Here is a 55822-nt window from a genome sequence, read left to right as displayed (position 1 = left end):
GCCAGCGAGATCATCGCGTCGCGCGGTGCGGTGCGCAGGCCCTTGCCGGTACGGTCGGCCGCGAGCACGGCGCCGATCAGCGGCACGCTGTGCACCAGCAGCAGCAGCGGCTTGCAGAGGGCGGACAGGCCATAGCCGAGGCCGGCCACCAGCTTGTGCCGGCCGGTGCCCCGGCCGTCGCCGCCGCGGTCGGCGAGGTGGCCGCCGAGCAGCCGGACGAGCGCGCCGACGCCGTTGTGGATGCCGTCCAGCAGGCCGAATCCCAGCGGGGAGAGGCCGAGGCCGGTCAGCAGGTAGAGCGGCAGCACCGCGCTGACCATCTCGGAGGACACGTCGGTGATCAGGCTGACGGTGCCGAGGGCGAGCACCGTGCCGGGCACGGCGGCCGCGGCCGCCCGCCGCCCCGGGCGGGTGCCCGGGGCGGCGGGGGCCTTGGCGCTGCGGGATTCCGCGAGGTACACGGTGGTCAGTTCCAGATGCCGGTGATGTCGGCGGCGCTCGCGGCATTGCCCGCGTGGGCGGTGAGGCCGGCGAGGTCCTCCAGGGTACGCAGCACGTTGTAGTGGTTGTAGGTGGTGGCGGAGCTGCTGCCGGGCGTCACGTGCTCGCCGTACAGCACGGTCGGGATCCGGTTGCCGGAGAGCCGGTTGTCCTCGTCGAAGGTGACGACCAGGATGCTGTTGTGCGTCTTGGCCCAGGTGGCGTAGGCGCCGAGCTTGTTCTTGATCCAGGTGTCGCCGGTGGACACCGAGCAGTCGTGCATGTCGTTGCAGAGGTCCGGCACGACGAAGGAGACCTTCGGCAGGGTGCTGTAGTCGGTGGGGAACTGCGCGAAGGTGTACGCGGTGTTGGTCGGCACGTTGCCGAAGCCGAACCACGGGTTGTGCTTCTGCGCGTACCTGCCGCTGCTGCAGGTGGTCGAACCCTGGCTCGGCAGGCCCTCGTTGTAGCTGCCCCAGCTCTTGCCGGCGGCGATCAGCTCGGAGGCGAGGTTGGGCTTGTCGATGGAGCCCACGCCCACGCAGCTGTCGTCGGTGCGGCCCTGGTTGCTGCCGGAGAACAGCATGTAGTAGTTGGGCTCGCTGGGGTGGGTGAGGCCGAAGGAGTTGGTGAGGACGGCGCCGCCGGCCTTCAGGGTGTTGTTGAAGTACGGCGCGCCGGAGCTGCCGATGACCTGCGTGTAGGCGTGGTTCTCCATGACCACGACCACCACGTGGTCCGGCGTGGGCAGGCCGACGGCGGCCTGGGCGGTGCTGCCGGCGGCGGCCCAGATGCCGAGCGAGCCGGCGACCAGGCCGAGACCGGCCGCGAGGGCGGTCAGCGGGCGGCGGGGGTTCTTGGTGCTACGGGCGAAGGGCATGCTGTCCTCCGGGCACGAGGGGCGGGGGAAGGAAGGGGCACTGGCTCGTGGAGCGCGGCAACCCTAGAAGTCCGACGGTGACGTGTGCGGCACGACCTCGGTGAAGAGAAGGCGAACAGACGCCGCCCAATGACTCCCGCCGGGCCACGCCCCTGGATTGACCCGTCCGACGCCCGCGTGGTGGGATTCCGTGGCCGCGACGCGGCGACCGGACGGAAGGAACCACGATGATCGGTCTGGTCGCCCTCAACCCCTCGGGCCGGGCACTCGCCGACCGGCTGCACGCCGCCTGGCCGGACAGCAGCAAGGTCTACCGGGCGATGGTCGGCGCCTGCATGGGCCCCCGGGAGACCATGGAGCGGGCCGTGGCCGAGTGCGAGCAGGTCGTCTGCTTCGCCCGGGTGCCCGCCGCCGTGCGGCTGCTCGCCGAGGCCCTGGAGGACGTGGCGCGGGTACCGGACGTGGTCTGCGTGGACCTCGCTCCACGGTACGCCGTACCGCTGGCCGACCGCACCGGAGGCGCCGACCGCGGCGCGGGAACCGGCGGTGCGGGCACGCGTGGTCGCGGCGCGGAGGAGCTGGCCGAGGAGGTCTCGGCCGTGCTCGGCACCCGGCCGGTGCTCACCCGACCCGTGCTCGCCCGACCCGCGTCCCACCCCGTGGGCCCGCTGGACGCCCTGGTCGGGCACGCCACCCGGGCCACCCGTGGGCCCGGCGGCCGCGCGGCGGCGGAGGCGGTCGCGAGCGGACGGCCCGTCCGGCTGGAGAGCGAACTCGAGTACCCGCTGCCGGCGCTGCCGCCCAACGTGCGCCCCGACGCGCCGACGGACGCCCCCGTGCTGCGGATCACCGACCGTACGTACCCGGCCGAGGACGTCCTGCTGGTGCAGCCCCGCACCCTGGTGGTCGGCGTCGGCGCCGCTGCCGGAGCGGACGACTCGGAGGTCGCCAAGCTGGTGCTGGCCACCCTGGAGGAGGCCGGGCTGTCCAGGAACTCGGTGGCGCAGCTCGCCACGGTGGAGAGCAGGACCGGCCATCCGGCGATCCGCTGGGCCGCCTTCGCACTCGGCGTGCCGCTGGTCGGGTACCCCGCCGAGCGGTTGGCGGCGGTCGAGGTGCCCACCCGCTCGGGCGAGGTGCTGGCCGCCGTCGGCACCCCGAGCGTTGCCGAGGCGGCCGCTCTGATCGGCGCGGCCGGCGGCGAACTCCTGGTGCCCAAGCGGAAGTCGGCGCTGGCCACCGCCGCGGTCGCCCGCCGGGCGGTGCGCGGACGGCTCGCGGTGGTCGGGCTCGGCCCGGGCGCCCGCGACCTGCTCACCCCGCGCGCGGCAGCGGAACTGCGCCGGGCCTCGGCGGTGGTCGCGCTGCCCGCCGTGGTGGAGCAGATCAGCGACCTGCTGCGGCCCGGCACCCGCCGGATCACCCGCCCGACACCGGCGGACTGCACCCGGGCCGCCGAGGAACTGGCCCGGCAGGGCGGCGCGGTCGCGCTCGCCGGCCCGGGCGACGCGGCCGGCTACCGGCCCACCGGTGAGGGCTTCGAACTGCTGCGGGCACCCGGCCTGCCCCTCGACCCGCCGTCCGGTGCCGGTACCGGTACCGACAGCGCACCCGACCAGCCATCCGCAGGAGCCGACTCATGACCAGCACCGGGCAGCCCGCGCCGCAGGAACCGGACCTGCGCCACCACGGCGACGCCGAGGTCCGCGCCGCCGGCCTGGTCGACCTCGCCGTCAACGTCCGTACCGGAACCCCGCCGCAGTGGCTGCGCGAGCACCTCGCCGTGACCCTCGGCGACCTCGCCGCCTACCCGGACCAGGCCGCCGCCCGGGCCGCCGTGGCCGCCCGGCACGGCCGCCCGGTGGCGGAGGTGCTGCTCACCTCCGGTGCGGCCGAGGCCTTCGTGCTGCTCGCCCGGGTCCTGACGCCCCGCCGGATCGCGGTGGTGCACCCGCAGTTCACCGAACCGGAGGCCGCGCTGCGGGACGCCGGGCACACCGTCGGGCGGGTGCTGCTGACGCCGCAGGACGGCTTCCGGCTCATGCCCGGTGCCGTGCCCGAGGACGCCGACCTGGTGGTCGTCGGCAACCCCACCAACCCGACCTCCGTCCTGCACCCGGCCGCCGGCCTCGCCGCGCTGGCGCGCCCCGGGCGGACCCTGGTCGTGGACGAGGCGTTCATGGACACCGTGCCCGGCGAGAGCGAATCGCTCGCCGCCGTGCGGGACCTCCCCGGGCAGGTCGTGGTGCTGCGCAGCCTCACCAAGACCTGGGGTCTGGCCGGGCTGCGGATCGGCTACGTGCTCGGCCCGGCCCGGCTGCTCGCGGCCCTCGCGACCGCCCAGCCGCTCTGGCCGGTGTCCACGCCCGCCCTGGTCGCCGCCGAGGTGTGCAGTACCCCGGCCGCCCTCGCCGAGGCCGAGCGGGCCGCCGAGACCACCGGCGGGCACCGCGCGTACCTGCTCAAGGGGCTGACGGCGGTTCCGCAGGTCCGGGTGCACGGTGCGGCGGCCGCCTCGTTCGTGCTGATCGAGCTGCCCGGCGCGGCGGCCGTCCGGGAGCGGCTGCGCGACGCCGGCTTCGCCGTCCGCCGCGGTGACACCTTCCCCGGCCTCGGCCCGGACTGGCTGCGGATCGCCGTCCGCGACGAGGAAACGACCGACCGCTTCCTGACCGCCCTGGCGCAGGCGCTCGGCGGCTGACTGGCCCCCGGGACGGCAGAACGCCCGCCGGCACCCCCCTGACGAGGGTGACGACGGGCGTTCGGAGCGGGCGGTGAGCCTCAGGCTCAGACCTGGCCGGCCTTCTCCAGCGCGGAGCAGCAGGTGTTGACCAGCAGGCGGGTCACCACGTACGGGTCGACGTTGGCGTTGGGACGACGGTCCTCGATGTAGCCCTTCTGCTCGACCTCGACCTGCCACGGGATGCGGACCGAGGCGCCGCGGTTGGAGACGCCGTAGCTGTAGACGTTCCACGGGGCGGTCTCGTGCAGACCGGTCAGGCGGGACTCAATGCCGAAGCCGTACTGCTTGACGTGCTCCAGGACCTTCTCCTGGCTGGCGCCGAGCGACTCGCAGGCGGTGATGATGGCGTCGTAGCCCTCACGCATGGCCTTGGTGGAGAAGTTGGTGTGCGCGCCGGCGCCGTTCCAGTCGCCGCGCACGGGCTTGGCGTCCAGGGTGGCGTCGATGCCGAACTCCTCGGCGGTGCGGTAGAGCAGGTAGCGGGCGACCCACAGGTGGTCGGAGGCGGTCAGGGCGTCGACCGGGCCGATCTGGAACTCCCACTGGCCGGGCATGACCTCGGCGTTGATGCCGCAGATCGCGAGGCCGGCGGCGAGGCAGCGGTCGAGGTGGAGCTCGACGATCTCACGGCCGAAGACCTCCTCGGCGCCGATGCCGCAGTAGTAGCCGCCCTGCGGGGCCGGGAAGCCGCCCTCGGGGAAGCCGAGCGGGCGGGAGCCCTTGAAGAAGGTGTACTCCTGCTCGATGCCGAAGATCGCCTCCTGGGCGGCGAACTGCTCGGCGATCGGGCGCAGCAGGGCGCGGGTGTTCGAGACGTGCGGGGCGCCGTTGGTCTCGTTGACCTCGCAGAGCACCAGGACGTTGTCGCCGCCGCGGATCGGGTCCGGGAAGGAGGCGACCGGCTCAAGCACGCGGTCCGAGGCGTGGCCCTCGGCCTGGTTGGTCGAGGAACCGTCGAAGCCCCAGGTCGGCAGCTTGTCAGCGTTGGCCAGGATCCGAGTCTTGGAGCGGAGCTTGGCGGTCGGCTGGGTGCCGTCGATCCAGATGTACTCGGCCTTGATTGCCACGGCTTACCTCGCAACTTGAGTGGTGGGTGCCCGCGTAGCGTCGCAAGTCGCCGTTTCCCGGTTGTTCCTCCTATGTGTCGCCCATGTAAACCAACCTTCCGCATCGGCACGGTCACGCTCCGGGAGTGCCTGCGGTGGCACTCCGGGGTGTGTGCGGGCGCACCCCGGACGATCGGGCGCGCGCGGCGGGCGCCCGCGCCGGCATCGTGAGCTCTCAGTGGCGGCGGGCGCGGGCACGGCGGCGGGTGGCGTAGAGCGCCCCTCCCCCGGCGACGAGCAGGGCGGTGGCGCCGGCCGCGATCGGCCCGGTGGCACCGCTGCCGCCGGTGGCGGCGAGGTGTGCGGAGGGAGCGGTGGAAGGGGCGGCGGGGGCCTGCGCGGCGGGGCGGGCGTCCCCGGTGCCGGTGGCCGCGGCGGGCCGGACGGCGGCCGCACTCGCCGTCGCGGTCGGCGGCGCGCCGGAGGGCCCGCCGCCGCCGGGGGCGGCGGACGCCGAGGAGCTCGCACCGGCCGGCTTCTCGCAACTGACCGAAGCGATGCTGATCCGGCCGCTCACCTTGGCCACGTTGAGGTTGAGCGGATCGACCTCCACCTGCGCCTCCAGGGCCGAGGCGGCCGCCGTGGCGGAGGTGGTGCTCCGCTTGGAGAACTCCAGCGCCACGCTGCCGATGCCGGGCACCTCCACCTTGGTCGGCCCGTACAGGCTCAGGGTGACGGGCTTGCCGAGGACGGTGAGCTTCGCCGGCGCGGTGACCTGGGCCGTCGGCGGCCCGTCGACCGGGCAGGTCACCTCGGCGCTCATCGCCTCCAGGCCCAGCAGAGTGGTGAGCGGCAGGCCGGGCGCGTGGACGTCGGCGTTGACGAGCTTCACCGAGGCGGACGAGCCCTTGGCGTCCAGGACGGTGGTCGACCTGCCGATGTCGGCCTTGACCAGGATGACCGGCCCCTGCTGGTCGACGCCGTCGACCTTGGCGGTGAGCACGGAGCCGTCCCGCTGCGCCGGGGTCTCGACCTCGTTCAGCGAGATGTTCACGGGGACGTCGATGGCCTTGTTCAGCAGGCTGACGTCGAGGTCGAGTTCGGCGGTGACGGCACGCGCCTTCCCGGCGCCCGGCGCGCCGCCGGGGGTTGCGGTGGCCGATGGCGCCGCGCCGCTCGCGTGGGCGGCGGAGGCTGGCAGGGTGGCGGCCGCGACGGCCAGGGTGGCTGCGGCGACCCGCATCGAAGTGGACAGCAAAGGAGGAACCCCCACACGTGGCGATGGCGAGAGCGCACCGAAGAGGTCTCACCCCGCGCGCAGGAAGGCTCCGCGCCGGACCGGGGGATTGTTGCCGCTCTCGACTGCCCGCCATCCTCTTCGAACAATCCGTCACATGAGCAACACGAAGCGTCAGTTCACCCGTTTGAGTGAGGTTGACTCACATACTGACGATCGGGTGGCGCTACGGCAGCCGCCAGTCCACCAGCTCGGCCCCCTGGCGCGCCAGCAGCTCGTTGGCCCGGCTGAACGGCCTGGAGCCGAAGAACCCGCGGTCGGCCGACATGGGGCTCGGATGCGCCGACTCCACCGCCGGCACCTGCCCCAGCAGGGGGCGCAGATTGCGGGCGTCACGCCCCCAGAGGATGGCCACCAGCGGTCCGCCACGGGCCACCAGCGCCCGGATCGCCTGCTCGGTGACCTCCTCCCAGCCCTTGCCCCGGTGCGCGGCCGGCTTGCCCGGGGCGGTGGTCAGCGCGCGGTTGAGCAGCAGCACGCCCTGCCGGGTCCAGGGCGTGAGGTCGCCGTTGGAGGGCCGCGGCAGGCCGAGGTCCTGCCCGTACTCCTGGAAGATGTTGACCAGGCTGCCCGGGACCGGCCGGACCTCCGGCGCCACCGAGAAGCTCAGCCCCACCGCGTGGCCCGGCGTCGGGTACGGGTCCTGGCCGACGATCAGCACCCGGACCGACTCGAAGGGCTGCTGGAACGCCCGCAGCACATTCGCCCCGGCGGGCAGGTAGGTACGGCCTGCGGCGATCTCGGCGCGCAGGAAGTCGCCCATGGCGGCCACCCGCCCGGCCACCGGCTCCAGGGCGGTGGCCCAGCCGGGCTCGACGATCTCGTTCAGCGGACGCGGTGCCATGGCCGCCACCCTATCGGCCCAGCGCCGGGCCCGTCCCGGCGGTCGCGGGGACGGGTGCGGACGGGCGCGGGGGGACGGTACGGACGAGCACGGAACGGGGTGCGGACAGGCGCCCGGCGGCGGGGTGACACACCGCCGGTCAGGCCACCGGCCGGCCCCGGAGCACCACCAACTGCGGGTCCGCCAGCACCCGGACGTCGGCGCGCGGGTCCTCGGCGTACACCACCAGGTCGGCGGAGGCCCCCTCGGTGAGGCCCTCGCGGCCGAGCCACTCGCGCGCCCCCCAGCAGGCCGCCGAGAGCGCCTCGGCCGGCCGCAGGCCCGCCTTCACCAGCTCGGCCACCTCCTCGGCGACCAGCCCGTGCGCGAGCGAGCCGCCCGCGTCCGTCCCCACGAAGACCGGGATGCCGGCGTCGTGCGCCGCGCCCACCGTGTCGTAGCGGCGCTCGTGCAGCCGCCGCATGTGCGCGGACCAGGCCGGGAACTTCTGCTCGCCGCCCGCCGCCAGCCCGGGGAAGGTCGCGATGTTGACCAGCGTCGGGACGATCGCCACGCCGCGCTCGGCGAACTGCGGGATCAGCTCCTCGGTCAGCCCGGTGGCGTGCTCGACGCAGTCGATCCCGGCGGCGAGCAGATCCGGCAGCGAGGCGGCCGCGAAGCAGTGCGCCGTCACCCGCGCGCCCTCGGCGTGCGCCGCCGCGATGGCCTCGGCGAGCGCGTCGCCCGGCCAGCAGGGCGCCAGGTCGCCGCTCTCCCGGTCGATCCAGTCGCCTACCAGCTTGACCCAGCCGTCGCCGCGCCGGGCCTCCCGGCGGACGTACGCGGCCAGGTCGCCGGGCTCGATCTCGTGCGCGTAGTTGCGGATGTAGCGGCGGGTGCGGGCGATGTGCCGGCCGGCCCGGATGATCCGGGGCAGGTCCTCGCGGTCGTCGATCCAGCGGGTGTCGGCGGCCGAGCCGGCGTCGCGGATCAGCAGCGTGCCGGCGTCCCGGTCGGTGAGCGCCTGCTTCTCGCTGGTCGCCTCGTCCACCGCGCCGTGCGCGTCCAGGCCGACGTGGCAGTGCGCGTCCACCAGCCCGGGCAGCGCCCAGCCGTCGACCGTCCGGACGTCCTGCGCGCCGGCCGGGCGCTCGAACGTCACCCGCCCGTCCACCACCCAGAGTTCGTCCCGGACGTCCTGCGGACCGACCAGCACCCGTCCCCTGATGTGCAGCACCGCGCCATCGCTCATGCCCGAACTCTACCCAGGACGCCCATGCCCGCAGGGGCCGGAATGGGGCAGACTGGCCGGCGTCGCCCGTCCCTCCCTCCCCACCAGCCCCGTCGTCGGTGCGAACCGCAGGTGCCGCGCCGCGAAGCGAAAGGCCCCGCAGCCGTGAGCCCGTTCCTCGACCTCCCCCCGCTCAGTGCCGCCCGCTTCGCCGCCATCGAGGACAAGGTCGCCGCGCTGCTGCACACCGGCGCCGACGTGATCGTCACCCAGGGCGAGGCACTGCTCCCGCTGGAGGCGGCCATCCGCAGCGCCGTGCACCCGGGCAGCACCGCGCTGAACATCGTCACCGGGCCGTACGGGCAGACCTTCGGCAACTGGCTGCGCGACTGCGGCGCCAAGGTCGTCGACCTCGCCGTGCCGTTCGACACCGCCGCCACCGCCGAGCAGGTCGCCGACGCCCTGCGGGCCGAACCGGGCATCGACTTCGTCTCCCTCGTCCACGCCGAGGCCGCCACCGGCAACACCAACCCGGTCGCGGAGATCGCCGCGGTGGTACGCGAGCACGGCGCGCTGCTGATGCTGGACGCCGTCGCCTCGGTGGCCGCCGAACCGCTGCTGACCGACGCCTGGGGCGTCGACCTGTGCGTGATCGGCGGGCAGAAGGCGATGGGCGGGCCGGCCGGGGTCTCCGCCGTCTCGGTCAGCGCCCGCGCCTGGGAGCGGATCACCGCCAACCCGGCCGCGCCGCGCCGCTCGTACCTCTCGCTGCTGGACTGGAAGGACCGCTGGACGGACGCCGGCCGCCGGACCCTGCCGCACGCGCCGGCCCAGCTGGAGATGCTCGCGCTCGACGCCTGCCTCGACCGGATCGCCGACCACGGCCTCGACGCCACCATCGCCCGCCACCGCGCGGCCTGCGCCGCCACCCGCGCCGGGGTCCGCGCGCTCGGCACGCTCGCCCCCTTCGTCACCGAGGACCGCCACGCCGCGCCGGTCGCCACCACCCTGCGCACCCCGCCCGGCCTCGACGCCACCGAGCTGGCGGCCCGCCTCGACCCCGCCCTGCCCGTCCAGGCGGGCGGCGGAGCCCTCGCCGCCGAGCTGCTCCGGGTCAACCACTACGGCCGCGCCGCCTCCCTGGACACCGTCCAGAACGTCCTGGCCGCCCTCGCCCACGCCCTGCCCACCGCCGACCCGCTCCACGTCAGGACCACGGCCGCGCACGCCTGGGCCGACTCGATCGGCTGAGACCCCGCACGCCTCGGCCCCGCCCACGCGGACGGCCTCCCCGCCGCCCGCCCCCCGCTCGCCCGGTCCCGCATCGATGGTGCACGGTCGGGGCGGCGACAGTCGGGCGATCAGTGTTCCTGCGGTGTTCACCTCCCCGTCCACCTGCCCGGCACCGGTGTCTCACCGCTGCCGGGCAGGGTCGGGCGCGAGATGAAGTTGGCTATACAACTTCCCGCGCCCCGGAAGGAGACCCCGCATGCCGTTCCCGACGTACTGGCTGCGCGACAACTGCCCCTGCACCGACTGCCGCGACCCGCGCAACGGACAGAAGCTGTTCCAGATCACCGACCTGCCGGCCGACCTGGCGATCACGGCGCAGCATGAGCAAAACGGTCACCTGGAGGTGCTCTGGTCGGACGGGCACCGCTCCCGCTACGAGCTCGCCCGGCTGGCCGAACCGGCCGCCGGGGACGGCCGCACCGAGGCGGACAAGCGGCTCTGGGAGGCCGCCGACTTCACCGCCGGGATCCCCGAGGCCGACTGGGACGCCTACCTGGGCGACCCGGCCGAGCGGGTGGCCGTGCTGAGCGCCGTGCGGCGCTCCGGGTTCGCGGTGCTGCGGGCGGTGCCCGCCGTCGACCGCCAGGTGCTGGAGGTCGCGCGGACCCTCGGGTTCGTCCGCGAGACCAACTACGGCGAGCTGTTCGACGTCCGGGTCGAGGCCGCCCCCAACAACCTGGCGTTCACCAGCGCCGTCATCGCCCCGCACACCGACAACCCCTACCGGGACCCGGTGCCGACCCTCCAGCTGCTGCACTGCCTGGCCAATTCGGCGACCGGCGGGGACTCCGGCCTGGTGGACGGCTTCCGGGCGGCGGCGATCCTGCGCGCGGAGGCGCCCGAGGAGTTCGCGCTGCTGACCCGTACGCCCGTCCCGTTCGTCTTCCGCGACCGGAACACCGAACTGCGCGCCGAGCGGCCGCTGATCGAGGTGGACTCCCTCGGCCGGATCCGCGAGGTCCGCTTCAACAACCGCTCGATCGGCACGCTGCGGCTGCCGGACCCGGCCGCGGCGCAGGCCTTCTACGCCGCGTACCGCCGGTTCGCGGAGATCACGCTCCGCCCGGAGCTGCGGCTGGAGTTCCGGCTCGGCCCGGGCGACTGCCTGATCTTCGACAACGTCCGGCTGCTGCACGCACGGACGGCCTTCGAGCAGGACGGCTCACGCCACCTCCAGGGCTGCTACGCCGACCTGGACGGCCTGTTCAGCACACTCGCCGTGCTGGAGCGCCGGGGCGCGGCGCTCGACGCCATCGCCGAGCTGTTCGAGGGCGAGGGCGCCTCCGAGTACCTGGGCGAGGCGGTCACCATGGCCGAGCACATGCTCCAGGCCGGTGCGCTGGCCGAGGCCGCCGGGGCTCCGGCCCACCTGGTCGCGGCGGCGCTGCTGCACGACGTGGGGCACTTCGGGGGCAGCGGGCTCGACCTGATGAAGGGCCGGGACAACCGGCACAGCGAGCGGGGTGCCGAGTGGCTGGCGCAGTGGTTCGGCCCAGCGGTGACCGAGCCGATCCGGCTGCACGTGGCCGCCAAGCGCTACCTGTGCGCCGTCGAGCCGGGCTACCGGGCCAGGCTCTCCGAGGCCAGCGAGTACACCCTCGGGGTGCAGGGCGGTCCGATGACCGAGCAGCAGGCCGCCGCCTTCGCCGCCCGCCCGGGCGCGCTGGACGCGGTCGCGGTGCGCCGCTGGGACGAGGAGGCCAAGTACGCGGATGCCGGCACGCCCGGGTTCGGCCACTTCCGGCCGCTGCTCGCCGCCCTGATGGGCTGACGGCGGGCCGTGTGGAACCCGCGGGGTGGCAGGCCGGCCCTACCGGACTGCCACCCCGCGGGAGGAGTGCGGGGGCGGGCACAGGCCCCGCCCGGGCGCGGCCCTGACCCTCGGGCCCGCACCGGCGGCCGCCCTCAGTCGCTCTCCCGGGCGTGCCGCGAGAGCGCCGAGGTGGCCAGCGAGTTGTGCACGCTGAAGGCGACCGTCCCCGGCAGGTAGCGGTCCTGGGACCACTCCACCGGCGTGCCCGTCGGATCGGTGGTCCGCCGGCGCTCGCGCAGCAGCGGGCTGCCGCGCCGGCAGCCGAGCAGCCGGGCGTCCTCGGCGTTGGCCGCGATCACGTCGATGGTGTGGTCGGCGTCGGTGAACAGGATGCCGTGCTCGCGCAGGTGCTCGGTGTGCGACACCACGTCGGGCGGCAGCTGTGCCACCAGCTCGCCCACCCGGGGCGGGTAGACCGTCCGCTCGACCATCACCGGCGTGCCGGACAGGGTGCGCAGACGGACCGTCACATACACCTCCTCGCCGGGCTCCAGGCGCAGCTGCTCGCGCTCGGCGGCGTCGGCGGGCCGGCGCTCCAGGGAGTCCAGGATGCCGCCCGGCTCCTCGCCCATCGAGCGCGCCCAGTGGGTGAAGCTGAGCAGCTCGGAGAAGCTCTGCACCCGGGCGTTGCCGAGCACCACCCGCCGGGTGCCGCGCCGGGAGGTGACCAGGCCGTCCGAGCGCAGCACCGCGAGGGCCTGGCGCACGGTGCCCCGGGAGACGCCGTACTGCTCCGCCAGCGCGCCCTCGGCGGGCAGCCGTCCGGTCTCGCCGTACGCGCCGGTGGTGATGGCTTCGCGCAGATCGGCGGCGACCCTGCGGTAGAGGGCGCCGGCGGCGCGTTCCGGCTCCAGTGCCACGTCAGTCAAAGTCCCTCCTGGGGCGGTGTCCTGCGCAGCCGTACCGGCACGGGACCAGCCCGACCATATCCGCTGCGCCCTCGAAGCATCGCACCTGTCCGATCACCGGCCGATGGCCGGATTCCACCGTTCCCGCAGCCGCCCCCCGTTCTGGGGCGTCCGTTCACCTTCCCGTCACCGGACTCCGGCGTACTTACCCCCGTCGGAGGAAGTTGGCTAGTCAACTCCTCCGCCCCCAACGCGAAACGCCCCCAAGATCCTCCTCGCAGACGCCCCGATCAGGAGACTGACCCGTGACCGTGCACCGTGCCCGCGCCGCAGCCTTCGCGGCAGTACTGACCGCCGCCGCGCTCTCCCTCTCCGCCTGCGGCTCCGCGGGCTCGACCGCCGCGAAGTCCGGCGACGCCGCCAAGGCCGGCACCAAGGAGGCCAAGGACGCCACCTCCGCCGCCGACTTCGGCGGGATGGACGCCCTGGTCGCCGCGGCCAAGAAGGAGGGCAAGCTGCACGTCATCACGCTGCCCAAGGACTGGGCGAACTACGGCAAGATCATGGACTCCTTCAAGGCCAAGTACGGCATCGAGATCGAGGACGAGAACCCGGACGGCTCCAGCCAGGACGAGATCAACGCGATCACCTCCCGCAAGGGCCAGGACCGCGCCCCCGACGTGGTGGACCTGGGCAGCGCCTTCGCGCAGTCCGCCGCCAAGGACGGCCTGCTGGCCCCGTACAAGGTCGCCGCCTTCGAGAAGGTCGGCGAGAGCATGAAGAACAAGGACGGCCTGTCGGTCAACGACTACGGCGGCTACATCTCGATCGGCTGCGACGCCAAGAAGATCACCACCTGCCCGAAGACCTTCGCCGACCTGCTCAAGCCCGAGTACAAGGGCCAGGTCGCGCTGAACGGCAACCCGACCAAGTCCGGCTCCGCGTTCGGCGGCGTCTACGCGGCGGCCCTGGCCAACGGCGGCTCGCTGGACAACATCCAGCCCGGCATCGACTTCTTCGGCAAGCTGAAGCAGTCCGGCAACTTCAACCCGGTCGAGTCCACCCCGGCGACCATCGAGAAGGGCGAGACGCCGATCAGCATCGACTGGTCGTACCTCAACGCCGGCTACACCGACGAGTTCAAGGCCAAGAACGTCGACTGGCAGGTCTCCGTCCCCGTCGACGGCAGCTACGCCCAGTACTACAACCAGGCCGTCAACAAGTGGGCCCCGCACCCGGCGGCCGCCCGCCTGTGGCAGGAGTACCTCTTCAGCGCCGAGGGCCAGAACCTCTTCCTCGGCGGCTACGCCACCCCGGCCCTCTTCGACTCGCTGAAGAAGGAGGGCACCCTCGACGCCGCCGCCGCGGCCAAGCTGCCGGCCGTCGAGAAGCCCTTCACCACCTTCCCGACCCAGGACCAGATCGCCGCGGCCAAGAAGACCGTCACCGAGAACTGGACCAAGGCGATCGCCGGCTGAGCCGGAAGACCAGGCTGAACGGGCTCACCACCACCATGACCACGGCTCCCACCCCGGTGCCGACCCCCGCCGCCACTGACCTCGGTGGCGGCGCGGGGCCGTCGGGCACCGTCTCCAAGACCTCCCCCACCCCGCCCCGCCGCCGGCTGCGGCCGCGCGGCGGCTCCTGGCTGGCCACCGTGCCGCTGCTGGCGTTCTTCGCGATCAGCTTCGGCCTGCCCGCCGTCGCCATCGCCATCGGCGCGTTCACCGCCTCCAGTGACGCCGAGACCGGCGCCGGCGCGTTCACCACCGCCAACCTCACCGACTCGGTGCAGGGCGCGTACTGGACGGCACTGCTCAGCAGCGTCAAGCTGTCCGCGCTCACCGCGCTGCTCGGTACGGTGCTCGGCCTGCCGATCGCCCAGGCCGTGGTGACGTCCCGCTTCAGGGCCGTCCGCGAGGCCGTCCTGTCCGCCTCCGGCGTGCTGGCCAACTTCGGCGGTCTGCCGCTCGCCTTCGCGTTCGTCGCCACCCTCGGCAACGCCGGCGAGCTCACCAAGCTGCTGCACCTGACCGACCACGGCTGGAGCCTGTACTCCTTCACCGGGCTGACGGTCGTCTACCTGTACTTCCTCGTCCCGCTGATGGTGCTCAGCATCACCCCGGCGCTGGACGGCCTGCGCGCCCAGTGGCGCGAGGCGGCCCACAACAACCGGGCCACCACGCTGCAGTACTGGCGCCACGTCGCCCTGCCGATCCTCTTCCCCTCACTGCTCGGCGGGTTCGTGCTGCTCTTCGGCAGCGCCTTCGCCGCGTACGCCACCGCGGCCGCGATGGTCGGCGCCACCGTCCCGCTGATCAGCCGCTCGATCGCCGACGCGCTGTCGGGCAACGTGCTGGTCGGCCAGGGCAACCTCGCCCTCGCGCTCAGCCTCGACATGATCGTGGTGGCCGTCCTGGTGATGGCCGTCTACCTGCCCCTCCAGCGCCGGAGTGCCCGATGGCTCAACTGATCTCCAAGCTCCGGCCCCGACGATTCAGGCTGTGGCGCGGCGCCGTCCTGCTGATCGCGGGCCTGTACTTCCTGCTGCCGATGGCCGCGTCGGTGTACTTCAGCATCGACGACCCCAAGGGCTTCACCTTCGAGGCGTACACCGGGCTGCTGAACGCCCCCGGCTTCACCGACAGCCTCTGGCTGACCCTCCGGCTGGCCGTGGTCACCGTACTGGTGCTGCTGCTCCTGCTGGTCCCCGCGCTGATCGCGGTGCGGCTCGGCTCGCCCCGGCTGCGCCCCGTCCTGGAGGTGGTCTGCACCCTCCCGCTGGTCGTCCCGCCGGTGGCGCTGACCGCGGGCCTGATCGGGGTGCTGCGCTGGGGCCCGGACTACCTGATGGACACGCCGTTCTTCCAGACCTTCGTGTTCGTCCAGGACCCGCAGTTCCCGCTCGTCCTGGTGATCGCGTACGTGCTGATGTCGCTGCCCCTGGCCTACCGGGCGCTGGACGCGGGCCTGCGCGCGGTGGACGTGCGCACCCTGGTCGAGGCCGCCCGCAACTGCGGGGCGAGCTGGCCGCGGGCGGTGTTCACCGTCGTGCTGCCCAACCTGCGCGGCGCCCTGCTCAACGCCTCCTTCCTCACCCTGGCCCTGGTCCTCGGCGAGTTCACCGCGGCGTCGATCCTCGGCTACCAGCCCTTCGCGGTGTGGATCTACTCGGTCGGCAACAGCCAGGCCCAGATGTCCGTCGCGGTCTCGGTGCTCAGCCTGCTGATCACCTGGGTGCTGCTGCTCCTGCTGGCCGCCGCCGGCCGTGAGCGCCGCCACCGCGTACCCGCCCGTCCCTTCAGCCGTTAGCGGAGAATCCCCCATGACCACGGTTACCGCCCCCGTCGCCGGCGTGCCCCTCGCGCCCGGTAGCGCGACCGTCGAGTTCCGTTCCCTGCGCCGCTCCTTCGGCGCCACCACCGCCCTGGACGGCCTGGACCTGACCGTCCACCCGGGTGAGCTGCTCGCCCTGCTCGGGCCGTCCGGCTGCGGCAAGACCACCGCGCTGCGCATCCTGGCCGGCTTCGAGCAGCACGACGCCGGCCAGGTGCTGGTGGACGGCGAGGACATCACCCGCATCCCCGCGCACCGCCGCGACGCCGGCATGGTGTTCCAGTCCTACAGCCTCTTCCCGCACCTGACGGCCGCCGACAACGTCGCCTTCGGGATGCGGATGCGCGGCACCGGCAAGGCCGAGCGCCGCCGCCGCGCCCTGGAGCTGCTGGAGCTGGTCGGCCTGCCGCAGCACGCCGACCGCTACCCGCACCAGATGTCCGGCGGCCAGCAGCAGCGCATCGCGCTGGCTCGGGCGCTGGCGCTCCAGCCGCGCGTCCTGCTGCTGGACGAGCCGCTCTCCGCGCTGGACGCCAAGGTCAGGCTCAGCCTGCGCGAGGAGATCCGCCGCCTCCAGCAGGAGCTCGGCATCACCACCCTGTTCGTCACCCACGACCAGGAGGAGGCGCTGTCGATGGCCGACCGGGTCGCGGTGCTGCGCGCCGGCCGCCTGGAGCAGTGCGCCACCCCGTCCGAGCTGTACGCCCGGCCGGCGACGGCGTTCGTCGCGGAGTTCGTCGGCACCATGAGCCGCATCCCGTGCACCCGCGCCGGGCAGGACGTCGAGGTGCTCGGCCGGCGCCACCCGGTGGACGGCGTGCTGCCCGCCGACGGTGAACTGGACGTCCTGGTCCGGCCGGAGAACGTCGGTCTCACCGCGGACAACTACGGTCCGGCGCTGGTCGTCGCCGCCTCCTTCCTCGGCGCCGTCACCCGGCTGACCGTCCGGCTCTCCGACGGCACCGAGGTCAAGGCCGACCTGCCGACCGAGGCCGCCGCCGCCCTGCCGATCGGCAGCCGGGCCGGCATCGGGCTGCCCGAGCGACCGGTGCTGGTGGACCGCCGCGCGGCCTGAACCGGGCGAGCCCCGAGCCGGGTACGCCGAGCCGGGCGGCCTGAGCCGGCCCCGGTGTTCCGCCGCCCGGTCACCGGCCGGTCACCGGGCCGGGGAACCGACGCCACGGCCGGCCCTGTTCGCGCCTACGTACCGAAGCACCGGAACCACCCGAAGTACCCGAAGCAGCTGAAGAGGTACCGCCATGCCTGATTCCCGCCCGCCGGCCGCCGTACTGTTCGACATGGACGGCACCCTGGTCGACACCGAGCACCTCTGGTGGCAGGCCGCGGCCGAGCTCGCCACCGAGCTCGACCTCACCCTCACCGAGGACGACCTGCCCGAGGTGCTCGGCCAGGCCGTCGAGCACACCGCCGCCCACCTGCACCGCGCCAGCGGCACCGAGCGCACCGAGGCCGACCTGATCGAGCGGCTCGGCGACAGCTTCGCGGACAAGGTCGCCACCGAGATCGTCCCGCGCCCCGGCGCGCTCGCCCTGCTCGCCGCGCTGCGCGCCGCCGACGTGCCGACCGCGCTGGTCTCCGCGTCCCCGCGCCGGGTGGTGGACCTCGTCCTGGGGAGCCTGGGCACCGAGTGGTTCACCACCACCCTGGCCGCCGAGGACACCGAGCGCACCAAGCCCGCACCCGACCCCTACCTCGCCGCGGCCCTGCGGCTCGGCCTGGACCCGGCCGTCTGCGTCGCCGTCGAGGACACCCCGACCGGCGTCGCCTCCGCGCAGGCCGCCGGCTGCGCGGTGCTCGCCGTGCCCTCCGCCGTACCGATCCCGGCCGCCCCCCGGGTCACCCTGCTGGACAGCCTGGTCCACGCCGACCTGGCCTTCCTCGGGAAGCTCGGCGCGGCCCGGGCGGTTTGACGGACCATGCCCTACCTGCTGCTCGCCCTCGCCATCGTCAGCGAAGTCTGCGCCACCAGCTGCCTCAAGCTCACCGAGGGCTTCAGCCGGCTCTGGCCGAGCCTCGGCGTGGCCGTGGGGTACGTGCTGTCGTTCGTGCTGCTCGGCCGGGCGCTGAAGCACATCCCGGTGTCGGTCGCCTACGCCGTCTGGTCGGGGGCGGGCACCGCGGCGGTGGCCGGCATCGGTGTGGTGCTGTTCGGCGAGTCACTCGGCCGGGCCCAGTGGCTCGGCCTCGCCCTGATCATCGTCGGCGTCGTGGTGCTCAACCTGCGCGGCAGCCACTGAGTCACCGGGGAACCGCGCCGAGCGAAACCGGGCCGCACGCCACCACGCCTATGTGTCAGGGGAGTTACCGATCCTCCCGGCAGCCGGCCATCCGCCGTTCACACGCAGTACGCGCCCCTTCGGGTCAATTGGGTCCTCCAGTTGTACGACCAACTTGACCTGAAGGATCCCCGTGGCCGCAGGCAGCACGCTCGCGCTCAGCTCTCCCACCAGTCCCACCGAGGGTGACAGGCTCACCTTCCACTGGACGACCAGCGCCCCCGACGCCAAGAACTGGGTCGGCATCTACGACGGCACCCGGCAGCCCGGTACCGGCGCCTCGCTGCTGTGGAAGTACACCCCCGGCGGGTCCGGTGACGTCCAGCTGGACACCTCCGCGCTCACCGGCGGCCCGTACACCGCCTACCTGCTCGCCAAGGACGGCTACGGCATCCTGGCGCAGAGCGCGCCGTTCACCTTCCGGCCGAAGCCGGCGCTCGCCCGGCCGCACGCCGTGGTGGACGCGCTCACCGCGACGCCGGTGGCTCCCGGTGCGGCGGTCGGCGTCAAGCTCGGCCGGCTCTGGGCCCGCCCGGCCGGCAATCCGGTGGGCAGCGCGACCTTCCGGAAGACCGGCGGCGACAGCTGGCTGTCCGTCGGCGCCGACGGCACGGTCACCGGCACCGCGCCCGGCACCGCCCTCGCCCACCCGGCGCTCGTCACCGTCGGCGTCAAGGACAGCGCCGGCGCCACCGACGCCCTCACCGTCCAGGTCCCGGTGCTCGCCCCCACCGCGCCGGTGCGCCTCAAGGTCGCCACCTGGAACCTCTGGGACGCCGGGACCCACGTCACCGACGCGCTGGAGAAGCAGCTGCGGGTGATCCTCACCCAGGGGCTGGACGCGCTCGCCCTCCAGGAGACCGCCGGCACCGCCGCCCAGGCCCTGGCCGACGCGCTCGGCTGGTACGCCTACCAGAGCCCGGGCAGCGTCGGCATCCTCAGTCGCCACCCGCTGGCCGCCGTCACCCCCGTGACCGCCACCCTGCCCGCCGCCGCGGCCACCCTCCAGCTGCCGGGGGGCCGCAGCGTCCGGCTCTGGGCGGCGCACCTGGACGAGGCGAACTACGGCCCGTGGGCCGCGCAGGACGGGTCGAGCGCCGCGCAGGTCGAGGCCGCCGAGAACGCCTCCGTGCGGCTCCAGCAGGCCAAGGCGCTCGCGACGGCTGTCAGGGCGGACCTCGCGGCCGGCGCCGCCGTGGTGCTGGGCGCGGGCCTGTCCTCGCCGTCCCACCTGGACTGGACGGCCGCCACGGCGCCGGCGCACAGCGGCGTCGGCCCGGTCAACTGGCCCGTCACCGTGGCCCTTCAGGCCGCCGGCCTGACCGACAGCTTCCGCCGCGCCCACCCCGACCCGGCCGCCGCCCCGGGCAACACCTGGTCCCCCACCCGCAAGGTGCGCGGCAGCAAGCCCGAACCGCAGGACCGGATCGACCAGGTGCAGTTCGCCGGCCCGCTCACCCTCGCCGAGGCCCACACCCTGGTCACCGGCTGGCCGCAGGCCGACCCGGGCGCCGCCGCCAACGGCTGGCCCTCGGACACCGCCGCCGCCGTCGCCACCTTCACGCTCTGAGAGGCCCGCCCATCATGTCCGAGCTCTCCCGTCGTACCTTCGTCGGCGCCACGGCCGCGGCCGGCGCCGCCGCGCTCGTCGGTCTGCCGTCCACCTCCGCCGCCGCTGCCGCCGCTCCTTCCGGCACCATCGCCGACGTCAGGCACGTCGTCGTCCTGATGCAGGAGAACCGCAGCTTCGACCACTACTTCGGCACCCTGAACGGCGTGCGCGGCTTCGCCGACAAGCAGGCCCTGCAGTTCCCCGACGGCTCCGATGTCTTCCACCAGCCCGACCCGGCCCGCACCGACGGCGGCGCGATGCTGCCGTACCGGATGGACACCGGCAAGTACAACGCGCAGAACGCCGGCGGCCTCGCGCACGACTGGGCCACCGGCCACCAGGCGATCAACAACGGCGCGATGAACAAGTGGATCCCCGCCAAGGGCGAGCGCACCATGGGCTACTTCACCCGCGCCGACATCCCCTACCAGTACGCCCTCGCCGACGCCTTCACCCTCTGCGACGCCTACTTCTGCTCGCTGGCCGGCCCCACCGACCCCAACCGGCTCTACCTCTGGACCGGCACCGCGGGCCCCGGCCGCGACGGCACCACCGGCCCGTGGATCGACAACACGCCCGTCACCGACAACCCCGTCGCCGACTGGACCACCTACGCCGAGCGCCTGCAGAACGCGGGCGTCAGCTGGCGGGTGTACCACAACCCCAGCAAGGACGACCGTACCGGCGACTACGACGACAACGCCCTCTCGTACTTCGAGCAGTTCCACAACTTCCCCACCACCGACCCGCGTTACATCAACGCGATGACCAGGTTCGACCCGGCCGCCTTCGACGCGCACTGCAAGGACGGCACCCTGCCGACCGTCTCCTGGCTGGTCGCCCCGTACCTCTTCTCCGAGCACCCCAACGCCGGCCCCGCGTACGGCGCCCACTGGGTCAACACCGCGCTCCAGTCGCTGATGTCCAACCCCGCCGTCTGGCAGCACACCGTCTTCCTCGTCATGTACGACGAGAACGACGGCTACTTCGACCACATGATCCCGCCCACCCCCGAGCCCGGCACGCCCGAGGAGTTCACCCAGGGCCGCGCCATCGGCCTCGGCAACCGGGTGCCCCTCTGGGTCGCCTCCCCCTGGTCCCGCGGCGGCTACGTCAACTCGCAGGTCTTCGACCACACCTCCGTGCTGCGCTTCCTGGAGCTGGTCACCGGCGTCACCGAGCCCAACATCTCCGCCTGGCGCCGCGCCGTCTGCGGCGACCTCACCAGCTGCTTCGACTTCGCGGCCGCCGACTTCACCCTCCCCGCCCTGCCCGACACCACCGCCCTGATGGCCAAGGCGGACGCCGGCACCAAGCTCCCCACCGTGGCCCTGCCCGCCGTCGGCACCCAGGCCATGCCGGCCCCCGAGCCGGGCACCCGGCCGCGCCGCCGGCTGCCGTACCGCCCGTGGGCGGACGTCACCGTTGACCGCTCCACCGGCCTGGTGACCTGCACCATGACCAACTCCGGCACGGTGGCGTTCCCGTACACCGTCTACCCGAACATCGTCCTGGCCTTCGCGGGCACGCCCTTCACCGTCGCCCCCGGGGCCACCCGCAGCTACACCTGGGACGCCACCACCACCGACGGACGCTACGACTTCACGGTGCACGGCCCCGACGGCTTCGTCCGCCGCTTCGCCGGCACGGTGGTCCGGGACGGGCAGGACGACGTGGCCGTCCCGTCCGTGACGGCCACCGCCGGCGCCGGCCCCTCGGTCACCCTCCAGCTGGCCAACGACGGCGGCACCGAGGTCGCCTTCACCGCCGCCCCGAACGACTTCGCGGGCACCGCCCAGACCCTCTGGCTGGCCCCCGGCGCCCGCACCAGCCTCACCTGGCCGCTGGACCAGGGCCGCTACGACGTCGTGGTGAAGGCCGCCACCGGCACCCGCTTCACCCACCGCTACGCGGGCACCCTGCACTGAGCCGACACCGCCGACGAGTGGGAAGTCGGCCCGGCCGACTTCCCACTCCGGGCGGGTCGGCGCGCCGGCGCCCGATCGGTGTCCGCGAGCGCGCGGGCCGCCCGGAGAACAGGCTGCCCGGGCCCGGTCAGCCCGCGAGGAGGGCCGGGAGGTCGGCGATCGAGGGCAGCACGTGGGTGGCGCCGTCCGCGCGCAGGCGGGGCTCGTCGTGGGCGCCGGTGAGCACGCCGGCCACGATCGGGGCGCCGGCCCGGGTGCCGGTGAGCATGTCGTAGCCGGTGTCACCGGCCACCGCGAGCTGGCGGACGGAGTCGGTGCCGGTGCGCAGCAGCGCGGTGAGGGCGAGGTCGGGGTAGGGGCGGCCCCGGCCGGCCTCGGCGGGGCACAGCGTGAGGTCGGCGATGTCCTGCCAGCCGAGGGCGGCCAGGATGCGGTCCTGGGTGGACCGGGAGAAGCCGGTGGTCAGGGCCACCTTGCGGCCCTGACCGCGGAGTTCGGCGATCACCTCGGCGGCGCCCGGCAGGGCGGCGCAGTGCCCGGCGTCGACCAGGTCGTGGTAGGCGGCCTCGAAGGCGAGGTTGGCGCGCTGGGCCTTCTCCTCCTCGCCGAAGAGGTGGCGGAAGACGGAGATCTTGGACTCGCCCATGGTCGCGCGGACGTGCTCCAGCATGCGCTGGTGCTCGGGGCTGTCGGCCTCGACGCCCAGGGTGCCCGCGGCCACCCGGAAGGCCTGCTCGACCAGGCCGCCGTCGGCGACGGTGGTGCCGGCCATGTCGAGGACGACCAGGCGGATGTCGGTGGCGAGGTCGGTGGCCGTGTCGCCGGCCGTGTCGGTGGTCATCTGCGGGGGTCCTTAGAGGTTGGTGAGGTCGGCGGTGGTCTCGGCGATGGCGGGCGAGCAGGTCATACCGCGCCCGCCGGGGCCGGTGACCAGCCAGACGCCGTCGCGCAGCCGCTCGCGGTGGACGACCCGGGTGGTGTCGGTGCACTGCGCGTACACGCCGGCCCAGCGGCGGCGGATGCGCGGCAGCTGGCGGCCGAGCAGCTCCTCGGCGACGCCGGTGAGGTGCTCGTACGGGTCCTCGTCGACGTCGAAGGCGAAGGGATGGTCGTACTCGTGGGTGTCGCCGATGGTGAGGCCGCCGTCCCGGCGCTGGACCATCAGCAGCTGCATCCTGTGCGCGGCGGCGACGGGCGGCTGCGGCTGGAGGGCCTTGAGCTCCTCCAGCGCGGTACCCGCGAAGGCGGGGTAGTAGCGGAAGCTGTCGGCGTCGGCGACGGATCCGGTGAGCGGCTCGCCGAGCGGGTCGGTCTGCATCATCTGGAGCCGGACGCGGCGTACGGGCAGCTCGGGGGCGAGTTCGCGGATCAGGCCGCCGGTCCAGGCACCGGTGCAGAGCACGACCAGGTCACCGGTGTGCACGTCGCCGTGGTCGTCCCGGACGGCGCGCTCGCCGATCACCTCGCGGACCTCGCGTCCGGGCAGGAAGGTGTAGCGGCCGCCGGCCAGCAGGGCGGCGCGCAGGGCGGGCTGGGCGGTGCGGGGTTCGACGGCGGCGTCCCGGTCGCAGGCGAGGGCGCCGAGCAGCTTGCCGCGCAGGGCGGGGTTGGCGGCGCGGGTCTGCTCGGCGTCGAGCAGCCGGAAGCCGCGCTCGGGGGCGTCCGGCAGGGTCAGGGCCTGCTCGGCCACGGCGAGTTCGGCCTCGGTGCGCAGCGCGGTGAGTGAGCCGTTGGCCCGGAAGCCGAGGTCGGGCACGTCTGCGCCGATCCGCTCCCACAGCTCGCGGGCGCGCAGGGCGGTGGCGAGCTCCTCGCCGGCGGCCCGGCCGCTGACCCAGATCAGGCCGAAGTTGCGCACGGACGCGCCGCGCGCCTCGCTCTCGCGCTCCAGGTGGATGACCTCGTGGCCGCGTTCGACGGCCTGCCAGGCGTGCATGGTGCCGAGCGCGCCTGCTCCTACGACGATGACTCTCATGCGGCCAGGCTGGTGCGGGCAGGTGTCGGCAGATCGTCCGGCCGGCGGCGCGGAGGTGAACCACCTCGGAAAGTTGTACAGACAACCCTGGCCTGCCTCGGCCTGACCGCGCAACAGGACGCGGCCTGCGGATCAGCGGTCGGGCGTCAGCGGTCAGCGGTCAGCGGTCAGCGGTCAGCGCAGAACGGCGGCCCGCAGGTAGTTGCGCCGTCCGAAGGTCGGCTCGTCCACCACCGTGAGCTCCTCCACCTGGAACCGGTAGAGCGCCGCCGCGCCACCCCCGGTCAGGAACTGTTCCCGGATCTCCGGGTCCCGGGCGAAGGCCGGGTAGCGCCCCTGGTACGCGGCGAGCGCCGCCTGCGCCTGCCGGCCCCAGGCCTCACCGGCGCCGCCGGTCAGCTGGATGCCGCGCAGCTGCTCGCCGAAGACCGGCGGCGGCAGGAAGACGGTGGCCGCCGCTCTCGCCTCCTCGGTGAGGTGCAGGCTGTGTCTGGTCGACCGCTCGCTGACGAAGTAGAGCACCAGGTCGTCGTCGTGCGCGTAGAACGCCAGGTTCGCGTGCGGCCCGCGCTCGGGGCCGGCGGTGGCCAGGCTGAGCACCATGCTCTCGGCCAGCAGCCCTTCGACGCCCTTGCGGAACTCCTCGGCGGGCCAGTCGCCCCGGGTGATGTCGAGTCGGTACGGCATGACGCATCGCATCCCTTCGCCGGCACGGCTGAGCCGGGCGCGCCCACGCACTCGCGGGCCCCCGCCCGGCTCACATGCTCTCCCCGCTCGCCGGGCGGCACAAGGGCCGCCGTACCCGGCCCGCACAACGCCCGTACGCCTGCGCTACGACGTCCGTACGACCGCTCCGCCGTACGGCTGCTCCGCGCCGACCCGGCATCAGCGCGGAGCGCGAGGACCCGCCCGGCGCAGCACGCGGCCCGGGCGCACCACCCGGCGCAGCACGCGGCTCAGCGCCCGACCCAGCGCTCGGCCCGGCTGCACCGCTCAGCGCCGGTGCGCCTGGAGCGCGCCCTCGCCCTGCGGCTGCGCGGTGTCCGGGCCGGCGCCCAGGAACGGCCCGAGCAGGCCGGTCGGCGCACCGCGCCCGCGCGCCACCAGCGGCGCGGCCCGCCCGGCGAGCAGCGTCAGCGGTACGGCCACCAGCACGCCGACCAGCGAGCCGACCAGGACGTCGTGCGGGTAGTGCACCCCGACCCAGACCCGGGAGAACGCCATCAGCGCGGCCGCCACCAGCGCGAACCGGCCGAGCCTGGGGTGGGTGAGGAACAGCGCCGTCGCGGCGGCGAAGGCGGTCACCGAGTGGTTGCTCGGGAACGACCAGTCACCGGCCCCCGGGCAGGAGTCCAGCGTCACGCTGCCCAGGATCTGCGCGCACGGCCGGACCTCCTCGATCAGGGTCTTGAACCACGAGTTGACGGCGAACGCCACCAGCACGATCAGCGGCGACGCCAGCACCCTGGCCATCACCTGGGGCCGCTCGCCGCGCGCCCGCCACCAGGCGCACAGTATGAGCACCGCGAACAGCGCGGCCCCGACCGTGGACCAGAGCGTGACCAGCTGGTCCAGCCAGCGCGGGGCACCTTCGGCCCAGCCGATGACCGTGGTGTAGAGGCCGCCGTCGATACCGCTGCCGTCGTAGGCGAGCGGCCGGGTGGCGGCAAGCACCATCAGGAGTCACCACCCCGGCGCCGGGACCTCCGGGTGCGGAACACTTCCAGAAGAATCGGGATCATGGAGACAACTACTACCAGACCGATGATCGGCAGGAGATAACGGTCGATACTGGGCACGGACGAGCCGAGCGCGTACCCGGCCAGCACCACACCGACGGTCCACACCGTGCCACCGACCACCTGCCAGAGCGTGAAGGTGCGCACCGGCACCTCCAGCACCCCGCAGAGCGGGTTGAGCACCGTGCGCACCACCGGGATGAAGCGGGCCAGCACGATGGCCTTGCCGTACCCGTACCGGGCGAGCAGCTCCTCCGCGCGCTCTACCCCGCGCAGCAGGCCGGGGCGGTCGTACCGGGTGAGCAGCGCACGGCCGCCCCGCCGCCCGATCATGAAGCCGACCTGCGCGCCCACCAGGGCCCCGGCCAGGGCGGCGGGGATGACCTGGTAGAGCTGGAGCTGCGGACCCTCGGTCGCACCGGGGACGCAGAGCAGGCCGGCGGTGAAGAGCAGCGAGTCCCCGGGCAGGAAGAAGCCGATCAGCAGCCCGGTCTCGGCGAACATGATCACGGCGATGCCGAGGGCACCGAACGCGGCGAGCAGGGAGGAGGCGTCGAGCGGGTTCACCGCCAGCGGGTGTCCCGCTTCTGCGGCGTGCGCGAGCATGACGGACGGCTGGAGCACGGCCGGCGGACCTCCCGTACGTTGGAGGGCGACCCCGCGGAGCACCCCGCCCGTCTACAGTGGCGTAGACGGTCTACGTGACGGTAGACGATACCCGGAGGAATGCCCGACATGCCCGAAGCGCCGCACGCCCGCCGCCCTTCAGGGGAGCTGGAGGCCCAGGTGCTGGCCGCGCTCTGGGCTGCCGAGCACCCGCTGACCCCCCAGGACGTCCAGGCGACGCTCGGCGGCGGCCTCGCCCGCACCACCATCGCCACCATCCTGGCCCGACTGCACGACAAGGGCACGGTCGAACGCGCCCGGGCCGGACGCGCCTACGCGTACACCCCGACCGTCCAGGACCCGGCCGGCCTCTCCGCCCACCGGATGCGCAGCGAACTCGACCGGGGGGCCGACCGCTCCACCGTGCTCGCCCGCTTCGTCTCCGCCCTGTCCGAGGAGGACGAACGCCTGCTGCGCGACCTGCTCGGCGACGCCCCGCGCTGACGGCCGGTCACGACCGGTCCAACGAGTGGACGAAGCACCACGCGAACACCGCCACCCCCAGCAGCAACGGGAGTGACGGCAACGCCGGCAACCCGAACGCCAGCAGCTTCCACCCCAGGGCGCCGCCCCCGGCCGGCCGCCCCACCGCCCCCGGCACGACCCCGCCGCGGCCCCCGGCCACAGCCCCACGCCGGCCTCGCCACCGCGCCCCGCACGGGCGGGACCCCCGAAATCCGCGCGAATCGAGTACCAACCGGAACCACCACTCACTCCCGTAACGTCCACCCGTCGGCGGACCCACTGACTTCGCCAACTCCAGCCCCGCCCGCAGCCGCTCGCCGTAACCTTTCGTCAGCGTGCCGGCCGCGGCACCCGACGGACCACGGAGGGGAGAGCCGAGTGCCGCAGACCCGACGGCAGCCCCAGCCGCCGGCCCGCCGCACGGCGACCGGCACCGCGGAGCTGGCCGCCGCCCACGACCGCGCCGCCGCCGGCCCCGCGGAGTCCACCGGCCCGCCGCCACGCCCCGAGATCGGCGACTCGTGGGAGCGTCTGCGCCGCCTGGGCCTGAGCCCCGACAGCGGAGCCGCCGCCACCCACCTGACCATCGCCGAGGTGGAGCACCGCCGCCGCGCCAGCGGACTGGACGAGGTCCTCTCCGTCCTGCGCGCCACCCTGCTCGAACCGGCCGGTGCCACCCCGCTGATCCTCGCCATCGCCGACGCCGAGGGCCACATCCTGTGGCACGAAGGTGAACGCCGGCTGCGCCGCGACGCCGACGGCATCGGCTTCACCAACGGCGCCCGCTGGGTGGAGGAGACGGTCGGCACCAACGGCATCGGCACCACGCTGCGCACCGGCCGCCCGATGCAGGTGCACTCCGCCGAGCACTACCTGCGCAGCCATCACTCCTGGACGTGCGTCGCCGCCCCCGTGCACGACCCCCGCACCGGGCGGCTCGCGGGCATCGTCAACCTCAGCGGCCTGGCCAACAGCGTGCAGCCGCACCTGCTCCAGCTCGCCGCCACCGCCGCCCGGCTGGCCGAGACCGAGCTACGCGCCCGCCAGCTGGAGTCGCTGCACCACCTGCGCACCCTCGCCACCCCGCTGCTGGCCCGGGTGCAGGGCCCCGCGCTGGTCGTGGACGGCGCCGGCTGGACGGCCGCCGCGGTCGGACTCCCGCCGCCGACCCGGCTCCGGCTGCCCACCGGCGGGTGGCAGGGCGCCACCCTGCAGTGGCTGCCCTCGCTCGGGGAGTGCGCCGTGGAGCCGCTGGCCGACGGCTGGCTGGTCCGGCCGGTGCTGCCGCCCGACTCCGCCGGCGCGGACACCGGCGCGGACACCGGCGCGGACACCGCCGCCGGAGCGGCCGAGCAGACCGAGGGCGCCCGGGTCCGGCTGGACCTGCGCCGCCCCGACCGCCCCGAGCTCTCGGCGCACGGCGCCGCCGGCGCGTGGTCGCACGCACTGAGCCCGCGTCACGCCGAGCTGCTGCTCCTGCTCGCCACCCGCCCCGACGGCTACAGCGCCGCGCAGCTCGCCGACGCCGTGTTCGGCGATCCGGGCCGTACCGTCACCGTCCGCGCGGAACTGTCGCGGCTGCGCCGGTTCCTGGGCGGGCTGATCGCGCACCGGCCGTACCGGTTCGCCGATTCGGTCGCGGTGCGGGTGGAGGGGCCGGACGAGCCGTACGACCTGCTGCCCGGCTCCGTCGCCCCGGCGGTGCGCCAGCTGCGGGTCGAGCTCGCGGCGGGCCGTACGCGGCTGCCGGGCGCCGGACCGGTCCGCGAGAGCGCCCACCCGTCGGCCGGCCACTCCCCGGGCACCCGGCCCCGGCTCGCGGGGGCGGTCCCCGTCGGCCCCGTCCCCGCGATCCCCGCTCAGTCCTCGGCCAGCAGGGCGGACAGCTGCGCGTCGGTCGGGCCGTAGTCCGCCTCGGCCTGGGCCGACACCACGGTGTACGTGCGGTCCAGCCAGGCCTGCACCCGGGGCTTGGAGGCCTCCAGCAGCGCGCTGCCGTGCGGCGACTCCAGGGCCAGGTGCAGGGTCGAGCCGTGGCAGGGGCAGTACGCGGGCCAGAGCTTGACGTCGCCCTGTCCGCTGAGGGCGCGCAGGCCGTCGCGCAGCAGCTCGCGCGAGAAGACCCAGTCCGCTTCGTCGGCGCGGCCCTGATGGAAGGTCAGCAGCACCTCGTACGGACGCTCCGGGTCGTACCTGAACAGGGTGCGCACCTCGCCCACCACATCGTCGCCGAGCGAGATACGCAGCTTCAGCACCTCCTCCACCGCCGCCGGAGCGGCGGTGGAGCCTTCCTCATCGCCGCCCGTGGGGGTAGCGGCGAGAGGGGCACTGGAGGGTACTGAGAGGGGGTCGCGCGGCATGACGAGTTCTCCGGAACGGCTTGGGATGTCCTTCAGCCTGCGCCCCCGGAGGGCACCCGGGCAAGGGTTGCAAGGGGTTGCAATGTCCTGGACACCTCAACCCCGGACCTCCCGCCGTCGGGCAGGGGCGCACAGCCAGGACCGCGCGCCCCCGATCTCGGACGGACCGTCAGTTGCCTTGCCGGGACGGGCCGTCCACGAAATGGATCCGCGCCGCCCGAGGACTGGCCAAGGCGCCCGCCCGCGCTGGTAACCTCGTGCCCCTGCCCGCGCGGGTACGCGTGTCCGGGCCCGCACGGTCGGTGACGTCCGGCGGTACCCGTCCCCGGGAGGACCCGTGGGAGAATTCGGCGGTTGGCAGCGGGAGGGAGAGGCACCGGTGGCCCTGCGGGAGTACACCGAGACGGCTGTGGACCGCCCGGGCGGGCAACCCACGCGACACGGCAGGCACAGCCGCCCGAAACCCTTCGGCGGGCGCCTGCGGCTGCCGACGCTGCGGTTCTCCGGCGCCGCGATGGCGATGTCCACCGTGGTCGGCATCAGCATCGCCACCACCTGGCTGCTCAGTGAGCAGCAGGGCGTGGCCCGCCGGGCCGGCATCGCCGCCGCGAGCCCGCCGCCGCCCGCCCGGGGCGCGGACGAGGGGAGCGATCAGCCGCAGCCCGGGGACGGCCGCGAGAGCGGGGATCGGGTCGGCGCACCGTCCGGCGGCGCGCCCTCGCCGCGCGGCGTGGGCCCGCTCGCCGGTGTCCCCGGTTCGCGCTCCAGCGCCCGCGCCACCCCGTCCTCCGGCCCGAGCAGCGCGCCGGCCACCACGCCGGCGTCCGAGCCCGGGCCGTCCGCCGACGCCGGTCCCTCGGCGAACGCGGCACCGGCCTCCCCGGGCCCCGACGCTCCGGGCCCGGACGTGCCGACCGCGGATCCGTCCGGCTCCACCGCCTCCCCGAGCGCCTCCCCCACCGCCGGCGCCTCCCCGAGCGGCAGCCCGAGCCCCGGCAGCTCGCCGTCCGCCGCACCCGAGCCGCATCCGATCGCCCCGACGCCGGGCGCCCCCGACGCCGACCAGGCCCTGTTCGGCACGGCCGTCGAGCACCCGCTCGGCCACCACGGCAACCGGCACATCCTCAACCTCGCGATCACCGAGCCGCTGACCGCCCTCCAGGCGGAGTTCCGGCTCAGCCCCACCGAGGTCGCGCCCGGCAGCACGGCGTGGACCGACCTGGCCGGCGCCGAGGTGACGGTCTCCCAGGAGCGCGGCACCCTGGTCTACCGCTTCAGCGCCCCCGCCGGGACGGACGTCCAGGCCGGCCACTACACCTTCGGCGTACGCGGCGCCCGCCCGGCGCCCGTGGACGCCAAGCGCCCCACCGAGACGTGGACGGCCTCCGGCTTCGGCATCACCCGTCCGCGCGCGGTGGCCACCTCGGGCGCCTTCCTGCGCCCCACGCCGCCCCCGGTGCCGTCGCCGTCCGCCTCGCCCACCGCCACCGCGTCCCCCTCGCCCGCACCCTCCTCCTCGCCCGCACCCTCCCCCACCCCCGCGCGCGGCGCTCCCCTCCCGAGCCGCTGATCCCCGGCCCGGACGGCCTGGTTCCGCCCGGCACTCCGGCCGCGGCTCCCGGCCGCAGGATCCCGACCACGCCGATCCCCCCACCGGTCAGACGATCCGACAGGTCACGGCCCGTCGGCCGCTGCCTTTGCCGGAGCCGTTCGTTACTGTGGTGCCAGTCGGCACGTCGCCCCATCGACGTCTCGCCATCGCATCCGAGGAGGAGTTCGTGACCACGGTCCTGACCCAAGGCGGCAACGCCCCGCTGACCGCCGCGCGGGTCACCGTCGAGGTGACCGCGCCCACGGCGCTGGACGTCTCGGGTCTGCTGCTCACCGACGCCGGGAAGGTCCGCTCGGACGCCGACTTCGTGTTCTTCAACGCCCCGCAGGGCCCCGGCGTGACCCACCGCCCGGCCGGTGGCGGCGCCGCGGACGCGATCACCATCGACACCGCCGCCGTGCCCGCCGACATCACCAAGATCGTGGTGACGGCCAGCCCGGACGAGGCGGGCGCCACCTTCGCCGGCATCGAGCCGACCGCGACCGTACGGGACGCCGACACCGGTCAGGTCCTGGTCACCTTCACCCCGCCCCGGCTGACCCTGGAGACGGCGCTGATCGTGGTCGAGGTCTACCGGCGCGGCGGCGTCTGGAAGGTCCGCGCCGTCGGCCAGGGCTACGCGGACGGGCTCGCGGGCATCGCCACCGACTTCGGCGTCCGGATCGAGGAGGAGCCCGCCCCCGCCGCGGCGAGCCCCGCCGCCGCCCAGCCCGCCCCCGCCCAGCCCGCCGCCCCCGTCCAGGCGACATCGGCCCCCGCCGCCCCCTCCCAGGCCCCGGCGATGCCCCCGGCGCCGCCCGCGCCGCCGGCCGCAGCCGCGCCCTCGCTCACCAAGGTCACCCTCGACAAGGGCCGGGTGAGCCTGGCCAAGGGCGGCTCGGTCTCGCTGGAGAAGAACGGCAAGCCCTTCCTCTCCTCCGTCCGGATGGGCCTGGGCTGGGAGCCCGCCGGGCGCGGGCGCAACATCGACCTGGACGCGTCCTGCATCGCGTTCGACGGCCAGCGCAACAAGATCGAGACAGCATGGTTCATGAAGCTGTCGATCTTCAACGGCGCGATCGCGCACTCCGGTGACAGCCTCACCGGCGAGGGCTCGGGCGACGACGAGTCGATCACCGTGCACCTGGACGGGCTGCCACCCGAGGCCGTCGGCCTGGTCTTCGTGGTGAACTCCTTCTCCGGCCAGAAGTTCACCGACGTCAAGAACGCCTACTGCCGTCTGCTGGACGCGGCCTCCGGCCAGGAGCTGGTCCGCTTCGACCTCACCCACGCCGAGCCGCGCACCGGCGTGGTGATGTGCAAGCTGGTCCGCCAGTTCTCCGGCGAGTGGGTGATGACGGCGATCGGCGAGTACGTCGACGCCAAGACCGCCCGCGCCATGGTCAAGCCCGCCGCTTCGATGCTGTAGCCGCCGTGGTCGACGGGTGTGCAAGCGCCGTGTCGACACCGCCCGGCCGGCGGCGGTCCCCGGGTGTACCGGGGGCCGCCGCCGGCGGCATTCGGGGTTAGGCCGTCCGGCCCCTTAGAATCGGTCCTCGGGCCTGCGGAGCAGACACCCGGCTCAGCGGGCGCGGAGAGGCATCGCCGGCCTGATGCCAACCCGTACCCGAGGAATCACGTGAGCAACGAACAGTCCATTCCCGTACTCCAGGTTCTCAACGAGGCCGGCCGCCGCCGCACCTTCGCGGTGATCAGCCACCCCGACGCGGGCAAGTCCACCACCACCGAGGCGCTCGCCCTGCACGCCCGGGCGATCACCTCGGCCGGTGCCGTGCACGGCTCGGGTGCGCGCAAGGGCGTCACCAGCGACTGGATGGAGCTGGAGCGCGAGCGCGGCATCTCGGTGACCTCGGCGGCGCTGCAGTTCGGCTACCGCGGCCATGTGATGAACCTGGTCGACACTCCCGGTCACGCCGACTTCTCCGAGGACACCTACCGCGTCCTGGCGGCCGTCGACTGCGCGATCATGCTGGTCGACGCCGCGAAGGGCCTGGAGGAGCAGACCCGCAAGCTGTTCGCGGTCTGCCGCCACCGCGGCGTCCCGGTGATCACCTTCATCAACAAGTGGGACCGCCGGGGCCGCGAGGCCCTCACCCTGCTGGAGGACATCGAGACGCACCTGGGCATCACGCCGGTGCCGGTGGTCTGGCCGGTCGGCGTCGCGGGCAACCTGCGTGGCCTGGTCCGGGCCGAGGACACCGAGCAGATGCTGCGCTTCACCAAGGTGCCCGGCGGCACGCACGCCGCCATCGAGGAGCAGCTGACCGCCGAGCAGGCCGAGGAGCAGGAGGGCGAGGACTGGCAGACGGCTCTGGAGGAGCTGGAGCTGGCGCTCTCCTCCGGGCCCGGCTACGACCAGGAGGCCTTCGAGGCCGGCAAGATCAGCCCGGTCTTCTTCGGCTCCGCGCTGAGCAACATCGGCGTGAAGCTGCTGCTGGACGCCGTGGTCGACCTCGCTCCCTCCCCCGCCGCGCGTCCGCTGGCCCAGGGCGGCAGCCGCGAGGTGAGCGAGGAGTTCTCCGGCCTGGTCTTCAAGATCCAGGCGAACATGGACCCGGCCCACCGTGACCGGATGGCCTTCGTCCGGGTCTGCTCCGGCGTCTTCGAGCGCGGCATGAACGTCACCCGCGCCGCCAGCGGCCGCTCCTTCGCCACCAAGTACGCGCAGACCGTGTTCGGCGCCGAGCGCACCGTCGTGGACACCGCGTACCCCGGCGACGTGGTCGGTCTGATCAACGCCAGCGCCCTGCGGGTCGGCGACACCCTGTACGCCGGCAAGAAGGCCGAGTTCCCGCCGCTGCCGGCGTTCGCCCCCGAGTACTTCGCGGTGGCCCGGCCCAAGGACATCAGCCGCTCCAAGCAGTTCCGCAAGGGTGTCTCGCAGCTGGACGAGGAGGGCGTGGTCCAGGTGCTGGTCTCCGACCGGCGTGGCGACCAGGCCCCGGTGATGGCGGCGGTCGGCCCGATGCAGTTCGACGTCGTGCTGCACCGGATGGAGCACGAGTTCTCCTCCCCGATCACCCTCGACCGGCTCTCCTACCAGCTGGCCCGGGTCACCGACGCGGAGGGCGCGGCCGAGCTGGCCAAGGCCCGCCTGACCGACTCCGAGGTGCTGGTGCGCCGCTCGGACAACGCGCTGCTGGCGCTGTTCGCCGACAAGTGGCACCTGAACGCCTTCCAGCGGGCCAAGCCGGACATCCTGCTCCAGCCGCTCATCGCGACCGCCGACTGACCGCCGACGCACCGCACAGTCACCGCCGGCCCCGCGTCCGCACACGACACCGCCCCCGCCCCTACCAGGGCGGGGGCGGTTCGCGTCGGCGTCGGCTGACGGCCGCGGTGCGGCTCAGCGCATCCCGGGCACGGTGGAGCGCACCCAGGCCGCCCAGTCGCTCTGGAACTTCTCCACCGTCAGACCGGTCGCGTCGGTGATCTGCTGCTTGTACTGCTTGGGGTCGCTGTAGTGCGCCGCGACGAAGGCGAGCGTCTTCTGCTCGCCGTACTTCTGCGCCATGTACCGCAGCGCCAGGCACCCGAGGATGTAGTGCGCGCCGCGGTCCTGGGACTGCCCCGCGTAGAAGCCCAGGCTCTCCGGGAGGGTGCCGTCGAAGCGGTAGCCCTGGAGCAACGCCTGGGCCGTGGCTCGCGCGGCGTCGTCCCTGCCCCTGAAGGCCATGTAGTCGCCGAAGCCCTCGACCACCCAGAGCTGGGTGTCCTGGAGGCCCTGCACGAGGACGTACTCGGTGGCGAGGGTCTCGACGATGGCGTGGCCCATCTCGTGCCGGCTGATCTCGGTGACGCCGTTCTTCCACTCGGAGCTGGTGAAGCGGCTCAGCGAGCTGTCCATGACGATCCGGCTGCTCCCCGGCAACAGGTTCTTCTCGGTCTGCGACCCGTACGCGGGGATGGGCTTGTTGACGCCCGCCTCCTGACTGTCGTTCTTCTTGCCCTCACCGCTGTAGAGCTTGTTGTAGACCTCGCGGCGCTTCTCCAGGGTGATGAAGAACCCCTTCGCGCCCTCGCGACCGCCGGTGGTGGCCGGACCGTTCTTCTTCCAGGCCTCCAGGTCGTCCTTGGCCGCCTGCGCGATGACGTCGATGTCACGGGTGAGCTCGGCGGCCTGGCCCTTGTCCGCGACGACCACGAGGTTGTCGCGGGTCTCGACCGCCAGCTCCTCGTAGTAGTCCCAGGGGGCGGGGTAGAAACTGCCCTTGGCTATCTTGTCCGTGTAGTCCTTGGCGCCGGACACCTCGGTGATCAGCTCGTCGCCCTGTTCGAGCCGCCAGTTGTAATCTTCCGGCACCGGACTGGAGTCCACGCCCTTCACCTGGTGGACGAAGGTGACCGCCATGTCGCCGTTCAGCGGAGCCGGGTACCGGGTCTCCCAGCGGGCCGTCTCCCAGGGGATCTTGACGAGGTTGCGGAAGAGCTTGCGCTGCTTCTCCTTCAGCTCCGCGCCCTTGAACGGCTTGACGAACGCCTCCTCGTCCTTGGCGGCGAGCGCGGCGGTCATTCCGTCGGCCGCCCGCTCCCAGGGGCGGCTGACGTGCTCCTTGCTGAGGTCGACCGGACCCTTGTTGTTGGCGAGGTGGTAGACCGCCGCCCCGACGACCACCGCGATCAGGGTGACCAGCGTGCCGACGACGATCAGGACGGCCTTCAGCCCGCGTCTCGGCGGCCGCCCGGGCGGCGGCGGCGCCGGTGCGTACGGCTGCGGTGACTGCGGTGCGCCGTAGCCGAATTGGGGCTGCGGCGGCTGGCCGTAGTGCGGCGGCGGCGCGCCGTACGGCTGCTGGGCAGGGTAAGGCTGCCCGCCGGGCGCGGCGGGCTGGGGCGGATACGACATGGGACTCCCCCGTAGATACGAACATGCATTTCATAGCACAGGGGCGCCGTTCACCCGGTGCTGACGATCCACCGAGTGCGCGGCGCCCCCTGCGATGTACGGCTCAGCGGACCCCGGGCACGTTGGCCCGGACCCAGGCCGCCCAGTCGCTCTGGAACTTCTCCACCGTCAGACCGGTCGCGTCGGTGATCTGCTGCTTGTACTGCTTGGGGTCGGCGTAGTGCGCCGCGACGAACGCGAAGGCCTTGTCCTCGCCGTACTTCTGGGCCATGTAACGGATCCCGAGCGACCCGAGGGCGTAGTGCGCGGAGCGGTCCTTCGCCTGGTCGGCGTAGAAGGTCAGGCTCTCCGGCAGGGTGCCGTCGAAGTTGTACCCCTGGAGCGACGCCTGGGCCACCGTGCGGGCCCGGTCGTCCCGGCCCCGGAAGGCCAGGTAGTCGGCGAAGCCCTCGATCACCCACATCTGGGTGTTCTGCAGGCCCTGCACGATGACCTGTTCGGTCGCCAGCAGCTCCACCGTGGCGTGGCCCATCTCGTGGCGCCCGATGTCGGTGACGCCGTTCTTCCAGTCGGCGCCGGTGAAGCGGCTCAGCGAGGTGTCCATCACGATCCGCGACCCGCCCGAGACCCGCTCCTTGGAGGCCTGCGAACCGTGCGCGGGGATGGGCATGTTGACGCCGGCCTCCAGGCCGTCGTTCTCCCGGCCCTCGCCCGCGTACAGCTTGTTGTAGACCTCGCGGCGCTTCTCCAGGGTGATGAAGAAGCCGCGCGCGCTCTCCCGCCCGCCGGTGGCGGCGGGCCCGGACTTCCTCCAGGCCTCCAGGTCGTCCTTGGCCGCCTGTGCGAGCACGTCGGCGTCCCGCTGCACCTCGGCGGCCTGGCTCTTGTCGGCGACCAGGACGAGGTTGTCGCGGGTCTCGACCGCCAGCTCCTCGTAGAAGTCCCAGGGAGCGGGGTAGAAGCTGCCGTCCGAGGTCTTGCCCTGGAGGGTCTTGGAGCCCGAGACCTCGCTGATCTTCGGATCGGTGATGGTGTCGTCGACGCGCCAGTTGTACGTCTCGGCCACCGGCTTGCTGTCAACGGCCTTCACCTGGTGCACGAAGACGACCATCATGTCGCCGTTGAGCGGGCGGGCGAACTGGGTCTCCCAGTGGGCGCTCTCCCAGGGGATCTTGACGAGGTTGCGGAAGACCTTGCGCTGCTTCTCCTTCAACTCGTCGGTCTTGAAGGCCTTGACGAACGCCTCCTCGTCCTTGGCGGCGAGCGCGGCGGTCATACCGGCGGCGAGCTTCTGCCAGGGGCTGTTGTCACCGCCGATGTCCGGCTGGGCGGGGCGGGTGGTGACGTGGTAGATCACCATGCCCGCAAAGATCGCGATCAGACCGCCGAGGGTGCCGAGCCCGATCAGGAAGGCTCTGAGGCCACGTCTCTTCGGCGGCTTCCCCGACGGCGGGCCCGGCGCGTACGGCTGGGGCTGCTGGGCGTACGGCTGGGCCTGCCGCCCGTACGGCTGCGGCGGCGGAGTCCCGTAGGGCTGCTGCCCGTACGGCTGCTGGGCGGGGTAGGACTGCCCACCGGGCGCGGCGGGCTGAGGCGGGTATGACATGAGACTCCCCCGTGAGATGCGAACATGCATTTCATAGCACAGGGGTGCCGAGGAACCGGCCGTGAGGAGCTCGGTCAGACCACCGCTCGGGCGCGGGAGTTGGCCGAGGTCACCAGGGTCCGTGTTCGAGTCGGGCCTCGTCCGGGGTGCCCGGCCACGGCGGGACGGTCGTGGCAACCACCCGCAGGCCGTCCGGGCCCGCGCGGAACTGGAACGTCGTACCGAGCGGGATGGTCAGGCAGACGCCCGGTTCGAGCGCGGCGATCTCCTCGCGGCCGTCCTGGCTGCGCCACATCTCCCCGGCGCCCGCCACCACGTACCAGATCTCCTGCACCGTGGCGTGGGACACCGCCTGCGAGACCTGTCCCGGGGCGAGCTCGAAGTGCGCGAAGCTCGCGGCGCCCGCCAGGACCTCCAGCGGCCGCACCGCCGACCCGTCCGGCGCCGTGACCACGGCGGTCTCCTGCATCCGCGACGTGCTGAACGGCAGGCTCATGCCGAGAACGTGTCAGGTCTCGGTCAGGGTCGTCAACCCGGCACGCCCCGCCAGCGCCACCCGTTCGCGCCAGCCTCTGCGCTCCCCACCGCCCGCCGGCGCGGCGGCGCCCTCCCGCCGGCACGCCCCGCACCTCGACTCCCCGCCGACCGGCCGGAACGCCCGCTCACACCCCTCACACGCCACCAGCGGCATGACCTGGACGGGCGCGGGCGTCTTCTCCCGCAGCCGGCACCGCACCAGCGCCGCCGGTGACTTGATCTGCTGCGGCAGCCCGGCTGTCAACGCGTGCAGCACGCCCGCCGAACTCACCCCCCTCGCCAGCCACTCGGCCGCCAGCGGCGCCAACCGGCCCACCTCGGCGGCCCCGAGCACCAGGCGTGGGTCACTGCGCCGCAGCGACGTCAGCACCCGCTCAGCTTCGGCGGCTTCGGCAGAAGCCTCCATGGGGAGTGGGAAGCCGGCCGGGCCGACTTCCCACTCCGGCGCGGCGCGCGGCCGCGGCGCGGAGGACGGGACCGGGAGGGGCGAAGTCTCACCCTTACCCGATGTCTCTCCCGCAGGGAGGGCGGTGCCGGAGGCCCGCAGCGCGGCCTCACCGCATCCTCGTCCTCCGGCACCCGGCGGCCTGCCGCAGCGCTGCTGCTGCCCGAGGTGCTCGGCAAAGTACCGCTCGGCCTCCGCCGCACTGAGCGGCACGTTCGACAGCAGTGACTCGGTGCGGACCTGTCCGGTGGCGTTGCGCCACCGCGTGCAGTGCAGCAGCCCGGCGCGGGCGAGTTGACGGCGCGCCCGGTCCGCAGTGATCCGTCCGCCGGTGAGTCCGGCGGCCAGTTCGGTCACGGTGGTCGAACGAGCGTGCGAGGGCGGCAGTGCCATCCCCCGCACCAGCAACCGGAACGCGGCGTCGGACAGACTGTCGTCCCACGCCTGCGCGTTGGAGATCTGCGTGAAGTCGCGCGAAGGCGCGATAGCATGCCTGAGCATCCCTCAGTGGTCCTTGTCCACTCGGCGGGTGAAGAGCCCGGCCGGGGTGCGACTACACCCCGCCGGGCTCGCCCCGTCTCTGACAGGGGCGACCCGTTCACGGCGGCCACGGTACACCCGGACGAGGGCGTGCGAACACTTTCAGCAATCGTACGATTACCCTAAGCAATCAGCCATGGGGGCTCACGCTCAGTCCGTGGCCCTGGTGTGGCCCGTCCCCGCATAGGTGATCCACACGGTGCGGCCGGCGTCGTCCGGCAGGTACCAGATGCGGCCACCGCCCGTGACCTCGTACTGCCACCGTTCGAGCGTCTCACCCCTTGAAGACCGCATTCCCGAGCGCGCCCTTGAGCCGGTGCTGACGGTCAGGGCTGTCCGCAGCGCGTGGGGCGGAGCGGATCCGCTCGAATGCCCGGCGCAGATTGCCTGCGGCATGCCGGGTGAGATGCTCCCAGCCTTCGGCGGCCTCGCCACCGGCGAACCGGAGGTCGTATTCGCCGCCGACCGGGGGCGGTGCGGCCCGATCCCCTCGCTTCGGGCTCACTCGGCGACCCGAGGCTCCGGGACGGGGCCGAGGTCGCCCTCAGGCTCGCGGGTCAGGATGGCAAGCAAGTCCGGGGCCGCGTAGATCTCCGCACTGTGCCGCCACTGTGACAGCAGAAGCGCGATCGGAGTGAGGTTCTCCAAGGCCGCCGCGCCCCGCGCGGTGTCCGCCAGCTCGGCAAGCATCGCATCCATGTCCTCCGCGGGGAGGAAGGTGCTCCACGGCAGGGCCTCGGGCAGAACCTGGCGGAGAACCTCGACGTTCGAGGACACCACAGCGGATTCAGCACACCTCGCCCCCGCCGACGGGCGCGGGCAGGTCCAGTTCGCACCACACGGTCTTGCCGGACGGTGGTCGCGGGGCGACGCCCCAGCGATCGGCGAGCGCGTCGAGCAGGATCAGCCCGCGCCCGGACTCGATGTCGATGCGTACCGAGCCTCGCGACGCCCTGGAGGACTGACGGTACGACCGGACGTACGACGACGGGGCGAGCGCACCGGGAGTGCGCTCGCCCCGAGCCAGGATGCCGGGTTCCGATTCCGGAAGCCGGACGCCGGACGGCCTCAGCCGCGCGTGGCCATCGCGCGCAGGAAGAACGTGAGGTTGGCCGGGCGCTCGGCGAGGCGGCGCATGAAGTAGCCGTACCACTCCTCGCCGTACGGGAGGTAGACCCGCATGGTGTTGCCGGCCTCGGCCAGGCGCAGCTGCTCCTCGGGGCGGATGCCGAAGAGCATCTGGTACTCGAAGCTGTCGCGCGTGCGGCCGTTCCACTCGGCGAGCTGGCCGGCGATCTTGATCATGTTGGGGTCGTGCGAGGCGATCATCGGGTAGCCCTCGCCGGCCATCAGGACCTTGAGCGCGCGGACGTACGCGAGGTCCACCTCGCGCTTGCCCTGGAACGCGACCGACTCGGGCTCCTTGTAGGCGCCCTTGCACAGGCGCACGCGCGAGCCGGCCGCCGCGAACTCGCGGCAGTCCTCCTCGGTGCGGCGCAGGTACGCCTGGAGCACCACGCCCAGCCACGGGAAGTCCGCGCGCAGCTCGCGGGCGATGGCCAGGGTGGAGTCGGTGGTGGTGTGGTCCTCCATGTCCAGGGTGACCGTGGTGCCCGCGGCGGCCGCCGCCTCGCAGATCCGGCGGGCGTTCTCCAGCGCGATCTTCTCGCCGTCCACCGGGAGGAACTGGCCCACGGCCGAGAGCTTGACCGACACCTCGGCGCCGGCGGCGAGGCCGGTGTCCTTGAGGGCGGCGAGCAGGTGCTCGTACGCCTCGGCGGTGCCGGCGGCCTGGGCGGCGTCCTTGGTGTCCTCGCCGAGGTGGTCCAGGGTGACCTTGCGGCCGGTGGCCACCAGGTCGTCGCAGGCGGTGACGGCGTCGTCCAGGCGCTCGCCGGCGACGAAGCGCTCGACTATGGCGTGGGTCGGCGGGAACTTCTCGACGACGGTGCGCACCTGCGGGGAGCGGGAGGCGGCGAGGAGGGCGGAACGGAGCATCGGTACTCCTGGAGGAGGTGCTTCCAAGGGTGGCAGAAAGCGCGGGGTGGGGGCGGGGGGGTGGGGGCGGCGGGCTGAGGGTGGGGCCCGCCGCCCCCGGTGGGCGGATGGTCAGCCCATGTGCGGGTAGCGGTAGTCCGTCGGCGGGACGAACGTCTCCTTGACCGAGCGGGTCGACGTCCAGCGCATCAGGTTCTGCTTGGCGCCGGCCTTGTCGTTGGTGCCGGAGGCACGGCCGCCGCCGAAGGGCTGCTGGCCGACGACGGCGCCGGTCGGCTTGTCGTTGATGTAGAAGTTGCCGGCCGCGTGGCGCAGCTTGAGCATCGCGTGCTCGATGGCCGCGCGGTCCTGGGCGATGACGGCGCCGGTCAGGCCGTAGCTGGAGACGGACTCCATCTGGGTCAGCATCTCGTCGTACTTCTCGTCCTCGTAGACGTGCACGGCGAGGATCGGGCCGAAGTACTCGTCACGGAAGTACTCGGACGCCGGGTCCTGGCAGACCAGCACGGTCGGGCGGACGAAGTAGCCCACCGAGTCGTCGTACGTGCCGCCGGCCAGCACCTCGACCGACGGGTCGGCCTGGGCGCGGTCGATCGCGGCCTTGTTCTTGGCGAACGAACGGCTGTCGATCACGGCGCTCATGAAGTTGCCGAAGTCGTTGACGTCGCCCATGGTCAGGCCCTCGACCTCGGCCTTGAACTCGTCCTTCAGCCCGGCCCAGATCGAGGCCGGGACGTAGGCGCGGGAGAGCGCCGAGCACTTCTGGCCCTGGAACTCGAAGGCGCCGCGGGTCATCGCGGTCTTCAGCACGGCCGGGTCGGCGGACGGGTGGGCGACCAGGAAGTCCTTGCCGCCGGTCTCGCCGACGATCCGCGGGTAGGTGCGGTAGCCGGCGATGTTGTTGCCGACCTCGCGCCACAGGTGCTGGAAGGTCGCCGTCGAGCCGGTGAAGTGGATGCCGGCCAGGTCGGGGTGCTTGAGCGCGACCTCGGAGACGGCCAGGCCGTCGCCGGTGACCATGTTGATGACGCCCTTGGGCAGGCCGGCCGCCTCCAGCAGCTGCATCAGCAGGTGCGCGGAGTACTGCTGGGTGGGGGACGGCTTCCACAGCACCACGTTGCCCATCAGGGCGGGGGCGGTGGGCAGGTTGCCCGCGATGGCGGTGAAGTTGAACGGCGTGATCGCGTAGACGAAGCCCTCCAGCGCGCGGTGGTCGCTGCGGTTCCAGACGCCGTCCGAGGAGATCGGCTGCTCGGCGATGATCTGCCGGGCGAAGTGCACGTTGAAGCGCAGGAAGTCGATCAGCTCGCAGGAGGAGTCGATCTCGGCCTGCTGCGCGGTCTTGGACTGGTTCAGCATGGTCGCGGCGGCCAGCGTCTCGCGCCAGGGGCCGGCCAGCAGGTCCGCGGCCTTGAGGAAGATCGCGGCGCGGGAGTCGAAGGAGAGCGCCTGCCAGGCCGGGGCAGCGGCGAGGGCAGCGTCAATGGCGTCCTGCGCGTCCGCCTGGGTGGCGTTGCGCAGGGTACCGAGCTTGGCAGCGTGGTTGTGCGGCTGCACGACGTCGATCTCGGTGCCGCCGCCCATCCGGCGCTCACCGTTGATCGTCATGGTCAGCTGGACCGGCTCCTGGCCGCCCAGCTCCTTCAGCTTGGCCTCCAGGCGGGCCCGTTCCGGGCTTCCGGGGGCGTAGCTGCGGACCGGCTCGTTCACCGGCGCGGGGACCTGGGTCACAGCATCCATGGCGCGCGCTCTCCTTCGGGTCATGGGGGAAGCCGGCGCGGGTCGCACGTCGGCCAGGAGCAAACGCTAATCCCGTCGACCCGGCCACTTGATTGGCCGGGCGGCTAAAGTCATCCGGACGGAGTTGTCCGAGCCGACGAAACGAGGGCCGAATGAGAGACCCCGGCCCCTCCGCGGCGCCGGCCCCGGGCGGCGGCATCCCGCTGCGCCGCCTGCTGATGTCCCTCGGCGAGCCGCTGGTCGAACTCCAGGCGGCGCCGGCCGGGCTGGACGTACCCGTACGGGACGTCGCGATCCTCGACCCCGAGGACCAGGCCACCGCCGCGCCCGGCGAGCTGGTGCTGGCGATCGGCGCCCGGGGCCGCGCCGCCCTGCCCGCCCTGCGGGCCGCCGGACGGGCCGGTGCCGCGGCCGTCGCGGTGAAGCTGGACGCCCCCGGCCAGGCCGACGCGCTGCGCGAGGCGGCCGCGGAGGCCGGGGTGGCCCTGCTGTCCGTACGCCGCGAGGCCCGCTGGGAGCACCTGGACTCGCTCGCCCGCGCGATCATCGCCGGGCCGGACGCACCCGACACCCCGGAGCACAACGTCGGCGACCTGTTCTCGCTGGCCCAGACGGTCGCCGCGCTCACCAACGGCATCGTCTCCATCGAGGACACCTCCAGCCGGGTGCTGGCCTACTCCCGCTCGTCCGACTCCGACGAGGTGGACGACCTGCGCCGGGCCTCGATCCTCGGGCGGCAGGGGCCCGAGCCATATCTGGCCAAGCTCCGCGAGTGGGGCATCTTCCAGCATCTGCGCAGCTCGGACACGATGATCGCGATCGACCCGCACCCGGAGCTGGGCCTGCGGCGCCGGCTGGCGATCGGCATCCGGGCGGGCGCGCAGCCGCTGGGCACCATCTGGGTCCAGGAGGGCGCGCAGCCGCTGGCCCCGCAGGCGGAGCAGGCGCTGGTCGGCGCGGCCCGGGTGGCGGCGGCGCAGCTGGTACGCCGGCGCCGGGAGCTGTCGGCGGACGTCCGGCTCACCCAGACCCTGCTGACCGGCCTGCTGGAGGGCTCCACCGGCCCGCAGTCGCTGGCCACCCACCTGGGCCTGGACCTGCGCCGCCCGGCCACCGTGCTCGCCTACGCGGCGGTCCCGGCCGGCCGCTCGGGGCCGGGTGAGGGCACCGACCTGGAGCTGACCCGGGCGGAGGTGACCGGCCTGATCTCGGTGCACACCGCCGCGCGGCACCGGGGCGCGCTGCTCGCGCCGATCGACTCCCGGGTGTACGTGCTGCTGCCCGAGCTGCCCGCGGGGCTGGCGATCACGACCGTGCGCGGCTGGGCTCAGGAGGTGGTCGACGCCGCCCGGGACCACCTCGGGGTACCGCTGCGCGCGGCCATCGGCAGTACCGTCGAGGCGCTCGCGGCCGTCCCGGAGTCCCGGGCGCAGGCGGACCGGATCCTGGACGCGATGGGGCGCGGCGGGGTGGCGCCGGAGGTCGCCGCGCTGAGCGACGTACAGGCGGAGGTGCTGGTCAGCGAGATGCTGGCGCTGCTCCAGGAGCGGACGGGCCTGCGCGATCCCCGGCTGACGGCGCTGACCGAGTACGACCGCCGGCACGGCACCAGGCTGGCCGAGTCGGTGCTGGCCTGGCTGGACGCGCTCGGCGAGGTGCGGGTGGCGGCCCGGGCACTGCACATCCACCCCAACACGCTGCGCTACCGGGTGCGCCGGGCCGAGCAGCTGACGGGCGTGGACCTGGCGCAGCCCCAGCAGCGCCTGCTGGCGATGCTCCAGCTGCGTCTGCCCGCCGACGACTGACCCAGGACGACCGACCGACGAAGGCCGACGGACGCATGGCCGAGCACCGAAGGCCGACGGCGGACGGCCGGGGGCCCGCCGGGATGCGCTCCCGGCGGGCCCTCGGCGGAGCGGGGTGTCAGGCGCCGTAGCCCTGGCCGCGCTTGTGCTCGTTGAGGCGGTGCCACGGGCCGGTGATGGCGAGCTGGATGCCCGGCACCTGGATGTTGGCGAACAGCGTCCGGCCGTCGTCCGAGAAGGTGACGCCGGTGAACTCGCTGAACTCCGGCTTCTCCGCCGTGCCGATGTTCAGCTCGTTGCGGGCGATCGGGTAGGTCAGGCCGTCCTCGGTGGCGCCGAAGAGGTGCGACTGGCCCTCGCCGTCCTCCGCGATCACGATGCCGCCGTAGGGCGAGACGGTGATGTTGTCCGGGCCGTCGTAGTTGTCGTGGTCGCCGAACACGTCGGTGTTGACGCCGAGCAGCACCTTGAGGGTGATGGTGCGGCGGACCGGGTCGTAGAACCAGACCTGGCCGTCGTGCTGGACGGGGCTCTCCGCGCGGGCGAAGCTGGAGACGAAGTGGAAGCCGCCGTCACCCCACCACATGCCCTCCAGCTTGCGGGCGCGGGTGACCTCGCCGTCCTTGAACTGCTTGCGAACGGAGACGGTCTGGGCGTCGCGCTCCTGGACCTTGACCCAGTCCACGCCGTAGGTGGTGCCGACCTTGGTGGCGCGGGAGAGGTCGTCGACCAGCTTGCCCTGGGCGTCGAAGACCTTGAAGGCTTCCAGCACACCGGCGTCGGCGGCGAGCTTGCGCAGCTGGTAGCGGCCGTGCTTGAAGCCGGCCGGCGGGGTCCAGCGGAAGAGCAGCCCGTTCGGGTTGGAGGCGTCCTCGGTCAGGTAGACGTGGCCACGCTTGGGGTCGACCACGACGGCCTCGTGCGCGTAGCGGCCGAACGCCTTGACCGGCTGCGGGTCGAGGTTGTACTCGTCGTCGAACGGGTCGACCTCGAAGATGTAGCCGTGATCCTTGGTCATGCCGTTCTTGCCGGCCTTGTCCTCGGTCTCCTCGCCCGACAGCCAGGTGCCCCACGGAGAGACGCCACCGGCGCAGTTGGTGGAGGTACCGGCGATGCCGACCCACTCCTCGACCTTGCCGTTGGCACGGACGTGCACCACCGTGCAGCCGCCGGACGCCGCCGGGTCGTAGACGTGACCCTCGGTCAGTGGCACCGGGTTCGGCCAGTTGGCGCGCGGGCCGCCCAGCTCGTGGTTGGTGACCAGCAGGTTGCCGCCGTGCTCGTCCTCGAAGGCGGAGGTGCCGTCGTGGTTGCTCGGGGTGAACTCGCCGGTCTTCAGCCTGGTGACACCGGCGCGGGTGACCACGGTGTACTTGAAGCCCTTGGGGAGCGCGAGCAGGTGCTCCGGGTCCGCGACCAGCGGGCCGTAGCCGACGGCGGCCCGCGCGGCGTCCGCGGTCTCCGCGGCCTGCGCCGTGCCGCCGGCGGGAGCGGCGATCGCACCCGGCGCGGTGGCCAGGGCCTCCGCGCTGCCGGCGATCAGCACGCCGGCCCCGACGAGGGTGGAACGGTTCACAAAGTCCCGGCGGGACAGCGACATGGCAGTCACTCCTGAAGGTCTGGGCGTCGAGCTCGACGTCGACGCCCAGCAGACTGTGCTGCCCGGATGAACCTCGGGTGAAATCCGACACCGGGTCAGGGTGTCGTTTTGCCAACTGAATCCGAACTCATGACCCTTCCTTTGCGGATCGGCACAAGGCCGGGTACGAGCGACCCGCTCCCGACCGGCGGCGGCACCGGCGGCACCGGCACCCGAGGCGAGGGCGGCCGGGCGATCAGTGGGCGCGCTCCAGCCGCCACTGCTCCCAGGCCGACAGCCAGACGCCCTCACGCAGCGTCAGCCCCTCGAAGGTGGCACGCACGTCCCGCACCAGCACCCCCGGCTGCCCGGGCCTGCCGTCCCAGAGCTGCTCCCAGGCGCGCTGCGCGGGCAGGCTCGGCACCTCGCTGGCGAACACGGTGTACCGGATGACCTCCTCCACGGCGGCCTGCCCCTCCGCCGTGCCGACCGCCCAGTCGGTGTTCTGGGCCAGCCTGGTCAGGTGGTTCACCATCGCCGTGACGGCCGCGCCCGCCTGGGCGCGGGTCTCCGAGGCCAGCCGCATCTGCTGCCGGACGGCGGCCTCCCAACGCAGCGCCCCGGCCTCGCCACGCAGCCGGCGGGGCAGCCGGGCACTGCGCTGGGTCCGTACCTGCGCCTCGATCGCGACCGACTCGGCGATGCTGTGCTCCACCAGCGCGCGGTGCGCCTCCAGCCCCACCACGGGCGGCAGTTCGCGCTCCTCCATCGGGACGAAGCTGCTGCGGCCGGCCGCCAGCCGGCGCATCAGGTCGGTGCGTCCGAGAATGTAGCGTTCGAAGTCCTCGATCCTCGCCAGCTCGACCCCGCCCGGCGGCACGCCCCGCCCGCAGACGGTGACGGTCAGCCCGTCCACCCGCAGCCGGCCCGCCCAGACGGCCCTGGGCTCCTGGCGCGGATCGCCCTCGGGGCGGCGGTCCTCGTGGATCTGCACCGAGCGCGGCTCGCCCTCGACGGTGATCCACTCCCGCAGGGCCCGGACCCGGCCCGGGCCCTCGCCCTCGTCGATGCCCAGCTGCTCGTACACCCGGTCGCGCTCGTCCTCGACCACGTCCTCCAGCTCGGGCAGGCTCTCGCCGCCGTCGGCGCCGGGGCGGTAGGTACGGACGCTGACGTAGGGACCCTCGGCCGAGGTCCAGTCGCCGGAGCGGACCTCCACCCAGCTGAGTTCGCCGTTGGAGGTCTCGAAGGCCGCGAGAGAGTCACTGCCGGGGGGCGCGTTCTCGCCCGCACGCGCGGGGGCGGCGCGATGCGCACCCTCGCCCCGGGCGGCCCGGCCCACCCCGTACACCGGGAAACCGGCCCCGGCGAGCGTCTGACGGGAGAACACCTCCTGGTCGGCGTAGAGGTCTTCCGGCTCCTGACGCCTGCGCCCGCTCTCTCTCATCATCCTCTTGCCGCACCCCCGTGTACTCGCCGTGCTCGTCCCTGCCCGCGCGCCGCGCCCGCTCCCGCGGTATCCTCCGCCACCCGGCCGCTGCCCGCCCAACGATACGGGCGCGGGACATGCCGGGTCATCAGCTTCCGCCGTACGGTTGCCGGATCGGGCACCGGGCCACGTCCTGCCGGTGATGTCAGTCGCCGTGCCTACGCTGGTCGGCATGACAGCATCCGCCGCCTTCCCCGCCCGCATCAGCATCGTCACCCTCGGCGTCTCGGACCTCGCCGAGAGCACCCGCTTCTACGAGGCCCTGGGCTGGCGGCGCTCCGCCGCCTCCAGCCCCGAGATCGTCTGGTTCCGCACCGCGGACTCCGCCCTCGGCCTGTTCCCGTACGAGGAGCTGGCCGCCGACGCGGGCGTCCCCGCGACCGGCGAGCCCTCCTTCCGGGGCGTGACCCTCGCGGTCAACCTGGAGTCACCCGAGCTGGTCGACGCCGCCCTGAAGACGGCCGTCGACGCCGGCGCCACGGTCGTCAAGCCGCCGGCCGCCACCTCCTGGGGCGGCTACTCCGGGTACTTCGAGGACCCGGACGGCCACCTCTGGGAGCTCGCCCACAACCCCTTCTTCCCCTTCACCGAGGACGGCTCGCTCGACCTGCCCTGACCGACGGCCCCGCCACACCCTCCCGCGGCGGCCGTCAGCCCTTCTTCGAACGCGCCTTGAAGGCGGCCTTGCGGGCCTCCTTGGCCACCTGCCGGTCCAGGTGCAGCTCACCGACGGCCTCCAGCACCTCCGCCGTGTACGGGTGGTCGACCCGCCACAGCTCGCCGAAGTAGCTCGCGGGGTTGTCCGTCACCGGCAGCCCCCCGATCAGCTCGCGCAGCAGCTCGGCGTCGCCGCCGCTGTCGATCAGCTGCGCGGCGAAGGTGTCGATCACCGTCCAGAGCGCCATCCCGCGCTCCGGGGTGGGCACGTCCTGCGCGCCCTGCGCCGCCAGCCAGGCGCGCGCGCCGCCGCCCAGCTCGGGGTCGTCCAGCACCTCGCGGACGGCCGGCTCGGCCGCCGCGCCCAGCTCGTTCAGCGCCAGCTGGCAGAGCATCCGGCGCAGCGGGGCGTAGGTGTCGGTGCCACGCGCCGCGTCCAGCAGCTCGCGCGCCGCCGGGAGGGCCTCACGCCCCTTGACCCACTCCCGTACCTCCTCCTCAGGCAGCACGTTGGAGGCCTCGGAGACGGCCCGCAGCAGGTCCGCGGCATCGCCCTGCGCCAGCTCGCCGACCAGCGGCGCGTCGTAGCCGTCCTCCAGCAGCCACTGCCGGACGCCGTACTGCCCGAGCGGGGTCAGCCTGACCAGGCCGAATCGGGCCGACTCCGCCTCGTCCAGCGGCTCGTCGCCCGTCGGTACGGCGGCGGCCTGCTCGGCGCTCTCCTCGCCCTCCTCCTCGTCGAAGAGCTCGGGGTCGATCGGCCGGTACTCCAGGAGGCCCAGCTCGGCCAGGTCGGCGAGCATCGGGTCCAGCGCGACCATGACGTCGGTGATGTCGCCGAGCAGCTCCTCGCTCGGGTCCTCGCCCTCGGGCACCACCAGCAGCGCGGCCAGCACGCCCAGCGGGACGGTCTCGGTGCCCGGGTCCGCGAAGGCCGTGGTCTCGTAGAGCACCTGGAGCGCCTCGTCGAGCAGCTCCGCGGCCTCGTCCCTGGACTCCTCGACCTCGGCGAGCCGGCTTTCCTCGGTCCGCTCCGAGTCCTCCTCGGCCTCGGCCTCCTCCTCGCCCGGCCCGGGCAGCGAGTCCGCCTCGGCGGCCAGCTCGCGGACGATGCCCGCGGCCGTCAGCCACAGTTCGAGGACGGTCTCGGCGTCCCCCTGTTCGGCGGGCTCCAGGTCCGGGCCCGGGATCGCCACGTGCGCGCCCTCGGCGGTCGTGCCGATCTCCACCAGGTCCAGGTCGCAGGCCAGCGACCAGGCCCGCATCGCCTCGATCACCGCCTCCTCGGGCACCTCGCCCTCGGCGGGCGCCAGGCCCAGCAGCCGGGCGGCGGGCTCGCGGTCCGCGTCGGTGAGGTCACCGAACTCGTCCACCGGGCGGTGCGGGGCCGTCCAGCGGGAGAGCTTCAGCGCGTACCCGAGCATCGGCACGGCCAGCGCCTCGGCCGCCAGCGCCTCCTGCGAGGGCAGCCGGACGGGGGGCACCAGCACGGCCTCGTCGTCCATGTCCTCGTCGTCCCGGCCGTGCGCGGCGAACGCCCCGTACAGGTCCTCCAGCTCGAAGTCGGCCGGCAGCAGGCCCTCGGCAGGGCGCTCGCCTGGCCCGGTCGCCGACGGGTTGTCCTGGCTCTTGCGACGTCGTCCGACCATCGTTGCGCGTTCTCCCTACAGCGAGCCGTCAACCGAGCGGTACGGGCGGATCAGCGCCGTGTACCGGCCTACTGCCTCAGCGTATCCGCCCTGCCGCGCCGATGCGGCGCCCTCCGGCGCGCGCCGCCGAGGTACGCCCGGTCCCGGCCAGCGCGTATCCTTCGTCTGGCGCCGCGCACACCCCGCGCGGCCCACCGGGCAACGAAGCCCGCATTCCTCAGCACACCTCGCTCCGCCAGGGAGCCCCGCACCGAGGCCACCACCACAGCGCCGCAGGACGGGCGCATCGGCACACCCCGCCGACCCCCGGTGGTGCCCGGCCACAGGAGACCCCTGCCATGGCGGACCTCTCCCCCGCCGGCTCCGGCCTGCCCACCTCCGGGCAGTTCGACGGACGCCGACTCTCGGAGACCCTGCTCCCTCTGGAGCTCGCCCCTCGTCCTCAGCTCCAGCTGGCCGCCATCAGCCGCTGGAACGCGATGCGCGGCATCCGCGTCGGCCTCTGCGCCGCCGCTCTCCTGCTCTTGCTGATCGGCGCCAACCTGGCCACCCCGATCTACCCCTACCTCCAGCAGCGGCTCGGCATGACCCCGCTGGACACCTCGGTGCTCTTCGCGCTGTACGTCTTCGCGCTGGTCCCCGTGCTGGCCGCGGCCGGCCACTGGTCCGACCTGCTGGGCCGGCGGGCGCTGATCCTGCCCGCCGTGGCGCTGGCCGCGAGCGGTGACCTGATCTTCGCGACCGCTGGGAGCTTCTGGCAGCTGGCCGCCGGGCGGATCGTCCAGGGCGTCGCGGTCGGGCTCTCCACCGGCGCCGCCGGGGCGGCGCTGGGCGACCTGCTGCCCGACCACCCGACGCTCGCCGCCAAGCTCACCCTGGCCTGCTCGGCCGGCGGCGTGGCGATGGGCCCGATCGTCGGCGCCGCCCTGTCCGGCGGCCCGGAGCCGCTGCGCACGCCCTTCCTGCTGCACGCCGTCGCGCTGCTGGCGCTGTGCGTGCCGCTCGCGCTGGTGCACCCCCGGATGCCCGGCCGCCAGCGGCCCCCGGCCTCCCCGCCGCGCATCACGACCCCGGCGCACCTGCGCCCGCGCCGGCTGGCCCTGCCCCGCCAGGGCCGCCGGGCGTTCCTGCTCGCCGCCGCCGCGGGCTTCGTCTCCTACGGCGTCTTCGGCGTCTACCTCAGCCTGGCGCCGGCCTTCTCCGCGCGGCTGCTGCACACCGACTCGCACCTGATGGGCGCGGTGGTCGCCGCGCTGCTGCTCGGCTCCTCGGCGGCCGCCCAGCTGCTCGTCCCGCCGACCTCGGACCGCCTGGTGATCGCCCTCGGCATGGCGGGCCTGGCGAGCGGCCTCGGCCTGGTCGTCGCCGCCGCGTACACCGGGACGCCCGCGCTGCTGCTGATCGGCAGCGTGCTGGGCGGCATCTGCCAGGGCATCGCCTTCCGCTCGCTGTTCACCAGCGCGGTCGCCGCGATGGACCCGGAGCGCCGCGGCAGCGAGCTGAGCGCGCTCTGGGTGATCGTCTACCTGGGCAGCTCGGTGCCGATCGTCGCCCTCGGCGCCCTGATCCAGCGCTACGGCCTGCTGCCGTCCGTCAGCGGCTTCGTCGCCCTCGCCGCCGTCGCCTGCCTGGCGCTCGCCGCAGCCGTGCTGCGCCGCCCCCGGCCGGCGGCGGCATAGCCGCCCGAACGCCCACACCTACGGATCGGCCCGGCCACCGCTGCGGTGGCCGGGCCGATCCGTACCCGCTCGTGCTGTGGAGGCGGGTGCCCGTACCCGCGTGGCACTGACCCCGGGAGACGACACTGCCGCGTGAACCCGGGGGTTCACGCGGCAGTGGTGGTACAGGCCGGGACGGCGGCTCAGACGTTGAAGCCGAGGGCGCGCAGCTGCTCGCGGCCGTCGTCGGTGATCTTGTCCGGGCCCCACGGCGGCATCCAGACCCAGTTGATGCGCAGGTCCTGGACGAGGCCGTCCGTGGCGGTCTTCGCCTGGTCCTCGATGACGTCCGTCAGCGGGCAGGCCGCCGAGGTGAGCGTCATGTCGATGGTGGCCACATCGGACTCGTCGATGTGGATGCCGTAGATCAGGCCCAGGTTGACGACGTCGATGCCCAGCTCGGGGTCGACGACGTCCATCAGGGCCTCGGTGAGGTCCTCGACGGAGACGGTGCCTGCGGTGGTGCCGACGATCACGGTCGGGCCGTCGGTGGCGGCCTCGGCCGGGGCCGGGCCGCCGGTCTCGGTGTCGCTCATGGGATACGTCCTCTTCAGCTTCAGTCGTTGACGGCGGGGTGCTCGGCCAGCGCCTTGGCGGTGGCGTCCTTCCAGGCCATCCAGCTCAGCAGTGCGCACTTGACCCGCGCGGGGTACTTGGAGACGCCGGCGAACGCGACCGCGTCCTCCAGCAGCTCCTCGTCGCCCTCACCCTGGCCCTTGCTCTGCATCAGCTCCAGGAACGCCTCCTGGATGGCCTGCGCCTCGCCGATGTTCTTGCCGACGACCAGGTCGTTCAGCACCGAGGCACTGGCCTGGCTGATCGAGCAGCCCTGCGACTCGTACGAGATGTCCGCGACGTTGACGCCGTCGAGCCTCACCCGGAGGGTGATCTCGTCGCCGCAGGTCGGGTTGACGTGGTGTACCTCGGCGTCACCCGCCCGCAGCCCCTTGCCATGGGGGTTGCGGTAGTGGTCCAGGATGATCTCCTGGTACATGGAGTCGAGCTTCATGTGGACCCTCAGCTCCCTCAGCCGAAGAAGTTCCGGACGTGGTGCAGGCCGTCGATCAGCGCGTCGACCTCACCCGGCGTCGAGTACAGGTAGAACGACGCCCGCGTGGTCGCCGGAACGCCGTACCGCAGGCAGACCGGCCGCGCGCAGTGGTGGCCCACCCGCACCGCGATGCCCTGCTCGTCCAGCACCTGGCCGACGTCGTGCGGGTGGATGTCACCCAGCACGAAGGAGATCGCCGCACCGCGGTCCACGGCCGTGCGCGGACCGATGATCCGCAGGTCGGGGACCTCCAGCAGGCGCTCGACCGCGTACTCGGTGATCGCGTGCTCGTGCGTCGCGATCTTGTCCATGCCGATGCCCGACAGGTAGTCGATGGCCGCACCGAGACCGACCGCCTGGGCGATCGGCGGGGTGCCCGCCTCGAACTTGTGCGGCGCGGGGGCGTAGGTGGACGAGCCCATGGTGACGGTCTCGATCATCTCGCCGCCGCCGAGGAACGGCGGGAGGTCCTCCAGCAGCTCCTGGCGGCCCCAGAGGACACCGATGCCGGTCGGGCCGACCATCTTGTGGCCGGTGAAGGCGACGAAGTCGGCCTCCAGCGCCTGGACGTCCAGCACCATGTGCGGGGCTGCCTGCGAGGCGTCGATCAGCACCAGGGCGCCGACCGCCTGGGCGCGGCGCACGATCGCCTCGACCGGGTTGATGGTGCCCATCAGGTTGGAGACCAGCGTGAAGGAGACGATCTTCGTCTTCTCGGTGATCAGCTGGTCGATGTTCGACAGGTCGAGCCGGCCGTCGTCCGTGAGGCCGAACCACTTCAGCTTCGCGCCGGTGCGCTGCGAGAGCAGCTGCCACGGGACGATGTTGGAGTGGTGCTCCATCTCGGTGATGACGATCTCGGCGTCGGCGTCCACCCGGTAGGGCTCGTCCGCCCAGCCGAGCATGTTCGCGACCAGGTTGAGCGACTCCGAGGCGTTCTTGGTGAAGATCACCTCGTCCCGGCTCGGCGCGTTGATGAACGCCGCGACCTTGTCGCGGGCACCCTCGTACAGCGCCGTGGCCTCCTCGGCCAGGACGTGGACGCCGCGGTGCACATTGGCGTTGTACCGCTCGTAGTAGGCGTTCAGCGCTTCGAGCACCTGACGGGGCTTCTGCGAGGTCGCCGCGTTGTCCAGGTAGATCAGCGGCTTGCCGTCGTGCAGCACGCGCTGCAGGATCGGGAAGTCCTTACGGATCGCGTCGGTGTCCAGGAGCCCGGCGAGTGCCGAGCCGGGATGCGTGGTCACTCGGAAGCGCCGCCCTTCACGTAAGACTCGTAGCCCTCGTTCTCCAGCTTGTCGGCGAGCTCTGCACCGCCGGACTCGACGATGCGGCCGGCCGCGAAGACGTGGACGTAGTCGGGCTTGATGTACCGCAGGATGCGGGTGTAGTGGGTCACCAGCAGGGTGCCCACCTCGCCGGTGGAGCGGGTCCGGTTGATGCCCTCGGAGACCACGCGCAGCGCGTCGACGTCCAGGCCCGAGTCGGTCTCGTCGAGGATCGCGATCTTCGGCTTGAGCAGCTCCAGCTGCAGGATCTCGTGGCGCTTCTTCTCACCGCCGGAGAAGCCCTCGTTGACGTTGCGCTCGGCGAAGGCCGGGTCCATCTGGAGGGCCGCCATGGCCTCCTTGACCTCCTTCACCCACAGCCGCAGCTTGGGGGCCTCGCCGCGCACGGCCGTGGCCGCGGTGCGCAGGAAGTTGGAGACCGACACGCCGGGGACCTCGACCGGGTACTGCATGGCCAGGAAGACACCGGCCCGGGCGCGCTCGTCGACGGACATCGCCAGGACGTCCTCGCCGTCCAGCAGCACCGAGCCGCCGGTGACGTTGTACTTCGGGTGCCCGGCCAGCGAGTAGGCGAGGGTCGACTTGCCCGAGCCGTTGGGGCCCATGATCGCGTGGGTCTCGCCCTGCTTCACGGTGAGGTCGACGCCGCGCAGGATCTCGCGCGGGCCGCCCTCGGCCTCGACGGAGACGTGCAGGTCACGGATTTCAAGGGTTGCCATGGGGACTCAGGACTCCTGGTTGACGGAGACGAGCACATCGTCCCCTTCGATCTTTACGGGGTAGACAGGGACCGGCTTGGTGGCCGGCAGACCGGAGGGCTTGCCGGAGCGCAGGTCGAAGCTGGAGCCGTGCAGCCAGCACTCGATCATGCAGTCCTCGACCTCGCCCTCGGAGAGCGACACGTTCGCGTGCGAGCAGATGTCGTTGATCGCGAACACGCCCTCGTCCGTACGGACGATCGCCACCGGCAGGCCGTTGAGCTCCACGCGCTTGGGGACGTCCTCCGCCAGGTCGCTCAGCGCGCAGGCACGCAGGAAACTCATCAGACGTTCGCTTCCAGCTCTGCCTCGATCTTCTCCATGAGGTGGTCGTGCAGCTCGGGGACGCCGATCTGCTGGACCAGCTCGGCGAAGAAGCCGCGGACCACCAGGCGGCGGGCCTCCTCCTGCGGAATGCCGCGCGCCTGCAGGTAGAACAGCTGCTCGTCGTCGAAGCGGCCGGTCGCCGAGGCGTGGCCGGCGCCGACGATCTCGCCGGTCTCGATCTCCAGGTTCGGGATCGAATCGACCCGGGCGCCGTCGGTGAGCACCAGGTTGCGGTTGTGCTCGTAGGTGTCGGTGCCCTCGGCGGCGGCGCGGATCAGCACGTCGCCGACCCAGACCGCGTGCGCGTCCTGACCCTGGAGGGCGCCCTTGTAGACCACGTTGGAGCGGCAGTGCGGGGTGTCGTGGTCGATGACCAGACGGTGCTCCAGGTGCTGGCCGGCGTCCGCGAAGTAGAGGCCGAACAGCTCGGCCTCACCGCCGGGGGCGGCGTAGGTGACGCGCGGGTGGATCCGGACCACGTCGCCGCCGAAGGTGACGACCACGGACTTGAGCGAGGCGTCCCGGCCGACCAGCGCGGTCTGCTGGACGACGTGCACCGCGTCCCGGTCCCAGTCCTGCACGGAGACGAAGGTCAGCTTGGCGCCGTCACCGACGAGCAGCTCGACATTGGCGGCGCGGGTGCCGGTACCGGTGTGGTTGATCACCACGACGGCCTCGGCGAACGCCTTGACGTCGATCACCACGTGGGCGAAGCGGACGCCGCCCTCGCCGTGCACGTCGATCTTCACCGGCTCGGTGAGCACCGTCTCCTTGGGGACGGTGACGACCAGCGCCTGCTCGAACGCGCTGTACGCCTGCGCGGCGACCCGGTCGACCGGCTTGCCGGCCTTGCCCAGGCGCTCGTCGTCGCGGCCGACCCGCTCGGCGGTCACGCCCGCCGGCAGGCCGAACTCGACCTTGTCCTCGCCGCGCGCGCTCTCGGCGGCGGTGCCGTCGTGCAGACCGGCGAGGCGGTGCAGCGGGGTGAACCGCCAGTCCTCCTCGCGGCCGGTGGGCACCGGGAAGTCGTTCACGTCGTACGAGGGCTTGACCGCGACGCGGGCGTCGATCGGCTGCCGGACCGTGGCCCGGCCCGTGCCGGGGCCGGCCAGCTGCGCACCTGCGCCGGCCGTGCCGACCTCGATCGAACCGGCGGTGGTCGAGCCGGTGGGGGTGTTGACGTCAGCCATGGCTGTCGTAGTGCTCTCTTCCTGAAAGGTCTGGACTGGACTGCGTGCGGCCGGCGTCAGCCGACGGAGCCCTCCATCTGCAGCTCGATCAGCCGGTTGAGCTCCAGCGCGTACTCCATCGGGAGCTCACGGGCGATCGGCTCGACGAAGCCGC

51 protein-coding genes (2 of these 51 cut by a window edge) are annotated in these 55822 nt (G+C 73.3%); 20 read left to right on the top strand and 31 right to left on the bottom strand.

Going from position 1 to position 55822, the window contains the following annotated elements; all coding sequences use genetic code 11:
• Both ACIBH3_RS11775 and ACIBH3_RS11770 read right to left on the bottom strand, forming a co-directional pair.
• Positions 1–461 carry the beginning of an MFS transporter gene (locus ACIBH3_RS11775; protein WP_396311768.1) on the bottom strand. Its footprint begins 823 nt before the window's first position, so only the first 461 of its 1284 coding nucleotides appear in the window; the start codon lies at positions 459–461; its stop codon lies beyond the left edge, outside the window.
• 5 nt (positions 462–466) lie between these two features.
• On the bottom strand, positions 467–1360 hold the full coding sequence (locus ACIBH3_RS11770) for an alkaline phosphatase family protein (protein ID WP_396311767.1): 894 nt from the start codon (positions 1358–1360) through the stop codon (positions 467–469).
• Between the two features lie 227 nt (positions 1361–1587).
• Here ACIBH3_RS11770 and ACIBH3_RS11765 point away from each other — a divergent pair, with 227 nt between their 5' ends.
• On the top strand, positions 1588–3003 hold the full coding sequence (locus tag ACIBH3_RS11765) for a cobalamin biosynthesis protein (RefSeq protein ID WP_396311766.1): 1416 nt from the start codon (positions 1588–1590) through the stop codon (positions 3001–3003).
• Complete coding sequence (gene cobC, locus ACIBH3_RS11760) at positions 3000–4061, top strand: Rv2231c family pyridoxal phosphate-dependent protein CobC (protein ID WP_396311765.1); 1062 nt, start codon at positions 3000–3002, stop codon at positions 4059–4061. The genes ACIBH3_RS11765 and cobC overlap by 4 nt, the downstream gene beginning before the upstream one ends.
• 86 nt (positions 4062–4147) lie before the next feature.
• Here cobC and glnII read toward each other — a convergent pair whose 3' ends face one another.
• The 4 genes from glnII to ACIBH3_RS11740 form a co-directional block, all read right to left on the bottom strand.
• Complete coding sequence (gene glnII / locus ACIBH3_RS11755) at positions 4148–5170, bottom strand: glutamine synthetase (protein WP_396311764.1); 1023 nt, start codon at positions 5168–5170, stop codon at positions 4148–4150.
• 214 nt (positions 5171–5384) lie between these two features.
• Positions 5385–6407 (bottom strand): SCO1860 family LAETG-anchored protein, encoded by a 1023-nt coding sequence (locus tag ACIBH3_RS11750; RefSeq protein ID WP_396311763.1) that lies wholly within the window; start codon positions 6405–6407, stop codon positions 5385–5387.
• 205 nt (positions 6408–6612) lie between these two features.
• On the bottom strand, positions 6613–7290 hold the full coding sequence (locus ACIBH3_RS11745; RefSeq protein ID WP_396311762.1) for a uracil-DNA glycosylase: 678 nt from the start codon (positions 7288–7290) through the stop codon (positions 6613–6615).
• A gap of 139 nt (positions 7291–7429) precedes the next feature.
• On the bottom strand, positions 7430–8521 hold the full coding sequence (locus tag ACIBH3_RS11740) for an amidohydrolase family protein (RefSeq protein WP_396311761.1): 1092 nt from the start codon (positions 8519–8521) through the stop codon (positions 7430–7432).
• A gap of 144 nt (positions 8522–8665) precedes the next feature.
• On the opposite strand from ACIBH3_RS11740, the gene ACIBH3_RS11735 reads away from it, so the two are divergent.
• Both ACIBH3_RS11735 and ACIBH3_RS11730 read left to right on the top strand, forming a co-directional pair.
• Entirely contained in the window at positions 8666–9751 is a 1086-nt protein-coding gene (locus tag ACIBH3_RS11735) for a pyridoxal-phosphate-dependent aminotransferase family protein (protein ID WP_396311760.1), read from the top strand.
• Positions 9752–9989: 238 nt separating this feature from the next.
• Positions 9990–11564, top strand: a complete 1575-nt coding sequence (locus ACIBH3_RS11730; protein ID WP_396311759.1) for a TauD/TfdA family dioxygenase — start codon at positions 9990–9992, stop codon at positions 11562–11564.
• Between the two features lie 134 nt (positions 11565–11698).
• On the opposite strand, the gene ACIBH3_RS11725 is transcribed toward ACIBH3_RS11730, so the two are convergent.
• Complete coding sequence (locus ACIBH3_RS11725; RefSeq protein ID WP_396311850.1) at positions 11699–12466, bottom strand: GntR family transcriptional regulator; 768 nt, start codon at positions 12464–12466, stop codon at positions 11699–11701.
• A gap of 293 nt (positions 12467–12759) precedes the next feature.
• Between ACIBH3_RS11725 and ACIBH3_RS11720 the strand changes: the two genes are divergently transcribed.
• The 8 genes from ACIBH3_RS11720 to ACIBH3_RS11685 all read left to right on the top strand — a co-directional run bounded on the left by ACIBH3_RS11720 (position 12760) and on the right by ACIBH3_RS11685 (position 21627).
• Positions 12760–13932, top strand: a complete 1173-nt coding sequence (locus tag ACIBH3_RS11720) for an ABC transporter substrate-binding protein (RefSeq protein WP_396311758.1) — start codon at positions 12760–12762, stop codon at positions 13930–13932.
• Between the two features lie 35 nt (positions 13933–13967).
• On the top strand, positions 13968–14927 hold the full coding sequence (locus ACIBH3_RS11715) for an ABC transporter permease (RefSeq protein ID WP_396311757.1): 960 nt from the start codon (positions 13968–13970) through the stop codon (positions 14925–14927).
• Positions 14915–15766: an ABC transporter permease gene (locus ACIBH3_RS11710; protein WP_396311756.1), complete on the top strand. Its 852-nt coding sequence runs from the start codon at positions 14915–14917 to the stop codon at positions 15764–15766. The genes ACIBH3_RS11715 and ACIBH3_RS11710 overlap by 13 nt, the downstream gene beginning before the upstream one ends.
• Positions 15767–15779: 13 nt before the next feature.
• Positions 15780–16865: an ABC transporter ATP-binding protein gene (locus ACIBH3_RS11705; RefSeq protein ID WP_396311755.1), complete on the top strand. Its 1086-nt coding sequence runs from the start codon at positions 15780–15782 to the stop codon at positions 16863–16865.
• A gap of 184 nt (positions 16866–17049) precedes the next feature.
• On the top strand, positions 17050–17721 hold the full coding sequence (locus ACIBH3_RS11700) for an HAD family hydrolase (protein ID WP_396311754.1): 672 nt from the start codon (positions 17050–17052) through the stop codon (positions 17719–17721).
• Between the two features lie 6 nt (positions 17722–17727).
• Positions 17728–18048 carry a DMT family transporter gene (locus ACIBH3_RS11695; RefSeq protein WP_396311753.1) on the top strand — a complete coding sequence of 107 codons (321 nt, stop codon included), beginning with the start codon at positions 17728–17730 and terminating at the stop codon, positions 18046–18048.
• A gap of 172 nt (positions 18049–18220) precedes the next feature.
• On the top strand, positions 18221–19657 hold the full coding sequence (locus ACIBH3_RS11690) for an endonuclease/exonuclease/phosphatase family protein (RefSeq protein ID WP_396311752.1): 1437 nt from the start codon (positions 18221–18223) through the stop codon (positions 19655–19657).
• 14 nt (positions 19658–19671) lie between these two features.
• Positions 19672–21627: a phosphocholine-specific phospholipase C gene (locus tag ACIBH3_RS11685; RefSeq protein WP_396311751.1), complete on the top strand. Its 1956-nt coding sequence runs from the start codon at positions 19672–19674 to the stop codon at positions 21625–21627.
• A gap of 127 nt (positions 21628–21754) precedes the next feature.
• Here the strand turns inward: ACIBH3_RS11685 and ACIBH3_RS11680 are convergent, their stop codons facing one another.
• The 5 genes from ACIBH3_RS11680 to ACIBH3_RS11660 all read right to left on the bottom strand — a co-directional run bounded on the left by ACIBH3_RS11680 (position 21755) and on the right by ACIBH3_RS11660 (position 25947).
• A complete protein-coding gene (locus ACIBH3_RS11680; RefSeq protein WP_396311750.1) occupies positions 21755–22468 on the bottom strand; it encodes a phosphonatase-like hydrolase in 714 nt (237 codons plus the stop codon).
• 12 nt (positions 22469–22480) lie between these two features.
• Positions 22481–23602 (bottom strand): TIGR03364 family FAD-dependent oxidoreductase, encoded by a 1122-nt coding sequence (locus ACIBH3_RS11675; protein ID WP_396311749.1) that lies wholly within the window; start codon positions 23600–23602, stop codon positions 22481–22483.
• Between the two features lie 174 nt (positions 23603–23776).
• Positions 23777–24289 (bottom strand): pyridoxamine 5'-phosphate oxidase family protein, encoded by a 513-nt coding sequence (locus ACIBH3_RS11670; protein WP_396311748.1) that lies wholly within the window; start codon positions 24287–24289, stop codon positions 23777–23779.
• A gap of 306 nt (positions 24290–24595) precedes the next feature.
• Positions 24596–25279, bottom strand: a complete 684-nt coding sequence (locus tag ACIBH3_RS11665) for a phosphatase PAP2 family protein (protein WP_396311747.1) — start codon at positions 25277–25279, stop codon at positions 24596–24598.
• Positions 25279–25947, bottom strand: coding sequence for a DedA family protein (locus tag ACIBH3_RS11660; RefSeq protein ID WP_396311849.1), 669 nt, complete (start codon positions 25945–25947; stop codon positions 25279–25281). Before ACIBH3_RS11660 ends, ACIBH3_RS11665 begins: the two co-directional genes overlap by 1 nt.
• 129 nt (positions 25948–26076) lie before the next feature.
• On the opposite strand from ACIBH3_RS11660, the gene ACIBH3_RS11655 reads away from it, so the two are divergent.
• Together ACIBH3_RS11655 and ACIBH3_RS11650 are read left to right on the top strand one after the other, a co-directional pair.
• On the top strand, positions 26077–26451 hold the full coding sequence (locus tag ACIBH3_RS11655) for a BlaI/MecI/CopY family transcriptional regulator (protein ID WP_396311746.1): 375 nt from the start codon (positions 26077–26079) through the stop codon (positions 26449–26451).
• A 399-nt stretch (positions 26452–26850) separates the two neighbouring features.
• A complete protein-coding gene (locus ACIBH3_RS11650) occupies positions 26851–28380 on the top strand; it encodes a GAF domain-containing protein (RefSeq protein WP_396311745.1) in 1530 nt (509 codons plus the stop codon).
• On the opposite strand, the gene ACIBH3_RS11645 is transcribed toward ACIBH3_RS11650, so the two are convergent.
• Positions 28332–28727, bottom strand: a complete 396-nt coding sequence (locus ACIBH3_RS11645; RefSeq protein ID WP_396311744.1) for an SsgA family sporulation/cell division regulator — start codon at positions 28725–28727, stop codon at positions 28332–28334. The genes ACIBH3_RS11650 and ACIBH3_RS11645 overlap by 49 nt on opposite strands.
• A gap of 442 nt (positions 28728–29169) precedes the next feature.
• Here ACIBH3_RS11645 and ACIBH3_RS11640 point away from each other — a divergent pair, with 442 nt between their 5' ends.
• The 3 genes from ACIBH3_RS11640 to ACIBH3_RS11630 all read left to right on the top strand — a co-directional run bounded on the left by ACIBH3_RS11640 (position 29170) and on the right by ACIBH3_RS11630 (position 33676).
• Complete coding sequence (locus ACIBH3_RS11640; RefSeq protein WP_396311743.1) at positions 29170–30402, top strand: hypothetical protein; 1233 nt, start codon at positions 29170–29172, stop codon at positions 30400–30402.
• Between the two features lie 220 nt (positions 30403–30622).
• On the top strand, positions 30623–31852 hold the full coding sequence (locus ACIBH3_RS11635; protein WP_396311848.1) for a TerD family protein: 1230 nt from the start codon (positions 30623–30625) through the stop codon (positions 31850–31852).
• Between the two features lie 210 nt (positions 31853–32062).
• On the top strand, positions 32063–33676 hold the full coding sequence (locus ACIBH3_RS11630) for a peptide chain release factor 3 (protein WP_396311742.1): 1614 nt from the start codon (positions 32063–32065) through the stop codon (positions 33674–33676).
• Between the two features lie 114 nt (positions 33677–33790).
• Here the strand turns inward: ACIBH3_RS11630 and ACIBH3_RS11625 are convergent, their stop codons facing one another.
• The 8 genes from ACIBH3_RS11625 to pruA all read right to left on the bottom strand — a co-directional run bounded on the left by ACIBH3_RS11625 (position 33791) and on the right by pruA (position 42156).
• Entirely contained in the window at positions 33791–35290 is a 1500-nt protein-coding gene (locus ACIBH3_RS11625; protein ID WP_396311741.1) for a hypothetical protein, read from the bottom strand.
• A 103-nt stretch (positions 35291–35393) separates the two neighbouring features.
• Entirely contained in the window at positions 35394–36896 is a 1503-nt protein-coding gene (locus ACIBH3_RS11620) for a hypothetical protein (protein WP_396311740.1), read from the bottom strand.
• A 109-nt stretch (positions 36897–37005) separates the two neighbouring features.
• Complete coding sequence (locus tag ACIBH3_RS11615; protein WP_396311739.1) at positions 37006–37392, bottom strand: cupin domain-containing protein; 387 nt, start codon at positions 37390–37392, stop codon at positions 37006–37008.
• A 12-nt stretch (positions 37393–37404) separates the two neighbouring features.
• Positions 37405–38379 carry a hypothetical protein gene (locus ACIBH3_RS11610; RefSeq protein ID WP_396311738.1) on the bottom strand — a complete coding sequence of 325 codons (975 nt, stop codon included), beginning with the start codon at positions 38377–38379 and terminating at the stop codon, positions 37405–37407.
• A 189-nt stretch (positions 38380–38568) separates the two neighbouring features.
• Complete coding sequence (locus ACIBH3_RS11605; RefSeq protein WP_396311737.1) at positions 38569–38712, bottom strand: hypothetical protein; 144 nt, start codon at positions 38710–38712, stop codon at positions 38569–38571.
• 207 nt (positions 38713–38919) lie between these two features.
• Positions 38920–39195: a hypothetical protein gene (locus tag ACIBH3_RS11600; protein WP_396311736.1), complete on the bottom strand. Its 276-nt coding sequence runs from the start codon at positions 39193–39195 to the stop codon at positions 38920–38922.
• Between the two features lie 291 nt (positions 39196–39486).
• A complete protein-coding gene (locus ACIBH3_RS11595; RefSeq protein ID WP_396311735.1) occupies positions 39487–40416 on the bottom strand; it encodes a proline dehydrogenase family protein in 930 nt (309 codons plus the stop codon).
• A gap of 111 nt (positions 40417–40527) precedes the next feature.
• Positions 40528–42156, bottom strand: coding sequence for an L-glutamate gamma-semialdehyde dehydrogenase (gene pruA / locus ACIBH3_RS11590; RefSeq protein ID WP_396311734.1), 1629 nt, complete (start codon positions 42154–42156; stop codon positions 40528–40530).
• Between the two features lie 152 nt (positions 42157–42308).
• Between pruA and ACIBH3_RS11585 the strand changes: the two genes are divergently transcribed.
• Complete coding sequence (locus ACIBH3_RS11585) at positions 42309–43961, top strand: PucR family transcriptional regulator (RefSeq protein WP_396311733.1); 1653 nt, start codon at positions 42309–42311, stop codon at positions 43959–43961.
• Positions 43962–44079: 118 nt separating this feature from the next.
• Here the strand turns inward: ACIBH3_RS11585 and ACIBH3_RS11580 are convergent, their stop codons facing one another.
• Positions 44080–45561, bottom strand: a complete 1482-nt coding sequence (locus ACIBH3_RS11580) for an alkaline phosphatase PhoX (protein WP_396311732.1) — start codon at positions 45559–45561, stop codon at positions 44080–44082.
• Between the two features lie 235 nt (positions 45562–45796).
• The gene (locus ACIBH3_RS11575) at positions 45797–46987 is read right to left on the bottom strand and encodes a hypothetical protein (protein WP_396311731.1); all 1191 of its coding nucleotides are present in this window, start codon (positions 46985–46987) and stop codon (positions 45797–45799) included.
• A gap of 214 nt (positions 46988–47201) precedes the next feature.
• Between ACIBH3_RS11575 and ACIBH3_RS11570 the strand changes: the two genes are divergently transcribed.
• Positions 47202–47645 carry a VOC family protein gene (locus tag ACIBH3_RS11570; protein ID WP_396311730.1) on the top strand — a complete coding sequence of 148 codons (444 nt, stop codon included), beginning with the start codon at positions 47202–47204 and terminating at the stop codon, positions 47643–47645.
• Between the two features lie 34 nt (positions 47646–47679).
• Here the strand turns inward: ACIBH3_RS11570 and ACIBH3_RS11565 are convergent, their stop codons facing one another.
• A complete protein-coding gene (locus ACIBH3_RS11565; RefSeq protein WP_396311729.1) occupies positions 47680–49335 on the bottom strand; it encodes a hypothetical protein in 1656 nt (551 codons plus the stop codon).
• A gap of 338 nt (positions 49336–49673) precedes the next feature.
• Here ACIBH3_RS11565 and ACIBH3_RS11560 point away from each other — a divergent pair, with 338 nt between their 5' ends.
• A complete protein-coding gene (locus tag ACIBH3_RS11560) occupies positions 49674–51014 on the top strand; it encodes an MFS transporter (protein WP_396311728.1) in 1341 nt (446 codons plus the stop codon).
• A 182-nt stretch (positions 51015–51196) separates the two neighbouring features.
• Here the strand turns inward: ACIBH3_RS11560 and ACIBH3_RS11555 are convergent, their stop codons facing one another.
• The 7 genes in view from ACIBH3_RS11555 to sufB are tightly spaced (at most 56 nt apart) and all read right to left on the bottom strand, a layout consistent with a single transcriptional unit that may run on beyond the window.
• Entirely contained in the window at positions 51197–51589 is a 393-nt protein-coding gene (locus ACIBH3_RS11555; RefSeq protein ID WP_396311727.1) for a metal-sulfur cluster assembly factor, read from the bottom strand.
• 20 nt (positions 51590–51609) lie between these two features.
• Entirely contained in the window at positions 51610–52062 is a 453-nt protein-coding gene (sufU, locus tag ACIBH3_RS11550) for a Fe-S cluster assembly sulfur transfer protein SufU (protein WP_396311726.1), read from the bottom strand.
• Positions 52063–52079: 17 nt separating this feature from the next.
• Entirely contained in the window at positions 52080–53351 is a 1272-nt protein-coding gene (locus tag ACIBH3_RS11545) for a cysteine desulfurase (protein WP_396311725.1), read from the bottom strand.
• A complete protein-coding gene (sufC, locus tag ACIBH3_RS11540) occupies positions 53348–54112 on the bottom strand; it encodes a Fe-S cluster assembly ATPase SufC (protein ID WP_396311724.1) in 765 nt (254 codons plus the stop codon). The genes ACIBH3_RS11545 and sufC overlap by 4 nt, the downstream gene beginning before the upstream one ends.
• Before the next feature lie 6 nt (positions 54113–54118).
• The gene (locus ACIBH3_RS11535; protein WP_396311723.1) at positions 54119–54436 is read right to left on the bottom strand and encodes a non-heme iron oxygenase ferredoxin subunit; all 318 of its coding nucleotides are present in this window, start codon (positions 54434–54436) and stop codon (positions 54119–54121) included.
• A complete protein-coding gene (sufD, locus tag ACIBH3_RS11530) occupies positions 54436–55668 on the bottom strand; it encodes a Fe-S cluster assembly protein SufD (protein WP_396311722.1) in 1233 nt (410 codons plus the stop codon). Before sufD ends, ACIBH3_RS11535 begins: the two co-directional genes overlap by 1 nt.
• Positions 55669–55724: 56 nt before the next feature.
• On the bottom strand, positions 55725–55822 hold the final stretch of the coding sequence (gene sufB, locus ACIBH3_RS11525; protein WP_396311721.1) for a Fe-S cluster assembly protein SufB. The gene runs 1318 nt beyond the window's last position; only the last 98 of its 1416 coding nucleotides appear in the window; its start codon lies beyond the right edge, outside the window; it ends in the stop codon at positions 55725–55727.

Source organism: Kitasatospora sp. NPDC050543 (genome assembly GCF_044457565.1).
GTDB lineage: Bacteria > Actinomycetota > Actinomycetes > Streptomycetales > Streptomycetaceae > Kitasatospora.
This window is presented reverse-complemented; position numbering and strand designations above follow the sequence as displayed.

What these genes read in the sequence shown, in the direction of transcription:
- ACIBH3_RS11565 (WP_396311729.1), bottom strand. Translation starts at nt 49,335, where the DNA reads ATGGTCGGACGACGTCGCAAGAGCCAGGACAACCCGTCGGCGACCGGG.
- ACIBH3_RS11680 (WP_396311750.1), bottom strand. Translation starts at nt 22,468, where the DNA reads ATGACCACCGACACGGCCGGCGACACGGCCACCGACCTCGCCACCGAC.
- ACIBH3_RS11700 (WP_396311754.1), top strand. Translation starts at nt 17,050, where the DNA reads ATGCCTGATTCCCGCCCGCCGGCCGCCGTACTGTTCGACATGGACGGC.
- ACIBH3_RS11625 (WP_396311741.1), bottom strand. Translation starts at nt 35,290, where the DNA reads ATGTCGTATCCGCCCCAGCCCGCCGCGCCCGGCGGGCAGCCTTACCCT.
- ACIBH3_RS11575 (WP_396311731.1), bottom strand. Translation starts at nt 46,987, where the DNA reads ATGAGAGAGAGCGGGCGCAGGCGTCAGGAGCCGGAAGACCTCTACGCC.
- ACIBH3_RS11765 (WP_396311766.1), top strand. Translation starts at nt 1,588, where the DNA reads ATGATCGGTCTGGTCGCCCTCAACCCCTCGGGCCGGGCACTCGCCGAC.
- ACIBH3_RS11560 (WP_396311728.1), top strand. Translation starts at nt 49,674, where the DNA reads ATGGCGGACCTCTCCCCCGCCGGCTCCGGCCTGCCCACCTCCGGGCAG.
- ACIBH3_RS11670 (WP_396311748.1), bottom strand. Translation starts at nt 24,289, where the DNA reads ATGCCGTACCGACTCGACATCACCCGGGGCGACTGGCCCGCCGAGGAG.
- sufC (WP_396311724.1), bottom strand. Translation starts at nt 54,112, where the DNA reads ATGGCAACCCTTGAAATCCGTGACCTGCACGTCTCCGTCGAGGCCGAG.
- sufU (WP_396311726.1), bottom strand. Translation starts at nt 52,062, where the DNA reads ATGAAGCTCGACTCCATGTACCAGGAGATCATCCTGGACCACTACCGC.
- ACIBH3_RS11605 (WP_396311737.1), bottom strand. Translation starts at nt 38,712, where the DNA reads ATGCGGTCTTCAAGGGGTGAGACGCTCGAACGGTGGCAGTACGAGGTC.
- ACIBH3_RS11665 (WP_396311747.1), bottom strand. Translation starts at nt 25,279, where the DNA reads ATGGTGCTTGCCGCCACCCGGCCGCTCGCCTACGACGGCAGCGGTATC.
- ACIBH3_RS11555 (WP_396311727.1), bottom strand. Translation starts at nt 51,589, where the DNA reads ATGAGCGACACCGAGACCGGCGGCCCGGCCCCGGCCGAGGCCGCCACC.
- ACIBH3_RS11620 (WP_396311740.1), bottom strand. Translation starts at nt 36,896, where the DNA reads ATGTCATACCCGCCTCAGCCCGCCGCGCCCGGTGGGCAGTCCTACCCC.
- ACIBH3_RS11745 (WP_396311762.1), bottom strand. Translation starts at nt 7,290, where the DNA reads ATGGCACCGCGTCCGCTGAACGAGATCGTCGAGCCCGGCTGGGCCACC.
- ACIBH3_RS11715 (WP_396311757.1), top strand. Translation starts at nt 13,968, where the DNA reads ATGACCACGGCTCCCACCCCGGTGCCGACCCCCGCCGCCACTGACCTC.
- ACIBH3_RS11570 (WP_396311730.1), top strand. Translation starts at nt 47,202, where the DNA reads ATGACAGCATCCGCCGCCTTCCCCGCCCGCATCAGCATCGTCACCCTC.
- ACIBH3_RS11710 (WP_396311756.1), top strand. Translation starts at nt 14,915, where the DNA reads ATGGCTCAACTGATCTCCAAGCTCCGGCCCCGACGATTCAGGCTGTGG.
- ACIBH3_RS11685 (WP_396311751.1), top strand. Translation starts at nt 19,672, where the DNA reads ATGTCCGAGCTCTCCCGTCGTACCTTCGTCGGCGCCACGGCCGCGGCC.
- ACIBH3_RS11740 (WP_396311761.1), bottom strand. Translation starts at nt 8,521, where the DNA reads ATGAGCGATGGCGCGGTGCTGCACATCAGGGGACGGGTGCTGGTCGGT.
- ACIBH3_RS11615 (WP_396311739.1), bottom strand. Translation starts at nt 37,392, where the DNA reads ATGAGCCTGCCGTTCAGCACGTCGCGGATGCAGGAGACCGCCGTGGTC.
- ACIBH3_RS11595 (WP_396311735.1), bottom strand. Translation starts at nt 40,416, where the DNA reads ATGCTCCGTTCCGCCCTCCTCGCCGCCTCCCGCTCCCCGCAGGTGCGC.
- ACIBH3_RS11535 (WP_396311723.1), bottom strand. Translation starts at nt 54,436, where the DNA reads ATGAGTTTCCTGCGTGCCTGCGCGCTGAGCGACCTGGCGGAGGACGTC.
- pruA (WP_396311734.1), bottom strand. Translation starts at nt 42,156, where the DNA reads ATGGATGCTGTGACCCAGGTCCCCGCGCCGGTGAACGAGCCGGTCCGC.
- ACIBH3_RS11675 (WP_396311749.1), bottom strand. Translation starts at nt 23,602, where the DNA reads ATGAGAGTCATCGTCGTAGGAGCAGGCGCGCTCGGCACCATGCACGCC.
- ACIBH3_RS11705 (WP_396311755.1), top strand. Translation starts at nt 15,780, where the DNA reads ATGACCACGGTTACCGCCCCCGTCGCCGGCGTGCCCCTCGCGCCCGGT.
- cobC (WP_396311765.1), top strand. Translation starts at nt 3,000, where the DNA reads ATGACCAGCACCGGGCAGCCCGCGCCGCAGGAACCGGACCTGCGCCAC.
- ACIBH3_RS11585 (WP_396311733.1), top strand. Translation starts at nt 42,309, where the DNA reads ATGAGAGACCCCGGCCCCTCCGCGGCGCCGGCCCCGGGCGGCGGCATC.
- ACIBH3_RS11695 (WP_396311753.1), top strand. Translation starts at nt 17,728, where the DNA reads ATGCCCTACCTGCTGCTCGCCCTCGCCATCGTCAGCGAAGTCTGCGCC.
- ACIBH3_RS11655 (WP_396311746.1), top strand. Translation starts at nt 26,077, where the DNA reads ATGCCCGAAGCGCCGCACGCCCGCCGCCCTTCAGGGGAGCTGGAGGCC.
- ACIBH3_RS11770 (WP_396311767.1), bottom strand. Translation starts at nt 1,360, where the DNA reads ATGCCCTTCGCCCGTAGCACCAAGAACCCCCGCCGCCCGCTGACCGCC.
- sufD (WP_396311722.1), bottom strand. Translation starts at nt 55,668, where the DNA reads ATGGCTGACGTCAACACCCCCACCGGCTCGACCACCGCCGGTTCGATC.
- ACIBH3_RS11610 (WP_396311738.1), bottom strand. Translation starts at nt 38,379, where the DNA reads ATGCTCAGGCATGCTATCGCGCCTTCGCGCGACTTCACGCAGATCTCC.
- ACIBH3_RS11580 (WP_396311732.1), bottom strand. Translation starts at nt 45,561, where the DNA reads ATGTCGCTGTCCCGCCGGGACTTTGTGAACCGTTCCACCCTCGTCGGG.
- ACIBH3_RS11660 (WP_396311849.1), bottom strand. Translation starts at nt 25,947, where the DNA reads ATGCTCGCGCACGCCGCAGAAGCGGGACACCCGCTGGCGGTGAACCCG.
- ACIBH3_RS11730 (WP_396311759.1), top strand. Translation starts at nt 9,990, where the DNA reads ATGCCGTTCCCGACGTACTGGCTGCGCGACAACTGCCCCTGCACCGAC.